The following is a 42344-nucleotide window of genomic DNA, read 5'->3' on the forward strand; positions in this document are numbered from 1 at the left end:
CATCTTGGAAGTGGCTACCGAAGTTTTCGACCTCACCCTTTTGCAGCGTATCGAGAAAACGATTCTGTATGCCAGCAACAGGCTGTGGCGTGAGTTTCGCTTTGCCAAGGAAACTCGCCAGCGCTGAAGCCAGCTCGGCACGCTCATATGAGTATGCTCGCTCAAGCGGGCGGATACGGATATCGACGCCGAATTCCCGGCAGCGCGCCAATAGCCACTCCTCTTCGGCTTGGCGCATCTCGTTGGCTGCCGACTGGCCCTCGCCCCAACGACTCTCGATCATCTCGTCGCTCACCATGTCATTCCCAAGTCGTGGGCCGAATCCGGGAGCGAGTCCGATAATACGATTGAAGTTCCAATCTGCAGGCGAGAGCAAGTCCTTCAGATACAAGAAGAGCCGCTCATCGTGAGTGACAATGATAGTCTGGCAGTCAGCAAATTTTGCGGCAAGCATCTGCGCAAAGGTGCGACGGTGATCGGCGTCGTACGATGTCACGATGTCGTCGAGCACCACGAGCGGTGCGCCCTTGTTGAATTCGAGTATCGCCGCCAGTCGCAACGCCAGCGCTAGTGAATGGATCTGTGAGTCGCTGAGATAGCCGGAAGGTTGAACCCCCTCGCGGTTGGTGGCGAAATCGACCAATAGAAGAAGTCTCTGCTGATTGGCGTCGTCCTCGGCCGGAAGCTCCAGGCGTACCTTCGCGGCACCCTGCCCTTGGATTAGCGCATAAATGTCGTTCGTGGGTTGGCGAAGCCGATCCAGCAGAGATTGCACCTTTGCCCTGATTGCGCCAGAAATGACAGTAGCCTGCTGAGCGAGTCCTGACGACAACTTGCCGAGTTCGTCGAGCGTGCGCTGTGCCGTGGCGTGTTCCACTCTGAGTTTACGCAGTTCATCGGCCTTGGCTTTTGCCTTGCCGTAAGTGTGTTCACCTTGGCTCTTCTCAATGGCGTCGATCTTATCGTCAAGATCTTGGGTCAGGGCGGCAATTCCTGTCGTTGCCACCGTGGACTTTGGTGACGCGCCGCTACGCCAAACATCAACTTCGGTCCGATAAAGTGCCACCGTCGCCCTTAAACTCACTTGGTCTTCTCGTAGTAACGCCTGCAAGCTGTCGATAGCGGTCAGTAAGCGCCGGCGGGCATCGGCGGCGGCCTTTCCGGCGTCGCGTAGCAATTTGTTTGCCGCAGCATAAGCTGCAAGATCGGCAAGATGCTGGCTGATATGCTTGTCAATCTCAGCTGAGCTGCCGGCCGACGTCTTGTCTAGCGGAGTCGTACAGAGCGGGCAGACCTCCGGAATTTCTGCGCCAGCTTGGAAAAGTGGCGCCGCCGTACTCCACAGTTTCTCAAAGGCAGCGTCCTTTGCTTTCGCTCGCTCGACTTCTTCGAGCTCTACAGCAACAGTAAGCGCCGTCGCTGTCGCCTCGAAGGTTGGCACCGCACCAGTAGTATGTTCGCCAGCTTCGTCTTTGGTCTTGTCCCAAATCGCGGCAGCAGTTCTCCGCAGCAGGCGCAGCCCATCCAAACCGAGTTTGCCTTCCTCGTCCTTCGCTCGCTGAGTCAGCTCAAGGTAGCCAGTGTCACTGTCGTTCAGCGAACTCAGCTTTAGCGTTGCGTCGAGCGGTGCGATGGCAGTGTCGTTCACATAAGTAACGCAGGCCGCTTCGTCCCACGAAGTCACCTTTTTGTCAGTCAGGCGTGCGACTTGCAGGTCGACTTGCCGGAGATCGGACCCATCTTCCGACGCGACCTTCACCGCCGCTCGAACGGCTCTCAGGTTTTTCTGAACTTCGACCAGCGGCCCGAGTTGCAGCCAGGTCGCCACGTCGGTGTAGCGTTGTTCGGCAGTCCGCGACTCGACAAACGCGCGTAGCGAGTAACCTCGAATGATTGGATCCACGACGAAGCAGTCGCGCACACTCTTAGCGATGGCGGGAATAGGGCGCTTAGAGGTCGCAGCTTGCCGCGTACCTTCTTTGGCCACCGCCTTGCCCTGAGCAAAAGCGATGGTGACGCTCGGCTTTAGGCCGGCTGCTTCCGCCGCATTGTGCGCTAGAGCGACCGGGCCAGCCTGATTGTTGATCGTCCGCTGACCCAGGCGCTCAAGTGTGCCTTCGGCCGAGAAGACGAATTCCAGGGCATCCACGATGCTCGACTTTCCAGAACCGTTGGGACCGAACACGGCGAGGCATCGCTTGGTCACAAAGTTGAATTCCTTCGTAAGCAAGTAGGCACGAAACCCCGTCAGAACGAGGCGACGAAGGAGATAAGGCGCGTCAGGCATCGGGCGCCTCGCCATCCTTGGCTGGCGTGGCACGGTCCTTCGCAAGCTTCACGATCGACGAGACAGCCCGAGCACTTGCGTCCTTCGCGGGATTTCCGATTAAGAGTTCAGTGGCAAGGATTTTCGCGAGGTCCTTGTCGATGCCATCGCCACTTTGCAGCGTGGTCGCGAGAGTCGCTAGAAAATCCGCCGGGGATTCGGCGGCGTCCGGAGCCGCAGATGCGGGCACTTGGTCGTGATCAACCATGATCTTGCTTTCAGTGGTATGCGCTATCGGCGACGCCCGAACCTAACGACGGTCGACCAACGGAGAGGCTTACTCGCGCGGCCTCGATACGAAATTTACCACGGCCCCCCGACTATGAAAGGGCCGAAAGGCCCCCTGTATTTCCGAGGCCCGGAGCTGCTTACGTTCCCTCTCGGCGTCCGGCTGGGAGCATCATCACAACGGCACTATGCTGCCCCGATCCGGGCATCTGCTATTCTTGAGACGGCCAGAAGGGATGAATGCCGTGAACCACGACCGCATCGTTCTCGATCCGGCGATCCTTGCCGGCAAGCCGGTGATCCGCGGGACTCGCCTGTCGGTCGAGTTCATCATCGGCCTTCTCGCCGATGGCTGGAGCGAAGCCGCGATCGTCGAGAACTATTCCGGCATGGCTCATGACGACGTGCTGGCGTGCCGCCGTCAGGCGACCACCCGCAAGGAATAGACTTCTGCGCCGGGGTCTGCTGGCAAACTGCTGGCATTTTTGATTAAGACAAACTTGCAAGTTCAGCAGGTTTTGGGCTATATTTCCGATATCGTCACGCGAGGTCTGTCCGAGAGATCGAGCGTCGGCGCCGATCCAAAATTTAACCATGCCCCGCCCGGCGCGCCCGCCGGGTCAATGCGTTCGAGGCGTAGCGGCCGTCCCGCGGTCTTGCCCAGGATCGGGTACTGAGCCGTGAGTAGAGTAGCGAGGGATCTTCAGGGCCATGAGCAAAGGTCCCTCGCTACGCTCCAGGGCAGGGATTACCCCGCCCGCGATGACAGGGGTGCCTGATTTTCCCGAACAACTCCGAGAATCGGGCCTGTGGCCGATGGGCATCGGCACTGTGCCGGGAGGTCGAGGCAAGCCGTTGATTCCGTCGGGTATTTCGGGCTTCGCGGCACACGCAACGGAACACCTGGCGCGATTTCGCGGGACACTTCGTGTGCCGATGCTGCCCCGAAAGCGCGGGCTTCTCAGCCCCGCCGGCCGGGCACCAGCGCCAGCCAGAGCGAGATCACCGTCGAGGCGATGGCGGCGGCCTGCAGCCAGGAGAGCGGCTCGTGCAGGATCACGATGCCGCTCACGATCGCCACGATCGGGATGGCGATCGAGGAGAGGGCGGCGACCTGGGCGGGCAGCAGCTTGACCAGGGCGAACCAGGTGGCGGTACCCAGCGCCATCGGGATGGCGCCGGTGTAGAGCGTGGCGGTGAGCGCCTTGGCCGAGGGCCAGTGGGTCGGCAGGCCGTCGATCAGGAGCGCGCCCAGCGCGATCGGCGGCAGGCAGAGGATGACCTGCCAGAAGGTGAGCGAGAGCCCCATGCCGGGCCAGCTCGTGCGCTTCACGATGAAGGTGCCGACGGCCCAGCAGAAGCCCGCGAGCAGGCCCCAGAACAGGCCCCACGGCGCCTGGGCATAGTCGCGGAAGTTGGGCGCCATCAGCGCCACCACGGCCGCCGCGCCGATGGCGATCGCGGCCAGCAGGCGGGGCGTCAGGCGCTGGCCGAACACCACGAAGCCCAGCAACGCCACCCAGAGCGGCATGGTGTAGGCCAGCACCGAGGCGTGGCCCGAGGGGATGTAGAGGACGGCGAGCGAGGTGGCGATGTTCCAGATGCCGACGTTCATGGCCGAGGCCGCGATCAGGGCGGGCCACTTGCCCTTGGGAACGGCGAAGCTCTCGCCGCGGATCACCAGGATCGCCGTCAGCACGAGCACGGCGGTGCCGACGACGATGGTGCGGAAGGTCCAGACCGGCAGCTCGTCGAGGGCGATGCGGAACAGCGGCCAGTTGGTGCCCCACACCAGGGTGAGGGCGCCCAGCAGCGCCAGCACCTTGGGCGAAACGCGGTTCATGATGGACGCGGGCGATCAGGCCTGGTGTTCGTCCGGCGCCAGCAGGTAACAGCCGTTGATGCGCCAGCTGCCGTCGGGCAGCCGCGTCATGGGATAGACGGCGGTGACGGGCTTGCCGTCGGGACCGACGACATGGACCTTCTGGGCGATCTCGCCGTGCATCTCGACGATCTCGCGGAAGTCGAAGGTCTGCGGCCGGTACACCGGCCTATAACCTTGGCGGACCATCTCCATGAAGACGTTGGCCTCGCCGAACATGCCCTGGATCATCGGCGAGGCGTAGCCGAAGGCGGCGTCGCCATCGTCGCGGCGGAAAGCCTCGACCTGGCCCTGGATGACGTCGCGGATCGCCACCCGGTCGGCGGCCGAGACGGCAGGTTGCTGCGCCAGTGCCGTGCCGGCGAGGCCTGCGATCAGGGCGAGGAGGGCAAGAAGACGAAAGGTCATGCTGCTACTGCAGCGGGACGGGCCGCCGCTGGGTGACGGTGGCGCCGCGCTGGGCGCCGGGCGGGCTGCCGAGGCGGCCGAGGTTCACGCCGTAGGAGAGGGCGGCCAGGTTGGTGCGCTCGCGGGCGAGAAAGCCGTTCTCGCGGCCGATCTGGGCGTTGAGGTCGCCGATCAGGCGGTCGATCTGCTGCATCGAGCGCGTGGTCTCGCTCTCGATCGCGCGCAGGTTGCGGTGGTCCTCGTCGACCGCGCCGCCGACGGCGAAGGTCGCGCGGATGTTTTCGAGCAGATAGCCCGCGACCGAGGCCTGGGTCGTCACCTGGCTGGCCAGCGAATTCAGTTGGCCGACGCCCAGGGTGGCGTCGTCGAGCTTGGCTTGCGCGGCGTTCCACTGGCTCACCAGCTCGGGATTGCCCGGCGTCGTGCCGGTCTGCAGGCGCGATGTGATGCCGTTCACGAGGCTGCTGTAGGCGGCGGAGTCGCTCGAAAGCCGGCTGCGCGTCGCGTTGAGCTGCGCCTGCTGCTGCGAGATGCCGTTGGCGAGCGCCGCCTGATCGGAGCGCAGCTGCTGGATGCGCTGCTTAACGGTCTGCGTGCCGGTCTGGCTGATGGCCGGGTTCGAAGAGGGCGGGCTGACGGAAGGCGCAAAAGGGCCTCCTTCGTTGCACCCGCTCAAAACGACCGCCGCCAAGAGAAGCACGGATCGTTGGACTCTTAGCGCCATCGTTGGCCTCGAAACTGCCCTGGCATCATCAATTGGGCGCCTCCGCATCGGCCACCCATAAAGCAGGGCAGCTCGATTCAGGGCACCAGCCCCCAAATCCAGATGCCTGTGATGCTACTTGAAAGCAAGTGAAACCGACAAGCGGCGATTTCTTAGGCATCAGAGGCACTTGGCTCATATTGTGCACTCTTTTATGGTCCTTCTTGCAAGCCCTCGACGGCTTGCAACACGGGGACAGTTTCATTAGGGTGCGCGCCTTCTTGCCGGATGCCTCCTGGGAGGCGTTCCGGCCGTGCGCCCGTAGCTCAACTGGATAGAGCATCTGACTACGAATCAGAAGGCTAGGAGTTCGAATCTCTTCGGGCGCGCCATTTCTTCCCGGTCTCCATGTTCAAGCCGATCCTCGCTTATGCCGGCCTCCGCCGGCCCTACCGGTTCGAGCGGGCGATCCCGGCACTACTTGCGTTGCTTCTGTTGTTTGTTGTCGCCGTCTCGGCCGCATGGCTCGCTGCGGCTGACGAACTGACCGCCGGCGGCCCCCGGGCCGTCTACTTCCTCTATCTCCTGGCGCTCCTGATCCTCGCGATCGCGCTTGTCCGCTGGCCGCGGCTGGCGGCGGCGCTGCTGATCCTGGCTCTGGTCGACCTGTCGTGGGGCGTGGGCTCGCATGTCCTGCAACGCGCCGGGTATGCCGATGCGTCGCTGCTGCCGCCGGACGTCGCCGAGCCGGAACGATTCCAATGGCATGCGCTCCTGCAGGCCGTGCCCATCCCGTCGCTCAGGATTACCAGCCCGACCGGGCTCGCGATCAGCCACACGGCCGAGGGCACGCGCGGCCGCGATCCCGCGCCGCACTCGCTCGACAGGCGGACGGTCGTGGCGACGTTCGGCGGCTCGACGACCTACGACATCGGGGCGGGCGAGGGCGACACCTGGAGCGATCGGCTGGGCGAGGCGCTCGGCTCGGACCGCACCTTTGTCGTGAACCACGGCGTGCCGGGCTACACGACCGCCGAGCACCTGATCCAGACGACGTTTTACCAGGTCAAGTTCGGCAAGCTGCCGCGCTGCGCCATCTACTATGTCGGCTGGAACGACTTGCGTAATGCCCACATCCCCCATCTCGATCCCGCCTATGCCGACTTCCATCTGCCGAGCCAGGTCGACTCCCTCAAGGTCCGCCGGATCGGCGGCTCGCATGTCACGATCTCGCCGCTGCTGACCATGCTGGCGCGTTTCGCGAGCGCGAACATCGACACGGTGCGTTACTTCGCCGATCCCTACGGCCGCGAACCGGTGAGCGGCGGCGATCCCGCCCTGGAGGCGCTGTATCAGCGCAACATCCGGTCGATATCGGCCATCAACCGCGAGCGCGGCGTCGCCACGATCTGGGTCGGGCAGCTGGTTAATCGCGAGCGACTGCAGGGCGACGGCCAGTATGGCTGGCTGCCGCTGGTGCGCGACCGCGACATCTGGCCGTTGCTGCAGCGCTTCAACGCGATCCTCGAACGGACGGCGAAGGCCCTGGGCGACACCTATGTTGCCGTATCGCTCGATCCGTTCACCGGCGCCGACTTCGTCGACCAAGGCCACTTCTCGGCCCGCGGCTCGCGCCGGTTCGCCGAGTACCTGGCGCCCGCCGTGCGCGAGGCTTGCCGCTAGCCGCGCGGGACTTTACTGCTTCGACCATGCCTTCCATCCAGCGAGTCATCCTGATCACCGGCGCTTCCTCCGGCATCGGCGCCGCGACGGCCCGCGCGCTTGCCGCGCCGAATGCCGCCGTCGTGCTGCATGCCCGGAAAAACCGCGCGGGGGCCGAGGAAGTCGCCGATTTCGTGCGCGGCACCGGCGCCGAAACCTTGATCCTAGAAGGCGACCTCGCCGAGCCGGGCGCCGCCGGGCGTCTGGTCGACGAGACCGCGGGCAAGTTCGGCCGGCTCGATGTCGTGGTGAGCAATGCAGGCTTCGCCGACCGCCGGGCGATCGGCGAGATCGACCGTGCCGGCTGGGATGCCAGCCTCGCGGCCATGACATCGGCCTTCTTCGATCTCGCGACTGCGGCCAAGCCGTGGCTGGTGAAGGCGGGAACCACTGGGCGGATGGTCGGCGTGTCGTCGTTCGTGGCGCACGCCTTTGCCCGCGGCCTGCCGAGCTTTCCCGTTTCCGCCGCGGCCAAGGCCGGCGTCGAGGCGCTGGCCCGCGCCTTCGCCGTCGAGATCGCGCCCTCGGGCGGCACCGTCAATTGCGTGGCCCCGGGACTGATCGAAAAGGATGCCGGCGCCCACGTCGCTTTGTCGCTCGCCCGCATACAGGAAATGAGCGCCCTCGTGCCGATGGGCCGCTATGGCAAGACGGCCGAGGTGGCGGCTGCGATCGCCTTCCTCTGTTCGCCGGCGGCGAGCTACATCACCGGCCAGACCCTCCATGTGAACGGCGGCGTGACGCTCTAGGTGCCGATCGAGCGAACCAGCGCCACGATATCGATGCCCTTGGCGTCGATGCCGAACCATTCGAGGTAGAGCGGGATCTGGTTGTCGAGCATGTGTCGGCCGTGATGGATTCTCCGGCCGTGGGCGCGGGCGCGCTGCAGCAGGGGCGTCTCGACCGGGCTCATGATGACATCGGCCACCAGCGTGGCGGGATCGAGGGTGACCGGGTCGAATGACAGCGGATCGTTGGGGCGGAGCCCGAGCGGCGTGGCATTGATGGCTATGTGGACGCCCTTGGGCGGTGTCGCCACTTCCGCCACCGGCACGTCGGGATAGTGCCGCAGCAAGCGATCGATCGCGGTTTCTGCGCGCTCGGCGTCGATCTCGGTGACGAGCAATCGTCCGACGCCGGCCTCGCAGAGGGCCGCCGCGATGGCCCCGCCAGCACCGCCCAGACCGACCAGCCAGACGCTGGCACCGCGCACGCGATGGCCTTGCGCCGCAAGCCCACGCACGAAGCCGGTGCCATCGACAATGTCACCGGCCAAGGTGCCATCGGGTTCGCGTCGCACCAGGTTGACGCTGCCCGAGGCCTCGGCGCGCCGCGTCGTGCGGCCGAGCAGCGGCAGGATGCCGGTCTTGTGCGGGATGGTGACCGTGAAGCCGCCGAGATTGCGCATCTTGGCGAGCGCATCGAGCATCACCGGCAGCAGATCGGCGCCGCCCTCGAACGGCAGCCAGACCGCGTTGGCGCCGACCGCGGCAAACACCTGGGGCATGATCCCGGTCATGCGCAGCTGGCGGATGGGATCGCCGATCGTGCCGTAGAGGCGCGTGGCGCCGTTGACTGGAAAGAGGCCGGTGAAGACGGGTGGTTCTGCCGAGGTCATGGTGCCTCAAAAAGAAAGCGGCGGGACTTAGCGTCCCGCCGCCGATTTTGGCCGCGCCGGAGGCGCTGCGCTAGAGATGCTTCAGCACGTATTCTGCCGCGGACACCTCGAAGGCGCCGGGCTTTTCGACGAACAGATGCTTGATGACGCCGCTGTCCACGACCATGGCATAGCGCTGGCTGCGCGTGCCGAGACCGAACTTCGAGCCATCCATGGTGAGGCCCATGGCGGTGGTGAACTCGGCGTTGCCGTCACCCAGCATCATGACCGCATCGCCGGCCTTCTGGTCCTTGCCCCAGGCACCCATCACGAACGCGTCATTCACGGAAATGCAGGCAATGGTGTCGACACCCTTAGCCTTCAGAGCAGCTGCTTCGGCCACGAACCCGGGCACGTGCTTTGCTGAACAAGTGGGGGTGAATGCCCCCGGCAGCGCGAAGGCAACGACCTTCTTGCCGGGCGCAAAAATCTCTTCGGTGGTGACCGCTTTGGGTCCTTCCGGCCCCATCGTGCGCAACGTGGCGCTCGGCACCTTGTCGCCAACTTTCGCCATTCTTCCGCTCCTTCAAATGCCGCCCGAAACGGCGGTTTTACGACCGGCGGACCCTAGGCCGGGCCCTTTGCTTTGTCCATTGCACGCCCCCTACCTTGACCTTTGACCGGACAATCCCCATGGATTTGAGGGATCATCTCATCATGCCCGGATCCAGTTCCCCCGCGGCCTCGTTGGTCGGCCGCTTCCTGGTTGCCGCGCCGTCCATGCCGGACGAGCGCTTCCGCAAGAGCGTGGTCTTTGTCTGCAAGCACGACGACGACGGCGCGCTCGGCATCATCGTCAACAACAGCGTCGACGATCTGCCGCTCGGTCAGGTCTACAAGCAGCTCGGCATCGATGTGCCGAAAGCGGAGGCCGACCGGCCGGTCCTGTTCGGCGGGCCGGTCGAGACGTCGCGCGGCCTGGTGCTGCATTCAGCCGACTACAAGCGCGACGAGACGCTACTGATCGATGGCGGCATGGCACTGACGGCGTCGCTGGAGATTCTCAAGGACATGGCGGGCGGCAGCGGACCTCAAAAAGCATGGTTGGCGTTGGGGCATTCCGGCTGGGCGCCGGGCCAGCTCGACCGCGAGATGCAGGACAACGCCTGGCTGGTGGTCGATGGCGACGCCGAATTGGTGTTCGACACCGATTTTGCCGCCAAGTGGCAGCGCGCGCTCGAGCGCCTGGGCGGCAAGGGCGGTCCTGGCGGGAAGTTCGATCTGGCATCCTTCTCGCATCAGACCGGCCGCGCCTGAAAGGTGCGGCAGATGTGCGATTTACGACTCCTGATTGCGCTTACAATCCCCAGGCGAATTGGCTTATAGGCGATTTACGCCCCGGCGAACCTCCCTTCTCCAGGGGCGCGCGTACCCGGGACGCCTTCGCTTCCTCCCCAACCCCATTCGGAAGCGCGGGCGTCCCGAACTTTATTTCTGAAACCGAGTCCCCGACGCTGGGACTATGGCGGCGTGACTTTACCGCTCAGCTCTCCGGTGCTCTTGAGGCGAATCAGGAAGATCTTGCCGTCGGGTACGACGCTGTAGCATTCCTCTCGGCCGCTGCGGGACTTCTTCCAGGTGGTGCAGTAGCCGTCGTCGGTGAGGCGCCATTTCCCGCTGTCGGAAAACGCCCCTGATATCGACGCTGCGCCATCGGCGGCGAACACGAGCGCAACCTTTACCCCTTTGGCGGTTTCGGCATCGAGCGTCTTGCCGATCCAGGACTTGAATATTTCGCCGCCACCCGGTGATTGAGCGGCCGCCGGGATCGCGGCGGCGGCAAGCAACAAGAACACCGGCAAAGCCAATCGACTGGACCAGATCACTTCAGTCTACTCCTACGTTACTCTGCGGCCTGCTTCGCCGTCGCCGGCGCGCGATAGGCGGCGAGCAGCGACGTCTCGCGCTCCTTGGCGGTCTTCACGTTCTTCTCCTTGACGTGGCCGAAGCCGCGCATGGTTTCCGGCAACGCCGCGATCTGCAGCGCCATCGCATGGTTGTTCTGGTCCAGCGTGGCGAGCAGGGTCTCGACGGTGGTCTCGTACTCGCCGATCAGCCGGCGTTCCATGCGGCGCTCGGCGGTATAGCCAAAGAGGTCGAGCTTGCCGCCCCGCAGGTGCTTCATCGAGGCGAGCAGCCGGAACAGGGGCATCACCCAGGCGCCATACTCGCGCTTCTTGAGTTCTCCCGTCGTCGGGTCGCGATCGGCGAACAACGGTGGCGCGAGATGGAAGGTGAGCTTGTAGTCGCCCTCGAACTGGGCGCCCAGCTTCTTCAGGAAGTCGCCGTCGCTGTAGAGGCGGCCGACTTCGTACTCATCCTTGTAGGCCATCAGCTTGTAGAGAGATTTGGCGACCGCCTCGGCGAGCCCGCTGCGGCCGCGCGCCCTGTCCTTCTCCGCCGTGGCTACCTTGTCGACGAAGGCCCGGTAGCGCTCGGCATAGGCCTTGTCCTGGTAGGCGGTCAGTAGCTCGACCCGCTTGGCCACGATGTCGGACAGCGTCCGTGCCACCTGCTTCTCGACCCGCAGCGTCGGCTTGGCGGCGGCCTGCACGGCGGCGAGGTTGTGGGCAGCAAGCCGGCCCCAGTCGAAGGTGCGCTTGCTCGACTCGACGGCCACGCCGTTCAGTTCGATGGCGCGCATCAGAGCTTCGAGCGACAGCGGCACAAGGCCCTTCTGCCAGGCATAACCCAGCATGAAGAGGTTGGTGGCGATCGAATCGCCCAGGATCGCGGTGGCGAGGCCGGTGCCGTCGACGAAGGTCGCGGCCTCCTCGCCCGCGGCGTCGCGGATCGACTTCATCATCGACTCGGCGCCGAGATCCATGTCGCCGTTCAGCACGAACGCCGCAACCGGCTGCATGTAGCCATTGATGACCGCCTTGGTAACGCCCTGCTCGATGCGCGACAGCGCCGCCGGCGCAGCGGCCACGACCATGTCGCAACCCAGGATGAGATTGGCGCCGCCGGCTGCGATACGCACCGCATGCAGGTCTTCGGGCTTGGGTGCCAGCCGGACGTGGCTCATCACCGCGCCGTTCTTCTGGGCGAGACCGGTGAAGTCGAGCACCGTGCAGCCCTTGCCCTCGAGATGGGCGGCCATGCCGATCAGCGCACCGACAGTGATCACGCCGGTACCGCCGATGCCGGTGACGAGGATGCCGTAGGCCTCGCTCATCGGCCGGATGGTCGGTATCGGCAGCGAGGCGAAGGGGTCGTCCTGCACGACTTTCAGCTGCGGGCGCCTGGCCTTGCGGACGCCGCCGCCATGCACCGACACGAAGCTCGGGCAGAAGCCGTTGATGCAGGAGAAGTCCTTGTTGCAGTTGCTCTGGTCGATCTGGCGCTTGCGGCCGAGTTCGGTCTCGAGCGGCTTCACCGATACGCAATTGCTCTTCTCCGAGCAGTCGCCGCAGCCCTCGCACACCGAGTCGTTGATGAACACGCGCTTGGCGGGATCGGGGAAGGTTCCGCGCTTGCGACGGCGGCGTTTCTCGGCGGCGCAGGTCTGGTCATAGACCAGGACGGTGAGGCCCGGGATGTCGCGCAGCTCGCGCTGCACGGCGTCGAGGTCGTCGCGATGACGGACCGTCACGCCCTCGGCGAAGCCGGGGTTCATGCCGTACTTGTCGGGCTCGTCGGTCACCACGACGACACGCCGGGCGCCTTCGGCGGCGACCTGCTTGGTAATCTCCGGCACGTTCAGCGGCCCGTCGTGCGGCTGGCCGCCGGTCATGGCGACGGCATCGTTGAACAGGATCTTGTACGTGATGTTGACGCCGGCGGCGGCGGCCTGGCGAATCGCCATCAGGCCGGAGTGGTAGTAGGTGCCGTCGCCGAGATTCTGGAAGATGTGCTTGTCCGACGTGAACGGCGCCTGGCCGATCCAGGCCACGCCTTCGCCGCCCATGTGGCTGATCAGCGCCGTCCGCCGCTCGGGCATCCAGATCGCCATGCCGTGGCAGCCGATGCCGGCCATGGCGCGGCTGCCTTCCGGCACCTTGGTCGAGGTGTTGTGCGGGCAGCCGGAGCAGAAGAACGGCGTGCGCGCCACTTTTGGCGGTGGCGCGTTCAGGAGCTTTTCCTTGGCTTCGAGGCGCGCGAGGCGCTGGTTCAGCTCCGGCGATTCGCCGCCGTGCTTCATCAGGCGGCCGGCGATCACCATGGCGACGCCAGTCGGCGACAGCTCGCCCTCGCTCGGGAAGATGATGCGGCCGCTCTCGTCGGTCTTGCCGATGACCAGCGGACGCTCGCTGGCCGGAAGGTTGTAGAGCAGGCGAACGAGCTGATCTTCCAGGTTGGAACGCTTCTCCTCGACGACGATCACCTCCTCGAGGCCATGGGCGAAGCGCTTGGCGCCTTCGGGTTCCAGCGGCCAGGTGACGCCCACCTTGTAGAGGCGGATGCCGAGCGCCCTGGCACGCTCGTCGCTGATGCCGAGGTCCTCCAGCGCCTGGCGCGTGTCGAGATAGGCCTTGCCGGTGGTCATGATGCCGATGCGCGCGCGCGGTGGATCGATCACCGTCTTGTCGAAACCGTTGGCGCGCACGAAGGCCTTCACGGCGTCCATCTTGGGACCATGCAGGCGCCGCTCCGCCTCGAGCGGCGGATCGGGATTGCGGATGCCAAGCCCGCCCGGCGGCAGCTGGAAATCGGTCGGCAGCGCGATCTTGATGCGCTCCGGATCGACCCATACCGAGGCGCCCGACTCGACGGTCTCCGAGATCGCCTTGAAGCCGACCCAACAGCCCGAATAGCGCGACAGGGCAAAGCCCAGGATGCCGAAGTCGAGATACTCCTGGACGTTGGCCGGATTGACGACCGGGATCATCGCCGCGGCAAAGACCTGCTCGCTCTGATGCGGCAGGGTCGAGGACTGGCAGCCATGATCGTCACCCGCCAGCGCGATCACTCCGCCGTGCGGCGAGGTGCCGGCGGCATTGCCGTGCTTCAGCACGTCCATCGAGCGGTCGACGCCAGGTCCCTTGCCGTACCAGATCGAGAACACGCCATCGACGGTGGCGCCGGGGAAGAGGTTGACCTGCTGACTGCCCCACACGGACGTCGCCGCGAGGTCCTCGTTGAGGCCCGGCTGGAAGTGGATGTTGTTTTCCTTGAGGTAGCGCTTGGCCGTCCAAAGCGCGTTGTCGTACATGCCGAGCGGCGAGCCGCGATAGCCCGAGATGAAGCCGCCGGTGTTGAGGCCCGCCGCGAGGTCGCGCTGACGCTGCATCATCGGCAGACGCACCAGGGCCTGGATGCCGGTGAGATAGACGCGGCCCTTGTCGAGCCGGTAGCGATCCTCGAGGGCGTAGTCGCCGAAAACGAGCGGAACGGGAGTGACGGCGGTGCTCATCGCGGAAGGCCCTCCGATAGCGGCGGCGTAAACGGGCGTTTATCCGCCGGCAGCATAGCGGGCCGGGCCGTCGGCGGGAAAGCCCGTGAAGGCCTTCTGCCGCTGCAAATTTCGCTGCAAGAGCGGCTTCCGTCTAGGTAGACCGTAGCCAACGTTGGCGGAGTAGTCGGCGCGTTCGTATGGGGCGCGGCGCGGGAGGAGTTGCCCGGCAGTGTCCCATAGAACATCGATGGAGCCATGTGACGGCCTTGCGCAGCAATGCTTTGGAAGGCTTCTCTGGCTGTCCGGGTGGTTCGATGACGAGGTCCATGCCGTCAATACCATGACCGGCGCCGTGCGGGCCGTCCGCGGCGGCAGGGAACCGCATAGCCTCACTGTCTGGCCGCAGCCCGGCCCATACCTGCTTGGGCACACGGGACACCTACGGTAACGGCACTGAAAGAAAGATTGCTATGCCGTCGGCTCCGACGCCGGGCAGGACAAGGCCGTTTCTTCGATGTACAGGACCTTGCCGTGCCGCGAGATGGCGAACGATCGCGCGAGGCCATTGTCGAGCGTGACCGTGACGGTGCCGTCGCCGATCGTGTACGCCCCGCTACTCTCCCATAGCCCGACGTAGGCGTAGCTCCCGTCGAGCCCGAAAGTGAAGGTGGCGCCCATTCTGGTGGTGCAGGCCTTCCCTCTGAGGGCCCGGTTGATCTCGTCGGCGTTGGCCGCCACGGCCGGAGCGTCGGCCAGTGGCTGCACGACGGAGAGAACGGTGAGAACGAAGATCATCGCGGTTAGGCCGGCGGCGCCGGCAAGCGTTGCCCTTCTCATGACAGCCTCCTCTCATCCGGCTGGGGCTCGCTGACGGTCAAGCATCAACAAAGCGACAACCGGGTGCGCTCAGCGCATCGAGGCGATCTCCGGGAAAGACTCGGCTACCACCACACGGGCGGTCACACAGATCAAATCACACCACACAAGGTCCACGACCACCGCCCGTTTTGGAGTCCGTTTGGAGCCCCTTGGGATCGTCGTGCACTGCTGTAAATATAAGATTCCCGCTCGAAAGGTTCAATGAACTTGGCGCAGGATGCAGGTGGTGCTGGCACAGGTTCCTCAGCAGCGAACCGCGTTCCGATGACATCTGACCGGAACATGCTCCTGCCGCGCGATGTCAGTTCGTGGGCTTCCTGCCGGCCTTGTAGTTGGCGACCGCCGCCTTGAGCATGCGGTACTCGGCGCAGCCAAATACGCAGAGGGAGTCGAGACGAGCCAGATGCTGCTCGGCCTGCGCCGGCTGGTCGAGCATCAGATAGGCTTCGCCAATGTACTCGTGCGCCCCGAGATGCCGGGCATCAATGGCGAGCGCCTGCTGGTAGTATTGCAGTGAGCCGTTGGGATTGCCGGACTTGCGCGTGGCAAAGCCCATCATGTTGTAGGCGTCGGCATTCTTCGGGTCCCTGGCCACCACCTGTTGCAGGAGGGGCAGCGCGTTGGCGTAGTCCCGGCCTTCGATCATCGCCTTGGCGCGCGTGTAGTTGGGATCGGCAGGCTTGGCCGCGGGCTGATCTGCGCCACCGCCGCCGCCGCCTGCGGCGAAAGCACTGGCCGCGAGGCCGAAGCTGAGAGCGGCGATGATGGCAACTAGGGTCGAGCGCATGGTCTACCTCCTGCTTCGGTGGATTCTTGCTCTGCGGCTGGCCGGGGCAACGAAATTCTTATGACATTGCCGTGAGATCGGAGGCGCTGGCGAGCGCACGCACGGCCAACCGGCCTTGACGCCCCCGGATCTCGACGTCGTGACGCGGCGCCGTCTCCAGCTTCACGCCGGCGCTGTCCAGCAGTTCCTGCGACACGACAAGCTCGGCGCCGAACTCCTTGGTCAACGTCTCGAGACGGCTGGCCGTGTTGACGGTATCGCCGATCGCCGTGATCTGGGCGGCGCGTTCGTAACCCATTTCGCCGACAATGGCCGGTCCCGCATGCAGGCCGATCCCGATGCGCAAGGGCAGATCGAGGTCGCCCGACATCGCCTCGTTGAGATCATCGAGAGCGAGAGCCATGCGCCGCGCGGCATCAAGGGCCTGCCGGCAGGCTGTCTGGGGATCGGTGTTGAGACCGAAGATCGCCATCACGCCGTCGCCGATGAACTTGTCGAGACGGCCGCCGGCCGCTTCGACCGCCTGCCCGGTGGCGCGGAAATACCGGTTGAGCAGGAACACCACGTCATAGGGCAGCTTGCCCTCGGAGATCGACGTGAAGCCGCGGATGTCGGCGAACAGGATGGCGACGTAGTGCTCGCCGCCATGGGCTTGAGGCTGGCGGCGATAGGCCTCCACCGGACCCGCCGACGCCGGCAGCAACGGCGTCACCCGATAGCGGCCGGGCGGCGGCCGGAGCTGGCAGGCGAGGCGGACATTGTCCGGTGCGCCGACGCGGGACAGGACCTTCTGCTCTTCGACCGAGGCCGGCGGCAGCTTGGCCCGATCGTCGCCGCCCATGCGCACCCTGCAGGTCGAGCAGCGGCCGCGTCCGCCGCAAACGGAGGCATGCGGGATGCCGGCGATGCGGCTCATCTCCAGAACGGTGAGCCCGGTCGCGTGAGAGGCGGTCCGGCGTTCGCCATAGCTCAGATGGACGACGCCGGCGCGGCGTTCCCAAAGGGTACGGGCCGGACGCGCCAGCAGCAGCGCGACGAGAAGGCCGAGCGCCGTGAACTGAAGGGCATCTGCGATCGAATAGAGCGTGGCGATCTGGGCGGCCGTCGGGACGTGCACGCGGGCGAAGAGCTCGTTGAGGAAGCCCGGCTGCTGGGCGAGTTCGGCGACGTCGCGAAGCGCAATTGCCGCGCCGGCGACGCCGGCGATCGGCACCAGCAAGGCGAAGGCGTAGAGCACCGGCAGCCAGGGCCGGTACCACGGCCGCAGGCGCCAGGCGAAGTGCAGCCCGATGCAGGCATGCAGCCAGACGACAAGGGGCAGCGAGAATTGGCGGGCGGTAGACGTCCAGTCGCTCGCGACCAGCGATCCGAGGACCCACGGGTAGCCCGATTCGACATTGTAGAGTTCGTGGGCGATGCGCGTGCCGACGACATGGATCGTGCCCAGCGGCACGATCAACACGCCGAGGATCCATTGCGACCATTCCCAGCGCGAAAGCTGCAGCGTCCGGCGTCGATAGAGTGACCACAGTGCCAGGCAAAAATGGGTGAGCAGCGCGCCGTAGAGAACGGCCTGGCCGACCGGATTTTGCCAGATGAAGACGAACCAGATCCGGCCGGCCTCGAGCACGCGCAACGAGATCAGCCCGAGCGCGTGATTGAGCAGATGCGTGACGACATAGAAGAAGAGGACGTAGCTCGACCAGAGGCGGATCCGTCCGGCCATGGCGGGCTACTTCAGCAGCGGCAATACCGCCTCGGGCGGCCGGCCGATCGCGGCGCGTGAGCCTGCGACCACGATGGGACGCTGCAGCAGGATCGGATGGGCGGCGATCGCCTTGGCGACCTCGGCCTTGCCGAGATCGGTCTTCTTTTTCCCGAGCGCCTTGAACTCGGGTTCGGCGTCGCGGAGGAGATCGTGCGGGTTGCCGCCGACGAGATCGATCAGCTTCTCGACCTCGGCCTTGCTCGGCGGGTCCTTGAGGTATTCCCGGATCACGGGCTCCACGCCTTTGCTCCGCAGCAGTTCGAGAGTCTGCCGCGACTTGCTGCAGCGCGGATTGTGCCAGATCGTCGGTTTCATGCGCCAACCATGGAGCCGTGCTCAGGCTTCGTCCAGAGAGTCGGCGTCTTTGGCGTCGATCACCTTTTTGGCAACATCGTAGGCGAAGCCGGCGCGGGCCATGGTGGCGAGGTCGCGGAGGCGATGGTCCTTGCGGTCCTCGGTCGGGCGATAGGGACCGAGCCGCCGCCGCCGTGCCAGGGCCGCGGCGGCATGGTGCTCGCGCTGGGCAGGTGTGACGTCGAGCTCGACGTCCAGTCCTTGCATTGCCTCGTCGAGCGTGTCGGCGTCGACGCCGGCCATCTTGAGCTTCTGCCGCGTCAGCCGGCTCGAGGTGCCGCGCCGATGGAGCGAGCGCGCCTTGGTCTGGGCGAAGGCCTTGTCGTCGATCACGCCGGCATCGACGAACTTGGCGACGACGACTTCGATCGCCTGCTGAACGTTGTCCATGATCGGTGCGTCGAGCATCTTCGCCTTGGCGACCCGCCGGTTCAGGACGCGGCGCAGGCCCTCGGCCGAACTGGGGTAGCGTTCGAGATAGAAGGCCGCGGCGTTCTGGAGATATTTTACGGTGATCGGACGAGCGACCCGTTTCACCGCTCAGCCTTGCAGCGGAATGCCAACCATCGCCTCCAGCTCGGCGATCGCCTCGTCGGGATCGCCGACTTTTATGGTGCGCATGCCCATGGCGCGCGCCGGCTTGAGGTTGATGCCGAGATCGTCGAGGTAGATGCAGCTCTCCGGCGGCACGTCGAGCAGGTCGCAGGCATGACGATAGATGAGCGGATCGGGCTTGCGCAGGCCGAGCTTGCTCGATTCCACGACATGCTCGAACAGCGCCATGACGTCGGCGACGGCCTGGGCCTTTTCGGGGCTGCGCGCCATGCCCGGGCCTTCGCCCGACCTCATGTTGTTGGTGATGCAGGCCACCCGGAAGGCCGCCTTGCAGCGTCGGAGGGCCTCCACCATCTGCGGCCGAATGTCGCCGCTTATCGACTGCAGGACGCGCCAGCCGTCGAGCTTGTGGCCCTGCTTCAGGGCTTCGACTTCGAACAGTTCGACGAAGCCCGCGAGGGAAATCTCGCTGCGTTCCATCTTTGCCCAGGCATTTGTATCGGGATTGCGCGCATTCAGGCTGCGAATGAAATCTTTGGGAAGGCCGGCCTCGTTTTCGTAGCGGCGGAAGGCCTCGAAGGGACTGCTCAGGATGACCCCACCGAAGTCCCAGAGGACGGCGCGGGGGGTGTTTGCATGGCTCGTATTCATGGTGGTGCGACGGTCTTTACCTTGTTCCTGCCCTACTCGGCCCCTATCTGATGCCCTCCATAGGCGACGGTGTGGCTATTGGCCACCGATTGCCTCTACTCCGGTTTAGGAACACGGAAATGAGCGAAGCAGCCTTTGTAGGGCGCGGCGATGCCGTGGCGCATAACGACGAGACGGGAGCGGTCAAAACCGTACATCGCGACGGGCGCAATCGACGCGCGGTCGAGACCCGCCGCAAGGTGATCGCGGCCGCCAAGGCCATGATTGCCGAGACCAGCACGGCGCCGACGGTCGTGGCGGTCGCCAGGCGGGCAGATGTCTCTGTCCGGTCAGTATTTCAGCATTTCGGCGATGTTGAGTCACTTTTCGTAACTGTGATGGACGCCATCCGGCAGGATATCGTCGTGCCGCCGCCGGGCTCGAAGAGCCGTCCGCTGGCCGTGCGCATTGCATCGGTCGTGCAGAACCTGGCCGAAATCTTCGACAAGATCGTGCCCCTGCGCGTTGCCGCCGGGCAGTTCGCGGGCCATCCGGCGCTGATCGAGCGCGGACTGGCGTCCAAGCAGGAGCTGCGCGCCGCCACTTTCGAGGCTTTCGCACCGGAGTTCGATGTGCTGGGCGAGCCGGCCCGCGAGGAATTGGCCGATGCGATCGGCGCGGCCCTTTCCCTCGACGCCTGGATCGTGTTGCGTCGCCGGGACGGCCTCAGCTTCGAGCGTGCGACGGCGGTCTGGCGGCTGACCCTGACGGCGCTGCTGGCCCATCGGTTCGCCGCGACGGCTGCCGAATAGACACTCGGACGGAGCCAATTGACTTGGCGAGTGGGATCAGTGACTTAGGGGCCCCTGTCCGGACATTTCAGCGCGTTGCACATGGCGACCAGCCAGCTTCATGAAGACTTTTCGCGGGAGGAGCACGTCAAGGCGGGCTCCGACCGTGGTTTCGGGTTCGTCTTCGCGGGCTTTTTCGCCATCGTGAGCGCGATTTCGCTGTGGCGGAGCGGCGCCACCTGGCATTGGGCGCTGCCGCTGGCGGCTGCATTCCTGCTGGTGGCGCTGGTCTATCCCCGCCTGCTGGGCCCGCTCAACCGGCTGTGGCTGAAGTTCGGGCTGCTGCTCTACAAGGTCATGAACCCGCTCGTCCTCGGCATGCTGTTCTTCGTGACCATCATGCCGATCGGGTTGGTCATGCGGGCATTCGGCAAGGATTTCCTGCGACTGCGGCTCGACAGCACTGCCAAGAGCTACTGGATCGACCGCACCCCGCCGGGGCCGCCGCCGCAGTCGATGCGCAATCAATTCTGATCTGGCAATTCTGATCTGGAAAGGACCGGTTCATGGGCTCCGTCATCGTCGAACTCTGGGCCTTCATGCGCGAGCGCAAGAAGTTCTGGCTGCTGCCGATCATGATCATGATGGTGATCTTCGGCGGCCTGATCGTGCTGACCAAGGGCTCGGCGATCGCTCCCTTCATCTACACGCTGTTCTAGGCGGAGCGGGCGCGTCGCATGCGGGTGCTGGGCATCTCGGCCTACTATCACGACAGCGCCGCGGCGCTGATCGAGGATGGCCACCTCGTGGCCGCGGCGCAGGAAGAGCGCTTCACCCGCAAGAAGCACGATGCGAACTTTCCCGAGAAGGCGGTCGAGTATTGCCTCGGCCGCTCCGGCATCAAGCTCGCCGATGTCGATTATGTCGCCTTCTACGACAAGCCGTTCCTGAAGTTCGAGCGCCTGCTCGAGACCTATCTTGCCTATGCGCCGCGCGGCTTCACCTCCTTCCGCATGGCCATGCCGCTGTGGCTGAAGGAGAAGCTCTTCCAGAAGACACTGCTGCGCGACGAGATGAAGAAGTGGCAGCCCGACTTCGATTGGCAGAAGCGGCTGCTGTTCGGCGAGCATCACCAGAGCCATGCCGCCTCGGCGTTCTTTCCCTCGCCGTTCGAGGAAGCCGCCGTCCTGACCATGGACGGCGTCGGCGAGTGGGCGACGACGTCGCTGGGCTACGGCAAGGGCAACAGCCTCGAGATGCTGAAGGAGCTGCACTTCCCGCATTCGCTGGGATTGCTCTATTCGGCCTTCACCTACTACACCGGCTTCAAGGTCAATTCTGGCGAATACAAGGTCATGGGCCTCGCACCCTACGGCGAGCCCCGGTTCAAGGGCCTGATCCTCGACAAGATCGTCGACCTCAAGGAGGACGGCACCTTCCGCCTCGACCAGACCTACTTCGACTATTGCACTGGCCTCCGCATGACGAACGACAAGTTCGCCGATGTGTTCGGCATCAAGACGCGCAAGCCCGAAGAAGAGCTGACGCAGGTCCACATGGATCTCGCGGCGTCGATCCAGGCCGTCACCGAGGAGATCGTGCTCCGGCTCGGCCGCTCGGTCCGCAAGGAAACCGGCGCGAAGAATATCTGCCTGGCCGGCGGCGTGGCGCTGAACTGCGTCGCCAACGGCAAGCTGCTGCGCGAGAACATCTTCGACAATATCTGGGTGCAGCCGGCGGCCGGCGATGCCGGCGGCGCGGTCGGCGCGGCCTATGCCGCCTACCACGGCTTCATGGGCCAGCCGCGCAAGCTCAACGGCCACATGGACGGCATGGCCGGCTCCTATCTCGGGCCGGAATACACCGACGACGAGATCGCCGAGCGCCTGACGGCGGTGGGCGCCAAGCTCTCGCGCCTCGACCATGCGCAGATGATCGACCAGACCGCGCAGGCGCTGGCCGATGAGAAGGCGGTCGGCTGGATGCAGGGCCGGATGGAATTCGGACCGCGCTCGCTGGGCGCCCGTTCCATCCTGGGTGACGCGCGGTCACCCTCGATGCAGAAGACGCTCAATCTCAAGGTGAAGTACCGCGAATCGTTCCGCCCCTTTGCGCCGGCGGTGCTGCGCGAGGATGTCGACAAGTACTTCGAAATCAATACGGACAGCCCCTACATGCTGATGGTGGCGCCGGTGGTCGAGAGCCGCCGCCGCAAGATGACCGCCGATGAGGAGAAGCTGTTCGGCATCGAGAAGCTGAACGTGCCACGCTCCGACATTCCGGCGGTGACGCACATCGACTATTCCGGCCGCGTGCAGACCGTGCACGAGGAGACCAACAAGCCGTTCCACGATCTGATCTCGGCTTTTAAGGCCAAGACCGGAAGCTCCGTGCTGGTGAACACCTCGTTCAACGTGCGCGGCGAGCCGATCGTGTGCACCCCTGAAGACGCCTTCCGCTGTTTCATGGGCAGCGAGATCGAGGTTCTCGTGGTCGGCAACTGCCTGCTGCGCAAGGAAGACCAGGATCCGGCGCTGAAGCTCGACTACAAGAACGCCTTCGAGCTCGATTAGCCCGATGAGGGCAGTCGTTTGCGATCGCCTCGGCGATCCGTCTGTCCTGAAAATCGAGGAGAGGCCTGTTCCCGAAGCGGGGCCGCGCGACATCGTCGTGAAGGTTGGCGCAGCTTCGGTCAATTTTCCCGACGTGCTTACCGTTTCGGGCGATTACCAGCACAAGCCGGATCTGCCTTTCGTGCCCGGCATGGAAGGCGCGGGTATGGTCTACGCCGTGGGCGCCGAGCGCCTCGACTGGAAGGTCGGCGACAAGGTGATCTTCGGCATCCGGCCGGGCGCTTTCGCCGAGTATGTGGCCGTGACGCCCAAGGGCCATCTGCTGCGCCTGCCCGAAGGCTGGTCGTTCGCCGAGGGCGCGGGCTTTCGTGTTGCCGCAACCACCGCCTACCATTCGCTCGTTCATCGTGGCGCTCTGCGCCAGGGCGAGGTCGCGCTGATCCATGGTGCGTCGGGCGGCGTGGGGCTGGCGGCCGTGCAGCTCGCCAAGCATCTCGGCGCGCGCGTGATCGCAACGGGGGGTGACGACGAGCGCCTTGCCGTCGTGAAGCAGAATGGTGCCGACGAAGTCGTGAACTACCGCACGTCCGATTTCGTCTCTGCCGTGAAGGCGTTGACCGGAGGCAAGGGCGCCGATGTGATCTATGATCCGGTCGGCGGCGAGGTGCTGGAAAAGTCCATGCGTGCGGCGGCCTATGGCGCTCGCCTGCTGGTCGTGGGCTTCACATCGGGCGGACCGAGCAAACTCATGTCCAACCACGTGCTGATCAAGGGACTATCGATCCTGGGCATCCGTGCGGGCGAGACGCTGCTGCGTCTGCCCCAGATGGGATACAGCTACGCCGAGTTGCCGAAGCTTGCAGCTCTCGGGGTCATGCGGCCGCACATCTCGCATCGATTTCCGATGGAGTGTGCAGTCGATGCCTTTCGCGCCTTGATCGACCGCAAGGTCGTCGGCAAGGCGGTCCTCGAGATGTCGATCTGATCAAGCGGGCATGATCTAGCGCGAGAAGAAAATCGTCACCTTGCGGTCGACCACCGAAGCATCTTCCTTGCCGAGGCTCATGTTCCCGAACGCTTCGGCATCGGCGACGATATAGAGATGATTGGCCGGCACGCCGTCGCGGATCATCTGTGCCGCGACGGCCTGGGCACGTGAACGGGCCAGCTTCTCGTTGAACGTCTTGTCGCCCAGCTTGTCGGTGTGGCCGATCAGGCAGATGACCGTCACCTGCCGTGCCTTGGCCGTGGCCGCCGCCTGGGCGATGACCGGCTTGTCGGCGGCCCTGAGCTGGGCGCTGCCGAGATCGAACAGCACCCGTGCCGGTGGCGGCTGGTTGCCGCCACCGCCGCGCGGACAGGTGCCGACGGTCTGGTCGAAAGCGGGCGCGGCGGCGAAGAGGAAGCCGGCCGCAACAAATACACCGAGTCTTTTCACTTGAGCTCTCCCTTGAGGGCCATTTCGACGAAGGGCAGGCGATCGTTGCCGAAGAACATCATATCGCCCACGAAGCTCGTTGGCGCGCCGAAGACGCCGCGCGCCACCGCCTCGTCGGTCGTGGCTTTGAGCCGATCCTTGACGTCCTGGTCCTGGATGCGATTGCCGAACTTGCGGGCGTCGAGGCCCGCCGCCGTGAGCACCGACGCCACTTCGGCGATGTCGTTGAGATTGCGGCCGTCCACCCACATCGCCCTGTAGATGGCGGGATGGTAGCGCTCGAACAGGCCGTCGATCTGGGCCGCCGCGGCGCCGCGCATCAGGGCCAGCGTGTTGACCGGGAAGAACGGATTGCGCTGGAACGGCACGCCGTAATGTTTGGCCCACATCGGCATGTCGAAGGCGCTCCACTTCGATTTCTGCTCGACCGTCATCGGCGAGGCATTGCCGGTCGCCTTGAAGACGCCGCCCAGCAGCATCGGCTTGCGCACCAGCGCGGCGCCGGCGCGCTTGGCGATGGCCTCGACCTGTGTGTCGGCCAGATAGCTGTAGGGACTGCCGTAGTCGTAATAGAATTCCAGTGTGCGGGTCATGAGATCCTCTCGTCTTGTGGCAAGCCTGCGCTGCTTCTAGCTTGGCGACAAGAAAAGATAGGGAAGGAAACCATGAGCAGGGTTGCGGACAAGGTCGTCCTGGTGACGGGCGCGGGATCGGGCATCGGCCGCGCCACGGCGAAGCTGCTGGCCGACGAGGGCGCCACCGTGATCGTCACCGATATCAACCAGCCGGGTGGACTCGAGACGGTGCAGCAAATTGGCGGCAAGGCGCGGTTCCTGCTGCAGGATACGGCGCAGGAAGCCGACTGGAAGCGGATCATCGACGATATCCTGGCGCGTGAAGGCAGGCTGGACGGCCTGGTGAACAATGCCGGCATTGCCGGACCGTTTCCCTCGACCTTCGAGAGCGAGACTGTCGAGCAGTGGCAGCGCATCCTGTCGATCAACGTCCATGGCGTGTTCCTCGGCTGCAAGCATGGCGTGCCGGCGCTCCGCAGCTCCGGCGGCGGCTCGATCGTCAATCTCTCGTCGCTCGCGGCCTTTCTCGGCACGCCCAATCTCTCGGCCTATGGCGCCAGCAAGGGCGCGGTGCGCCAGTTCACCAAGACCGTGGCCATCGATTGCGCACGCAAAGGCTACAAGGTGCGCTGCAATTCGGTCCATCCCGGTGTCATCCTGACGCCGATGGGCGAGGGCATCCTGCCCAACGACAAGGTCAAGGAACGGGTCCGCGGCAGCATCCCGATCGGCGAATTCGGCGCGCCCCGGGACATCGCCTATGGCATCCTCTACCTGATTTCCGACGAATCGCGCTTCGTCACCGGCGCCGAACTGGTGATCGACGGCGGCATGAACGCGATCTAGGAGCAGACGATGCAGCACGACGACCAGGTGGCCTATATCGAGCGCATGCACGGCATGGCGCGCGCCAACGCGCGCGACGACGGGCAGGTCAGTCACACGTCGGTCGAGGAGTATTTCGATACCGACCGCTTCGAACGCGAGAAGGCCCTGCTGTTCCGCAAGTATCCGGTCGTGGTCGCGTTCTCCGCCCAGTTGCGCAAGCCCGGCGACTTCGTCGCCAATAGCGACACCGGCCAGCCGATCCTCGTCACCCGCGGCATCGACGGCAAACTGCGCGCCTTCCTCAATGTCTGCCGCCACCGCAGCGCCACCGTGGAACTGAAGCCCTGCGGCTCGAACAGGCGCGCCTTCGTCTGTCCCTATCACGGCTGGAGCTACGACCTCACCGGCAAGCTGGTCGGCATCACCGACGGGGCCTGGTTCGGCGAGGTCGATCGTGCGACGCACGGGCTGCGCCCGCTCGCCGTCGCCGAGCGCTGCGGCATGGTCTTCGTGGTGCCGACGGCGCTCGAACCGGGCCAGAGTGCCGACATCGACATGGACGCCTTTCTCGGGCCGGTTAAGGCCGATCTTGCGTCCTGGGATATGCATGGCTGGGAGGTGCACAGCACGACGCCGATCCGCCCGCACATGAACTGGAAGCTGGTGATCGACACCTTCCTCGAGCTCTATCACTTCCGTTACCTGCACGGCGCCAGCGTGGCGCCGCTGTTCCTCGACAACATCACCGCCTACGAACGACGCGAGCGTCATTCCCGTTTCGCGGTCTGCAAGCCGTCGATCCTCGAGGTCGAGAACCAGCCGCGCGAGACCTGGCAGCTCCGCGACCATGCTGTGGTGCTCTACAATCTCTTCCCCAACACGGTGCTGGCCTATACCCAGGATCATTGCGGTGTTTTCACCAGTTTCCCGGTGTCGCCCGACGAGGCGCTGATCAACGTCTCGGTGCTCGTCGATCCCGTGGAGCGGGCGAAGAAGCCGGAAAGCTACTGGAAGACCAACCAGGACCTGATTCTGGCCGCGCTCGACGAGGATTTCACTGTCGGCGCCACCATCCAGGCAAATTTCAGGAGCGGCGCCAACCGCGTGCAGACCTTCGGCAAGTTCGAGAAGGCGCTGGGCTGGTATCACCAGGAAATCGCTGACGCCTTGCGTTAGCAATCTCCGGCGGTGCATAGAGACCGAAGCGCGGGCGCCGCGCCGTGCAGAAAGAATCTCGGTGCGCCATTCCAACGGCGCGGGTCGGCGCTGTTTACAGCGCCTTACTCGCGCTTGATGACAAGCGCTGCCGCCCGCCGGCGCGTATGAACGCGCCTACGCGCCTACTTGACGTTCACCTGATAGGCGAACTTCTCGCCATCGGTGGCGGTGAGCTGGGTGAAGCCCAGCATCTTCAGCAGGTCGTAGAAGTTCGCATCCTCGGCCACCGTGCGCTCCTGGAAGAACGGCGACAGGCGCGACATCGTGGTCATGTTGGCGAGAATAGCCCGGACCCGGTAGATCGAATTCAATTCGCCCGGCTGCAGGCCGACGATGATCAATTTTTCAGCCTTGTCGCCCTTGACGAACACCGCATAGGGAACGCGGTAGGCCGACTGGATCGTGCCCTGCGAGACAACGGTGACGAACTGCACGCGCTGCTGCCGCTCGGCGCCGGCGATCATCTGCATCGGCGATGTGTAATTCTCGACCGTTGTCGGCTTGGGATAGTAGTAGCCGACATACTTGTCCTCGGCGGCCGGCGTGGCGGCGGCCGGTGCCGGCTTGGCGGGCTGCGCCAGTGCCGGCAGGGCGGCAAACGCCATGGACACAACGAAACAAGCTGCGAGTTTCTTGAACATTCCCGGCTCTCCCAAGGTGCGACGGACTAGAACAACGTATAGCCGCCATCGATAACGAAGTCGCGTCCCGTCGTATAGGCGGTGGCGTCGCTGGCCAGATAGACGGCGATCGGGCCGAAATCGGCGCCAACGCCCCAACGGCGCTCCGGAATGCGCGGCATCACGTTTGCGGCGAACTTCTCGTTGCCGAAGGCATTGGCCGTCATCTCGGTCTCGATCCAGCCCGGCAGGATCGAATTGACGGCGATCTTGTAGCGCGCCAGCTCGACCGCGAGCGCCCGGACCATGGCGGTGACGCCGCCCTTGCTGGCGCCGTAGTGGCTGGAGCGGGCCGCCCCCTCGATGGCCGCGGTGCTGGCCATGGCGACCAGCGAGCCCCCCTTGCCGCGCTCGGCCATGTGCTTGGCGGCGGCACGGAAGGTGAAGAAGACGCCGTCGAGATTGATCCGCATGACCCGTCGCCATTCGTCGTAGGTCATCTCGAGGATGGCGCCCTTGCCGCGGCCCGAAACGCCGGAATTGGCGACGCAATTGTCGACATGGCCCATGACCTTGACCGTCTCGGCGAAACCCGCCTCGACCTGCTTCTCATCGCCGACATCGACGATCTGGGTATGCACCTTGCGGCCAAAGCGCTTCAGCTTCTCTGCAGCGGCGGCGTTCTTGGCCGGGTTGGTGCCCCAGATGCAGACGTCGGCGCCGGCCTCGGCCAGGGCCTCGGCCATCCCGAGGCCGATGCCGCCGTTGCCGCCGGTGATCAGCGACACCTTGCCCGTCAGATCGAAGCCCTTGTAGGCCATGGCGTTCCCCCAAAACAAAACCGGGCGGGATCAAAGCCCGCCCGGTCGATAGCGTCAAATCGTACGAGATCAGTTCAGCCTGTCGGTTTCGACCAGCACAATCTCGGCATCCTCGATGGCCGTGATCTCGATCTCGTCCTGGTCGGCCACCGCGATCCCGTCACGCGCCTTGGCGGTCACCGGCGCGGCCGAACCGCCGCGCACCTCGACCTTGCCCCTCGCCGGCACGAGATAGGCGGGCTTGCCGTCCAGCTTCTGGCGGATTGTCTGACCCGCCTTCAGCGTGCCCGCGAACAGCGCGCCGTCGGCATGGAGCGGGAGCGCCCCCTCATGGCCGCGGCCCGATGCCAGGGGCACCAGCTTGCCGTCGCGCGCCTCGGCCGGGAACTGCACCGTCTCCCATCGTGCCGGAACGCCCTGCTTGTTGGGCAGGATCCAGATCTGGAACAGCTCGGTCTCCTCGTCCTCGCGGTTGTATTCGGCGTGCTTGATGCCGTTGCCCGCGCTCATCACCTGGATCTGGCCGGCCTCGGTGCGGCCCTCGTTGCCGAGGTGGTCCTGGTGGGTGATCGCGCCTTTGATGACGTAGGTCACAATCTCCATGTCGCGGTGGGGGTGCGGCGGGAAGCCGGAATCCGGCGCGATACGGTCGTTGTTCCACACCCGCAGAGCACCCCAGTGCACGCGGTCGGGGTTGCGGTAGTCGGCGAAGCTGAAATGGAAGTTGGCGTTCAGCCAGCCGTGGTCCGACTTGCCGAGTTTCTCGAAGGGTCTGAGTTCGATCATGGTGTTTACCTCTTGGCCCCCAAAATGGCGCTGCCAAGGGAAGGATCAAGTTTCGGGTTGGTAACGGCCGCCCTCAGTAGCCCTAGCGTCCCTCGCGCCACCAGGCGCTGCCGATGGCCATCAGGAAGGCAATCGCCACCAGGATGCCGGGCAGCAGCGGTAGCTGGTTGATGCCGGCCACGGTGTAGCCCTCGTTGCGGCGAAGCCCGATCCAGTCCGAGCCGCCGGCGGCGCGGCCCGGTCGCACGGTCCGGATGTCCGGGTCGGGCTGGTCGACCAGCCACAGCAGGCCGCCGCCCGAAGCCTCGACCAGCGGCTTCAGCTTGGCGTCGGTCGCGCGCACGTCGGAGAATTCCAACGGGTCGGGACTGCCGACGGCGGCCACGGTGCGGAGCGTGCCATCGTCGAAGCGGTAGAGGCCGGGCTTGTCGACGTCGACGACGCCGAGGCCGAGACCGGGCGCGGTCTGGCGCAGGCTGAGCGTGCGGGTGCTGCCGCCCTCTGATGCTGTTCCTGGCGAGGTCATCGTGACGGGCGGAAATGTCGTGGCGAGCGTGCGGCGCGTCACCTCGATGCGGCCGCCCACCGCCGTCGCCCTGAGCGCCTCTTCCTCGAGGTCGGGCTCCTTCATCAGCCAGTGGGCGACGCGCCGCACCAGTTCCGGCTGCGGGCCGCCACCGTCGATGCCGCGGTTCCACAGCCACAGGTGATCGGACATGAGCTGCGCCACGCGGCCCTCGCCGACGCGGTCGAGAATCACGAGCGGCTTGTCCTCGGCGCCCGACAGGACGGTGTTGCCGCGCTCGGTGCGCGAGGCGACGAGGCGGAACCAGCGGCCCCAGTCGGGTTCCTTGTCGGGTTGGCCGGCCTGAGGCAGGTTCGCGGTGACGGGATGGCGCTGGCCGATCTCGCTGACCTTGGGTTTGTAGGGTGTCTCCAGCACGTCGCCCAGCGGTGCCGCCGGCAGGATGGCGCCCAGCGGCGTTCGATAGAGCGAGCGCGCCGTGGCGAACACCGGCCCGACCGAAACCAGGAGCGCGCCGCCGCTCTTCACGTATTCCGAGATATTGCGGAAGTATTCGCGGGTGATCAGGTTTCCCGACTCGTAGCGGTCGAAGATGATGAGGTCGAATTCCTTGAGCTTCTGCTCGAACAGCTCCTTCATCGGGAAGACGATCAGCGACAGCTCGCGCACCGGCGTGAAATCGTCCTTCTGCGGTGTGCGCAGGATCGTGAAGTGGACCAGGTCGACGGCGGGATCGCTCTTCAGCAGGTTCCGCCAGGCCCGCTCGCCCTGGTAGGGCTCGCCCGACACCAGCAGGACGCGCAGACGGTCACGCACGCCGTTGATGGTGAAAAGGGCGCGATTGTTGTCGAGCGTGAGTTCGCTCGGCCCTGCGCCGACCTCCAGCTCGACCACGTTGGCGCCGGGATTGCCGACGACGATCGGCAGTTCGACCGAGCGGCCGACCGGCACGTCGAGCCGGCGCACCACTTCGCCGCCGACCGACAAGGTTATCGGCGCAGTGCCACCGGCGGGATCCTCGACCCGGAACTTGGCCGTCACCTCGCGACCGACGACGCCGAAGCGCGGCGACTGCTCGACCACGATCAGCCGGTCGCGCTCGTTCTTCTTGCCGGCGATCAGGCCATGCAGGGGGGCGCCGCCGAGTTCAGGCGGCAGGCCCGCCGGCACGTCGTGGATCTGGCCGTCGGTCAGCAGGATGACGCCGGCCAGCCGTTCCGGCGGCACCTCGACCAGGGCCGAGCGCATGGTTTCGATCAGGCGTGTGCCGCCCGGCCGTTCACTTCCGAGCTGGATCTGGGCCGGCGGCAGGACGACCTCGCGGACCTCGAGGCCCTCCTGCTGGCCGAGCTTGCGCTTCAGAGATTCGCGCGCCGCCTGGACCTGCCGGCGCCGCTCGCCAATGGCCATCGAGTCGCTGTCGTCGATCACCACAAGCGCCACGTCGGCGATCGGCTTGCGCTGCTCCTCGATCAGGGCGGGATTTGCCAGCGCCGCCAGGACGACGGCAATCGAGCCCAGGCGCCAGATCGTGCCGCGAGCGCCGACGCGCAGGCCGAGCAGGATCAGCACGAGCGCGATGCCGCCCAGTAGGGCCAGCGCCGGCCACGGCAACAGCGGATCGAAGGCGACGGAGACGGCCGATGTCGGGTTCATCGCCTGAGCCTTTGCATGATGTCGGGCAGATGCACCTGGTCGTCCTTGTAGTTGCCGGTGAGCGCATGCATCACGAGATTGACGCCGACGCGGAACGACATCTCGCGCTGCGTCTCACCGCCCGGCGTGACCGGCATGATGCCGCGGCCGCGCTGGTCGACCGCCCAGGCGCCGGCATAGTCGTTGGCGCCGATGATGATGGTGGTGACACCGTCGTTGACCCGGCCGCCGCCCGACTCGATCCAGATTTTTCCGCCCGCCCAGCGGCCCGGCATGTCCGACAGCAGGTAGAACGCCCGCGTGAGCACGTGATCCGGCGGCATGGCGACGAGGGGCGGCGTCTCGACGCCGGCCAGGAGACGCTTGAGGTCGGGATTTCCGCCGGCCTGCCGGTCGAAGCTGAGCTGCTGATCGCGCGTGTCGATGAAGATGATGCCGCCGGTGCGCAGGTAGCGGTCAAGCGAAGCCGCCGCACGCGGCGACAGCGCAGGTTGCGTCGAGGTGACCGGCCAGTAGATGAAGGGATAGAGGCGGGGCTCGTCGCGTTCGAGGTCGAGCCCGACCGGGTCGGCCGGCTCCACCGAGGTGCGGTTGCGCAGGATCTCGCTCAAGCCCTCGAGGCCCGCCTTGCTGATGTCGTCGACTTCCTTGTCGCCGGTGAGAATGTAGGCGAGCCGGATGTCGAGCGAGCCCTTGAGCGCCTGCTCGATACTGAGCGGCGGCGGCCCCGGGCGGTCGCGCGTGGCCGGGCCGGCCGGGGCGGAAGGCTGTGGCTGGAATTGCGGCCGCGGCGGCGACTGCTGGGCGTCGGCATCCGGCGCGCCGCCGAACATGGCCAGCAGCAACAGTGCCGCCGGTGCGGCGCGGCCCAGGCGCACGGCGCGCGGCAGCAGGCCGCGCAGCCACAGCGAGATCAGGAGATCGGCCAGCAGCAGCAGGAGCGCCGCCAGCAGGAACCAGCGCGACAGGTCGGTCTCGCCACCTTCCGACAGTCTGTCGGTCGCGACGCCGCCGGGCAGCGTCAGCGGCCTGGGCGTGCCGACGCGGCCGCCGATGTTGAACGCCACCTGGGCGTTCTCGTCGCCGTAGAGGCCGGGCGGCGTGGTGGGCTTGGGCTTGAAGGTTTCGGCGGCATCGGCGGGCAAGATCTGCGCGCCGGCCGGCGGCGCGCCCAGCCGGCCAAAGCCGTCGAGCGTGCGCCACGGCTTCAGCGCCTTGTTGACGCCATCGCCGGCGACGCCGCGCGACAGCGTCACCAGCCGCTGCAGCATGTTCACGAACAGGCCGGAGAGCGAGAGGTTGCTCCATCCTGTGTTGGCGGTGGTGTGGATCAGCACGAGATAGCCCTGGCCGCGCTTCTCGGCGGTGACCAGCGGTGTGCCGTCGGCCAGGCGTGCCCAGGTCTTGTCGGCGAGGTCGGGCGTCGGCTCGGCCAGGACCTGCTGGGAAATGCGCACGTCCTTGGGAATCGGGATTCCGAGGAAGGGGCTGTTGGCGGGAAATTCGGCGAGGGCGGTGGGTTCGCCCCAGCTCATGACGCCGCCCAGCGCGCGATCACCCAGCCGCAACCGCGTCGGCACCAGGGTGTCGGCCCCAGCGGCGAGATTGGCACCGGCGAAGCGGACCGCCACGCCGCCGCGCTCGATCCACTTGGCGATTTCCTCGCGGTCGTTGGCCGACGGAACGGCGCCGTCGGGAATTAGCAGGACGGCGGTGTTTCGCGTGAGCACCGTCTCGAGATCGCCGATGCTGAGGCTGACGTAGGGATCGAGGGCGCGCTCGAGGAAGTAGACCTCCTGCAGCAGCGGCTGGCCGCCGGCCGTCGCGCGCTCGCCCATGATCGCTACCGGCCGGCGACGATGACGTTCGTCGAGCAGCACGGCGCTGCCGGCGCCGCCCTGCGCCTCGATATCGAGCCGCGCCATGCGGTTGCGAAGTTCAGCCGGGGCCGGCAGGACGCCTTCGCCCTGCGTGGCGCTGGCGGCGAACTCGACGTCGATGCGGGCGACGACACGGCCCTGCTCGTCGGCCGCCTGGACCGCCACCTTGCGCGGCCCGTCGGCCGCCGGCCGCAGCGCCCGGACCTTGAGGTCACGGCCTTCGGCGACCGGGGGCAGCAGCAGAAGCGGCGTGGTGGCCTGGTCGGGGACCACGACCTGCAAGCCGTCGAAGCGGCGCAGCCGTTCGGTCAGTCGCGCCGCGCCCTCGTCCTCCAGGCCATCGCTCAGCCAGACCGCATAGGCGCCGAGATCGATCTGCATCTGGTCGAGCTCGGCTGCCGCCGCGGTGCGATCGGTCGGCCAGGGCTTCGGTCGAAAAGCCCGCAGGATGGTGCGGGTTTCATCGGGCCTGAGCGCGCCGCGCCTGGCCGTCGCCTGGTCGATCGGCGTGGGCGCGGTGCCCATCAGGACGACCGTCCGGCCGCCGCGCTCGGCACGCTGGATCAGGCGCTCGGCGTGAGCGATGCGCGTCGTCCAGCCCGGCGCCGAGGACCATCCGTCGTCGATCACCAGCAGCAGCGGCCCGCGGCCGGGCAGGTCGGCCTGTGGATTGAGGAGCGGCTTTGCCACGGCCAGGATCAGCGCCGTCGCCAGCAGCAGGCGCAGCAGCAGCAGCCACCACGGCATCTTCATCGGCGTCTGTTCGGTCGGCTCGAGGCCGACGAGCAGCCGGATTGCGGGGAAGCGCACCAGCTTGGGCAGCGGCGGGATCAGGCGCAGCAGCCAGTAGATCACCGGCAGCGCCAGCAGCAACGCCAGCATCCCCGGCGCGGCAAAGGCGAAAGCGCCGAGACCGAGCATGCGCGCTCAGGCCGCGTTCAGCCGACGCAAGTCGGCCATCGCGAGGTAAAGAGCGAGCAGAATGGTCTGTGGCGGCCGGTCGGTGCGGTGCTGATGGACCGTCCAGTTGGCCGGCCGCGCCAGGCGGTGAAGCCCGTCCTTCTGTGCCGCCAGCCGGGCGCCATAGGCTGTGCGCACCGCTTCGACGCGGCGGATCGTATGCTGGCCCTCGGCTTCGAGGCCTTCGAACTTCACGTGGCCGTCGAACGGCAGGTCTTCTTCGGCCGGATCGAGCACCTGCACGAGATGGCCGCGCACGCCGACACTCGCGTAGTAGCGGATGATGGCTTCGATCTTGTCGAGCGGGTCCAGCCAGTCGGAAACCAGGACGATGGTGCCATGCGCCGGCAGCGGAACCATCGGCGGCAGGCTGGGCAGCGTGCGCGTGGCGTCGCGCGTTTCGTCGAACAATGTCTCGGCCACCCGCCGCACCGCCACGCGTCCCGAGGTCGGTCGCATGCCGGCGCCCAGGACCGCAACGCGTTCGCCGGCATCGGCCAGCAGGCTCGCCAGCGCCAGCGTGATCAGTTCGCCGCGCACCGCCTTGGTGTCGATGTTCTTCAACGATGCGTACTGCATCGAGGGCGAGGCATCGCGCCACAGCCAGACGCTGGCCGCTGCCTCCCATTCGGTTTCGCGCACGAACAGGTGCCGGCTGCGCGCGCTTTGCCGCCAGTCGATCTGGCTGGCGCTGTCGCCGTCGCGGTAAGGCCGGTACTGCCAGAAAGCGTCGCCCTGTCCGACCCGGCGCCGGCCGTGGACGCCCTGGATGACGGTCGCGGCGACGCGATCGGCCGCCACCATTAACGCGGGCAGCGTTCCAGCGAGTTCGAGCGAGCGGTGAAGGGTTGAGGGCGCGGCCATTGGCTGCGGCGCTGCAATGCCTAGGCCAGGACTAGGCGAGCCGGGCGCACATCTGGGCAATCACCGCTTCGACCGTGACGCCCTCGGCGCGGGCCGAGAAATTGACCGCCATGCGATGGCGCAGGATCGGTCCGGCCAGCGCCACGACGTCGTCGACCGACGGCGCGAGACGGCCCTGGATGATCGCGCGGGCACGGCAGGCCAGCATGAAGGCCTGGCTGGCGCGCGGGCCCGGACCCCAGGCGACGCGGTTGCGCACGACGTCGAGGTCGGAATTCTCCGGCCGGCCGGCGCGCACCAGCTTCAGGATGGCGTCGACGACGCTCTCGCCGATCGGCAGGCGCCGCACCAGGGACTGCGCGGCCATGAGGTCGGCCGGCGTCAGGGCCTGCGACGCCACCGCCGTCACGGCGCCGGTGGTGCCGATCATGATCTGGCGCTCGGCCTCTTCGTCGGGATAGCCGACGTCGATCTGCAGCAGGAAGCGGTCCAGCTGCGCTTCGGGCAGGGGATAGGTGCCTTCCTGTTCCAGCGGATTCTGGGTCGCCAGCACATGGAACGGCGCCGGCAGGTCGTAGCGCTTGCCGGCTACGGTCACGTGTTTTTCCTGCATGCTCTGCAGCAGGGCGGACTGGGTGCGCGGGCTGGCGCGGTTGATTTCGTCGGCCATCAGCAGCTGGGCGAACACCGGGCCCTGCAGGAAGCGGAACGAGCGGCGGCCGCCGTCGCTTTCCTCCAGCACCTCCGAGCCCAGGATGTCGGCGGGCATCAGGTCGGGCGTGAACTGGATGCGCTTGGTTTCCATCCCCAGAACGATACCCAGAGTGTCCACAAGCTTGGTCTTGGCGAGGCCCGGCACGCCGATCAGCAGCAGGTGGCCGCCTGACAGCAGCGCAACGAGCGTTTGATCGATAACGTCCTGCTGGCCATAAATGACCTTGCCGATGGCTGTGCGCGCGGCGCGTAGCTGGCCGCCCAGTCGTTCGATATCGGCGAGGGCGGAGCGGGCGTCGGCGTCGGTTGCGGTCGATGTGTCGGGGGCCACCGGGGCGCTCCTGTGATCGATGGGACTAGGGTTGAGGGAAGCCCAGAAATGAGGCCGGAACAAGGGCATGAAGGTTGACGAAATCGTGCAGCGGGTACGCGAACGCAGCCGGCGTTTGGCATCGGGTTTGCCAGTAACCCACCCGCCCCTCGGCAGTGACTTTTCCCTCAACGGCGTCGTGCCGGTGCCGGAGAGCTACCGGCCGGCTGCGGTGCTGATGCCGCTGGTCCGCCGCGAGTCCGGCATGACGGTGCTGCTGACGCAGCGTACCGATGACATGCCGAGCCACGCCGGCCAGATCGCCTTCCCCGGCGGACGCCGGCAGATGGAGGACGCCGATGCCGTGGCGACGGCGTTGCGCGAGACCGAGGAGGAGGTGGGCCTCGCCCGGAGCTTCGTCGACGTGATCGGACCGGTCGATCTCTACCGCACCGGGACGGGCTACGAGATCACGCCGATCGTCGGCATCGTCACGCCGGGATTCACGACCCGTGCGGATCCCCGCGAGGTCGCCGACGTCTTCGAGGTGCCGCTGGCGCACTTTCTCGACGAACGCAACCATCGCATCGACAGCCGCGTCTGGCAGGGCCGCGAACGGCGCTACTACGCCATGCCCTACGGAGAGCGCTACATCTGGGGGGCAACTGCCGGTATGCTGAAGAACCTGCATTTTGTCCTCACCGCCGGCGAGTGACGCGGGCCCCGGAGTAGCCCCATGCGCGTCGTACTGTTGGTCCTCGGACTGGTCATGGCGCCGACCGTCGCCTTCTTCCTGTGGGCATGGGCGGTCAAGATCAAGCAGGAGCGCAAGATCGCCGGCACCCTGCCGGTGTGGCAGGACATGCCCATCACCTGGCTCGCCATCGCCGGCCTCGCCTGCACGATCGCGGGCTTCGTCGTGATGTTCTTCACCCAGAATCAGGGCTACGGCGGCCTCTTCGCCCCATGAAGGCAACCGGACGTCTCGAGCCGCAACCCTGGATGGATACGCCTCAGGTGCGTGCGCTTTTCGGCTCGCTCGACCGGGCCGGTGTCGTCGTGCGCTTCGTCGGCGGTTGCGTGCGCAACGCGGTACTGGATCGCGCCATCGACGACATCGACCTGGCCGTCGACAAGCCGCCCGAGACGATCATGCGCGCGCTCACGGCTTCCCATCTCAAATCGGTGCCGACCGGCCTTAAGCACGGAACGGTGACGGCTCTCGTCGAGGGCTGCCGGTTCGAGCTGACCACCTTGCGCCGCGACGTCGAAACCGACGGCCGCCGCGCCGTCGTGGCCTTCACCGACGATTGGCTCGAGGACGCGAGCCGGCGCGACTTCACCTTCAACGCCCTCTACGCCGATCGCGACGGCACGCTCTACGATCCCTTCGACGGCCAGAGCGATCTCGCGGCGGGTCGCGTGCGCTTCATCGGCGATGCCGACACCCGCATCGCCGAGGATCGGCTGCGCGTGCTGCGTTTTTTCCGCTTCCACGCCTGGTATGGCCGCCCGCCGCTCAACGGGCCGGGCTTCGATGCCTGCCGGCGCAATGCCGGCACGCTCGGCAGCCTGTCGGGCGAACGGATTGCCAAGGAACTGCTGCGTCTCCTCCAGGCGCCGGCGCCGGCCGATGCGCTGCAGGCGATGGCCTGTTCCGGCGCGCTCGACCACTGGCTGCCGGAATACGCCGGCGTCGCACGCCTCGAGGCCCTGATCGCGCGGGAAGACGCGCCCGATCCGCTGCGCCGGCTTGCCGCGATCCTGCCGGCCAGCGCCGATGCCACGGCGATCGGCAAGCGCCTGAAGCTCTCGACCCAGCAGGCACTGCGCCTCGAGGTCATGTTGGCAGCGGCGCCGGCCGTCGATGTCGCCGGCGGTGCGAAAGCCTGGCGGGCCGGGATCTATCATCTTGGCGGCGGTCTCTACGCCGATCGTCTTTTGCTGGCCGTCGACGCGGCAGGCGACTGGCGGGCGGCGCTGGCCCTGGCGCGAAGCTGGACGCCCTCGGAGCTGCCGGTGAGCGGCGGCGACGCGCTGAAGCTTGGCCTGAAACCCGGCCCTCGCGTCGGTGCGCTGATCGAGGCGGTCGAGCGCTGGTGGATCGACGGTGATTTCTCGGCCGACCGCGACGCCTGCCTGGCCGAACTCGAGCGTCTGGCGCGTCAGACGTGATTCGGCCTCCGCTTACTTTCGCGCTGTGGGTCGCGATCGCGCTGCTTGTCGTGTTGAACGATGCCGTGGGCGATACCTGGATCGCGACCTCGCTCTCGGTGCGCGCGGTCGAGTGGTACAAGGTCCTGGTGCCGTTGCCCTACGTCGTGCTGATGGCCTTCATCCATGCCCGGCACACGGTGGGATCGCGCTGGTTCGAGGCGGCGCTGCTGGCAGCGCTGCTGTGGCCCGTCTCCACCGTGCTCGTCGACTTTCTCTATGTGCGGCTGACCTACGACGAGGATCCGGTCGCGTTCCTCGATCGCTTCGCCTTCTGGTGGGGCGCGCCCTATCCCTTGCTGGTGCTGACCCTGTTCGCTGCGCCGCTGCTCGCCGGGGTGGCGCTGGCACGCCGCTGAGCGACCGTTTTTGGCACACCTCGTTGTGCCACGGGTTGTCCCGCTGCCTGTGCCACGGATCGCCGCCAAGTCCCTGAGCGGACGGGCGAATCGCCCCCTGATCGGCTGTGCCACTGGAACCATCTACTCGGCGTTATCGGATTTCTCCTTTCTGCGCACGGCCCTGCGGCCGCCGGCAGGGTTTGATCCGGGTCGTTTGGAAGCCCTGTTTGGGCAAAGAAAAACGCCCGCGGGCCGGGTCCGGCGGGCGTTGACTGGGGCGGGACGAAAAACGCCCATTCTAGATATATTTGTAGCCTAAACCTGCTGAACTTGCAAGTATTATATCGCTACGGCCAGCGCGCCTCCGGCGGCAGCGACATCAGGATGGCCTCGACATTGCCGCCGGTCATCAGGCCGAATCTCGTGCCGCGGTCGTGCAGCAGGTTGAATTCGACGTAGCGGCCGCGGCGCACCAGCTGGTGCTCGCGCTCGGCTGCGGTCCACGGCTCGTCCATGTGGCGGCGTACCAGCTTGGGATAGATGTCGAGAAAGGTCTCGCCCACGTCGCGCGTGAAGGCGAGATCGCGGACATGATCGCCGCTATCGAGATAGTCGTAGAAGATACCGCCCACGCCGCGCGGTTCGCCGCGATGCGGGAGGTAGAAGTATTCGTCGCACCATTCCTTGAAGCGCGGATAGTAAGAGGCATCGTGCCGGTCGCACGTCGCTTTGAACGCGGCGTGGAAGTCGCGCGTGTCCGGTTCGTGCGGCGTCATGGGCGTGAGGTCGCCGCCGCCGCCGAACCAGGCACGCGTGGTCACGATGAAGCGTGTGTTCATGTGCACCGCCGGCACCTTGGGCGAGCGCAGGTGGGCGACCAGCGAAATGCCCGAGGCGAAGAAGCGCGGATCCTCGGCGGCGCCGGGAATTTGACTCCGGAACTCCGGACTGAACTCGCCGAACACGGTCGAGACGTTGACGCCCACCTTCTCGAACACGCGGCCATGCATGATCGCCATGGTCCCGCCGCCGCGGTCCTCGCCGTCGGGACCTTCCTCGCGCCGCCATTCCTTGCGCAGGAAACGGCCGGCCGGCAGCTCTTCGTGCGTGCCGGAAAGCTCGTCCTCGATTTTCTCGAATTCTGCGCAGATGCGGTTGCGCAGGGTTCCGAACCAGTGCCGTGCGGTGTCCTTCCAACGGAGGACAGTCGCTTCGTCGGGCAGCGGCGAGGGCCCGTTTGGGCCGGTCGCGGTACGAGGGGCGGGAGAGGGGGATTTGCTCATGGGGCTCGCGGAAAACCCGCGGTCTGGCGCAGGCCCTCACTCAATACCATTGCCGCCGCCAGCGCGACATTGAGCGAGCGGGCGCCTGGATGCAGGGGGATGCGCACCCGGAGGTCGGCGGCGTCATGGACGTCGGACGGCACGCCGGCGCTTTCGCGGCCGAGCAGCAGTGTATCGCCGGCCTGGAAGACGACGTCGGGGAAGGTGGAACCGCCCGCGGTCGTCAGCAGGACCAGCCGTCTGGCCGGACGGGTCCCGAGCCGGGTCTGTTGGAAACCGGTCCAGGAGGCATGCCGGACGATGGTCGCCAGGTCGTAGTAGTCCATGGCGGCTCGGCGGATGCGCTTGTCGTCGACCGGGAAGCCGCAGGGTTCGATGATGTCGAGGGGGACGCCCAGGCCGGCGGAGAGGCGAATGAAGGCGCCGAGATTCTGTGGGATATCGGGCTGGAACAGGGCTAGGCGCATGGGCAATTCTACTCCCCGTCCGCGTCGCGAAAGCACCATCCGTGCGGCACGCTGTCACAGAATGCCGCGCCCCATGCCGCGTTACGGGCCTGCGACCAACAGAGCCTTGAAACATAAGGGGCTTTCGCGCTCTAAAGGCGGTATCTCCTCGGGGGGTGGAAAGAGAAGACAATGGCGACAGCAAGCGTACCAGCCGGCGGTCACGGTGATCCGACCCGGCGCGATTTCCTCATGGTTGCGACCGGCGCCCTTGGCGCCGTCGGCGTGGCGGCCGTCGCCTGGCCGTTCATCAACAATCTCAATCCCGCCGCCGACACGCTGGCGCTCGCCTCGATCGAGGTGAACGTCAAGCCGATCGAAGTCGGCCAGGCGATCACGGTGAAATGGCGCGGCAAGCCGGTCTTCATCCGTCACCGGACGGAAAAGGACATCAAGGAAGCCGAGGCGGTGCCGATGTCGGAGTTGCCCGATCCGCAGACCGACGATTCACGCGTGACCGACACCGCCAAGAAGGTGCGCCGCGAGTGGCTGATCATGATCGGCGTCTGCACCCATCTGGGCTGCGTGCCGCTCGGCAACCTGCCGGGCCAGGACAAGGGTCCCTACGGTGGCTGGTACTGCCCGTGTCACGGATCGGCCTACGATACGTCGGGGCGCATCCGGAAGGGACCGGCGCCGCTGAACCTCGTCATTCCGCAGTACCTGTTTCTTTCCGACTCACTCGTCCGCATCGGCTGATCGCCGTCGATCGCACACCGATCGCCTAGGAGCTCGCAGCAATGGCCTCGTCTCACGGCACACCGCCGGTCTTCAACAACAAGGTGATCGCCTGGATCGATTACCGCCTGCCGATCTTCTCGTATATCGAGAAGGAGTATCACACCTTCCCGACGCCACGGAATTTCAACTACTTCTGGAATTTCGGCGCCATTGCCACCGTGATGCTGGTGCTCATGATCGCCACCGGCGTCGTGCTGGCGACCAACTATACGCCGCACGTGCTGATGGCCTTCGACTCGGTCGAGCGCATCGACCGTGACGTGCCGCAGGGCTGGCTGATCCGCGACCTGCACATGAACGGCGCGTCGTTCTTCTTCATCGCCGTCTATGTCCACATCTTCCGCGGCATGTACTACGGCTCCTACAAGGCGCCGCGCGAACTGCTGTGGATCCTGGGCGTCGTCATCTTCCTGCTGATGATGGCCACGGCCTTCATGGGCTACGTGCTGCCGTGGGGCCAGATGAGCTTCTGGGGCGCCACCGTCATCACCAGCCTGTTCTCGGCCATCCCGGTCGTTGGCGACTCGATCGTGACCTGGCTGTGGGGCGGCTTCTCGATCGGCAATCCGACGCTCAACCGCTTCTATGCGCTGCACTACCTGCTGCCGTTCATCATCGTCGCAGTGGTGGCGCTCCATGTCGTGGCGCTGCACGTCCACGGCTCGAACAACCCGACCGGCATCGATCCCAAGGGGCCGCAGGACACCGTGCCGTTCCATCCCTACTACACGATGAAGGACGGCTTCGGCGTCGTCGTCTTCCTGATCGTCTATTCGCTCGTCGTGTTCTTCGGGCCCGACATGCTGGGCGACGCGGCGAACTACATCCCGGCCGACCCGCTGGTGACGCCGACGCACATCGTGCCGGAATGGTACTTCCTGCCGTTCTACGCGATCCTGCGCGCGGTGCCGGACAAGCTGGGCGGCGTGATCGCCATGTTCGGAGCCATTGCGGTGCTGTTCGTGCTGCCCTGGCTCGACACCTCGCGCGTGCGCTCGTCGACGTACCGGCCGATCTACAAGTGGTGCATGCTGCTTCTCGTGGTCGACGTCGTCGTGCTGGGCTTCTGCGGCGCCAACCCGCCGGCCGGCTTCTGGATCCCGCTGTCCCAGGCCGCCACGCTCTATTACTTCATCCACTTCCTCATCCTGCTGCCGGTCCTGGGCAAGATCGAACGGCCTTTGCCAATGCCACCCAGCATCGCCGACGCGGTGCTCAAGAAGAAGGCAGGATAAGCGCCATGCGTAGATTGATCGTTTCCGGCGCAATTGCGCTCGCTGCCCTCGTCACTGGTGCTGGTGCCGTCGCCATTGCGGCCGGCACCGAGGCGCATCCGAAGCACCAGCATTGGCATTTCCAAGGGCCGTTTGGCACCTACGACCGCGCCGCCGCCCAGCGCGGCTATCAGGTCTATGCCGAGGTCTGTTCGGCCTGCCATTCGCTGTCGCTGCTGGCCTACCGC

44 protein-coding genes and 1 tRNA gene are annotated in these 42344 nt (G+C 66.0%); 19 read left to right on the forward strand and 26 right to left on the reverse strand.

What is annotated here, in order from left to right; translation table 11 throughout:
* Positions 1-2287, reverse strand: a 2287-nt coding sequence (locus tag EPO55_RS03940; RefSeq protein WP_296335127.1) for an AAA family ATPase, incomplete at its 3' end; no start/stop codon positions are given.
* Complete coding sequence (locus EPO55_RS03945; RefSeq protein ID WP_296335129.1) at positions 2280-2534, reverse strand: hypothetical protein; 255 nt, start codon at positions 2532-2534, stop codon at positions 2280-2282. The genes EPO55_RS03945 and EPO55_RS03940, both read right to left, overlap by 8 nt.
* Positions 2535-2799: 265 nt before the next feature.
* Between EPO55_RS03945 and EPO55_RS03950 the strand changes: the two genes are divergently transcribed.
* Positions 2800-3000 carry a DUF433 domain-containing protein gene (locus tag EPO55_RS03950; RefSeq protein ID WP_296335130.1) on the forward strand — a complete coding sequence of 67 codons (201 nt, stop codon included), beginning with the start codon at positions 2800-2802 and terminating at the stop codon, positions 2998-3000.
* Between the two features lie 515 nt (positions 3001-3515).
* Here the strand turns inward: EPO55_RS03950 and EPO55_RS03955 are convergent.
* From EPO55_RS03955 to EPO55_RS03965, 3 genes are read right to left on the reverse strand one after another with little or no spacing between them, the layout of a single operon-like run.
* Positions 3516-4397 (reverse strand): DMT family transporter, encoded by an 882-nt coding sequence (locus EPO55_RS03955; protein WP_296335131.1) that lies wholly within the window; start codon positions 4395-4397, stop codon positions 3516-3518.
* Positions 4398-4412: 15 nt separating this feature from the next.
* A complete protein-coding gene (locus tag EPO55_RS03960; RefSeq protein WP_296335132.1) occupies positions 4413-4844 on the reverse strand; it encodes a DUF4864 domain-containing protein in 432 nt (143 codons plus the stop codon).
* Between the two features lie 4 nt (positions 4845-4848).
* Positions 4849-5544, reverse strand: coding sequence for a hypothetical protein (locus tag EPO55_RS03965; protein ID WP_296335134.1), 696 nt, complete (start codon positions 5542-5544; stop codon positions 4849-4851).
* Between the two features lie 318 nt (positions 5545-5862).
* Between EPO55_RS03965 and EPO55_RS03970 the strand changes: the two genes are divergently transcribed.
* The 3 genes from EPO55_RS03970 to EPO55_RS03980 all read left to right on the forward strand — a co-directional run bounded on the left by EPO55_RS03970 (position 5863) and on the right by EPO55_RS03980 (position 8018).
* A tRNA-Arg gene (locus EPO55_RS03970) sits at positions 5863-5939 on the forward strand.
* Positions 5940-5955: 16 nt separating this feature from the next.
* Positions 5956-7230, forward strand: a complete 1275-nt coding sequence (locus tag EPO55_RS03975; protein WP_296335135.1) for a GDSL-type esterase/lipase family protein — start codon at positions 5956-5958, stop codon at positions 7228-7230.
* A gap of 26 nt (positions 7231-7256) precedes the next feature.
* Positions 7257-8018, forward strand: a complete 762-nt coding sequence (locus tag EPO55_RS03980) for an SDR family oxidoreductase (protein ID WP_296335136.1) — start codon at positions 7257-7259, stop codon at positions 8016-8018.
* Here EPO55_RS03980 and EPO55_RS03985 read toward each other — a convergent pair.
* Positions 8015-8887 (reverse strand): shikimate dehydrogenase, encoded by an 873-nt coding sequence (locus EPO55_RS03985; protein ID WP_296335138.1) that lies wholly within the window; start codon positions 8885-8887, stop codon positions 8015-8017. The two genes, EPO55_RS03980 and EPO55_RS03985, sit on opposite strands and share 4 nt — an antisense overlap.
* A 70-nt stretch (positions 8888-8957) precedes the next feature.
* Positions 8958-9440, reverse strand: coding sequence for a peroxiredoxin (locus EPO55_RS03990; RefSeq protein WP_296335139.1), 483 nt, complete (start codon positions 9438-9440; stop codon positions 8958-8960).
* Positions 9441-9583: 143 nt separating this feature from the next.
* Here EPO55_RS03990 and EPO55_RS03995 point away from each other — a divergent pair, with 143 nt between their 5' ends.
* Complete coding sequence (locus tag EPO55_RS03995) at positions 9584-10183, forward strand: YqgE/AlgH family protein (RefSeq protein WP_296335140.1); 600 nt, start codon at positions 9584-9586, stop codon at positions 10181-10183.
* A 203-nt stretch (positions 10184-10386) separates the two neighbouring features.
* Here the strand turns inward: EPO55_RS03995 and EPO55_RS04000 are convergent, their stop codons facing one another.
* From EPO55_RS04000 to EPO55_RS04035, 8 genes are all read right to left on the reverse strand, one after another.
* Positions 10387-10752, reverse strand: a complete 366-nt coding sequence (locus EPO55_RS04000) for a hypothetical protein (RefSeq protein ID WP_296335141.1) — start codon at positions 10750-10752, stop codon at positions 10387-10389.
* Between the two features lie 17 nt (positions 10753-10769).
* Complete coding sequence (locus tag EPO55_RS04005; RefSeq protein ID WP_296335142.1) at positions 10770-14282, reverse strand: indolepyruvate ferredoxin oxidoreductase family protein; 3513 nt, start codon at positions 14280-14282, stop codon at positions 10770-10772.
* 450 nt (positions 14283-14732) lie between these two features.
* The gene (locus tag EPO55_RS04010; RefSeq protein WP_296335143.1) at positions 14733-15101 is read right to left on the reverse strand and encodes a hypothetical protein; all 369 of its coding nucleotides are present in this window, start codon (positions 15099-15101) and stop codon (positions 14733-14735) included.
* A 343-nt stretch (positions 15102-15444) separates the two neighbouring features.
* On the reverse strand, positions 15445-15930 hold the full coding sequence (locus EPO55_RS04015) for a tetratricopeptide repeat protein (RefSeq protein ID WP_296335144.1): 486 nt from the start codon (positions 15928-15930) through the stop codon (positions 15445-15447).
* Between the two features lie 58 nt (positions 15931-15988).
* Positions 15989-17656: an adenylate/guanylate cyclase domain-containing protein gene (locus EPO55_RS04020; protein WP_296335145.1), complete on the reverse strand. Its 1668-nt coding sequence runs from the start codon at positions 17654-17656 to the stop codon at positions 15989-15991.
* 6 nt (positions 17657-17662) lie between these two features.
* Positions 17663-18013, reverse strand: coding sequence for an arsenate reductase (glutaredoxin) (arsC, locus tag EPO55_RS04025; protein WP_296335147.1), 351 nt, complete (start codon positions 18011-18013; stop codon positions 17663-17665).
* Positions 18014-18034: 21 nt separating this feature from the next.
* The gene (locus tag EPO55_RS04030; RefSeq protein ID WP_296335148.1) at positions 18035-18589 is read right to left on the reverse strand and encodes a RecX family transcriptional regulator; all 555 of its coding nucleotides are present in this window, start codon (positions 18587-18589) and stop codon (positions 18035-18037) included.
* 3 nt (positions 18590-18592) lie between these two features.
* The gene (locus EPO55_RS04035; RefSeq protein WP_296335149.1) at positions 18593-19258 is read right to left on the reverse strand and encodes an HAD-IA family hydrolase; all 666 of its coding nucleotides are present in this window, start codon (positions 19256-19258) and stop codon (positions 18593-18595) included.
* Positions 19259-19377: 119 nt separating this feature from the next.
* Here EPO55_RS04035 and EPO55_RS04040 point away from each other — a divergent pair, with 119 nt between their 5' ends.
* The 5 genes from EPO55_RS04040 to EPO55_RS04060 all read left to right on the forward strand — a co-directional run bounded on the left by EPO55_RS04040 (position 19378) and on the right by EPO55_RS04060 (position 23586).
* A complete protein-coding gene (locus EPO55_RS04040) occupies positions 19378-20049 on the forward strand; it encodes a TetR/AcrR family transcriptional regulator (protein WP_296335151.1) in 672 nt (223 codons plus the stop codon).
* An 81-nt stretch (positions 20050-20130) separates the two neighbouring features.
* Positions 20131-20562 carry an SxtJ family membrane protein gene (locus EPO55_RS04045; protein ID WP_296335152.1) on the forward strand — a complete coding sequence of 144 codons (432 nt, stop codon included), beginning with the start codon at positions 20131-20133 and terminating at the stop codon, positions 20560-20562.
* A gap of 32 nt (positions 20563-20594) precedes the next feature.
* Positions 20595-20747 carry a DUF5989 family protein gene (locus EPO55_RS04050; protein ID WP_296335153.1) on the forward strand — a complete coding sequence of 51 codons (153 nt, stop codon included), beginning with the start codon at positions 20595-20597 and terminating at the stop codon, positions 20745-20747.
* 18 nt (positions 20748-20765) lie between these two features.
* Positions 20766-22601, forward strand: coding sequence for a carbamoyltransferase (locus EPO55_RS04055; protein ID WP_296335154.1), 1836 nt, complete (start codon positions 20766-20768; stop codon positions 22599-22601).
* A 4-nt stretch (positions 22602-22605) separates the two neighbouring features.
* Positions 22606-23586 (forward strand): NADPH:quinone oxidoreductase family protein, encoded by a 981-nt coding sequence (locus EPO55_RS04060; RefSeq protein ID WP_296335155.1) that lies wholly within the window; start codon positions 22606-22608, stop codon positions 23584-23586.
* Between the two features lie 15 nt (positions 23587-23601).
* On the opposite strand, the gene EPO55_RS04065 is transcribed toward EPO55_RS04060, so the two are convergent.
* Positions 23602-24039, reverse strand: a complete 438-nt coding sequence (locus EPO55_RS04065; protein ID WP_296335156.1) for an OmpA family protein — start codon at positions 24037-24039, stop codon at positions 23602-23604.
* Positions 24036-24632, reverse strand: a complete 597-nt coding sequence (locus EPO55_RS04070) for a 2-hydroxychromene-2-carboxylate isomerase (protein ID WP_296335157.1) — start codon at positions 24630-24632, stop codon at positions 24036-24038. Before EPO55_RS04070 ends, EPO55_RS04065 begins: the two co-directional genes overlap by 4 nt.
* Before the next feature lie 72 nt (positions 24633-24704).
* On the opposite strand from EPO55_RS04070, the gene EPO55_RS04075 reads away from it, so the two are divergent.
* Positions 24705-25460, forward strand: a complete 756-nt coding sequence (locus EPO55_RS04075; protein ID WP_296335158.1) for a glucose 1-dehydrogenase — start codon at positions 24705-24707, stop codon at positions 25458-25460.
* Positions 25461-25469: 9 nt separating this feature from the next.
* The gene (locus EPO55_RS04080) at positions 25470-26618 is read left to right on the forward strand and encodes an aromatic ring-hydroxylating dioxygenase subunit alpha (protein ID WP_296335159.1); all 1149 of its coding nucleotides are present in this window, start codon (positions 25470-25472) and stop codon (positions 26616-26618) included.
* 164 nt (positions 26619-26782) lie between these two features.
* On the opposite strand, the gene EPO55_RS04085 is transcribed toward EPO55_RS04080, so the two are convergent.
* From EPO55_RS04085 to EPO55_RS04115, 7 genes are all read right to left on the reverse strand, one after another.
* On the reverse strand, positions 26783-27301 hold the full coding sequence (locus EPO55_RS04085; protein ID WP_296335160.1) for a hypothetical protein: 519 nt from the start codon (positions 27299-27301) through the stop codon (positions 26783-26785).
* A gap of 26 nt (positions 27302-27327) precedes the next feature.
* The gene (locus tag EPO55_RS04090) at positions 27328-28101 is read right to left on the reverse strand and encodes an SDR family oxidoreductase (protein WP_296335161.1); all 774 of its coding nucleotides are present in this window, start codon (positions 28099-28101) and stop codon (positions 27328-27330) included.
* Between the two features lie 69 nt (positions 28102-28170).
* Positions 28171-28887, reverse strand: a complete 717-nt coding sequence (locus EPO55_RS04095) for a pirin-like bicupin family protein (RefSeq protein ID WP_296335162.1) — start codon at positions 28885-28887, stop codon at positions 28171-28173.
* Between the two features lie 82 nt (positions 28888-28969).
* Positions 28970-31069: a hypothetical protein gene (locus tag EPO55_RS04100; RefSeq protein ID WP_296335163.1), complete on the reverse strand. Its 2100-nt coding sequence runs from the start codon at positions 31067-31069 to the stop codon at positions 28970-28972.
* On the reverse strand, positions 31066-33870 hold the full coding sequence (locus EPO55_RS04105) for a DUF4159 domain-containing protein (protein WP_296335164.1): 2805 nt from the start codon (positions 33868-33870) through the stop codon (positions 31066-31068). The genes EPO55_RS04100 and EPO55_RS04105 overlap by 4 nt, the downstream gene beginning before the upstream one ends.
* A 6-nt stretch (positions 33871-33876) precedes the next feature.
* A complete protein-coding gene (locus EPO55_RS04110) occupies positions 33877-34773 on the reverse strand; it encodes a DUF58 domain-containing protein (RefSeq protein WP_296335165.1) in 897 nt (298 codons plus the stop codon).
* A 31-nt stretch (positions 34774-34804) separates the two neighbouring features.
* Positions 34805-35761, reverse strand: coding sequence for a MoxR family ATPase (locus EPO55_RS04115; protein ID WP_296335176.1), 957 nt, complete (start codon positions 35759-35761; stop codon positions 34805-34807).
* Between the two features lie 124 nt (positions 35762-35885).
* On the opposite strand from EPO55_RS04115, the gene EPO55_RS04120 reads away from it, so the two are divergent.
* The 4 genes from EPO55_RS04120 to EPO55_RS04135 are packed head-to-tail and all read left to right on the forward strand — an operon-like array spanning position 35886 to position 38370.
* The gene (locus EPO55_RS04120) at positions 35886-36512 is read left to right on the forward strand and encodes a CoA pyrophosphatase (protein ID WP_296335166.1); all 627 of its coding nucleotides are present in this window, start codon (positions 35886-35888) and stop codon (positions 36510-36512) included.
* Positions 36513-36533: 21 nt separating this feature from the next.
* Complete coding sequence (locus tag EPO55_RS04125) at positions 36534-36767, forward strand: hypothetical protein (RefSeq protein WP_296335167.1); 234 nt, start codon at positions 36534-36536, stop codon at positions 36765-36767.
* A gap of 47 nt (positions 36768-36814) precedes the next feature.
* Positions 36815-37972: a CCA tRNA nucleotidyltransferase gene (locus EPO55_RS04130; RefSeq protein WP_296335169.1), complete on the forward strand. Its 1158-nt coding sequence runs from the start codon at positions 36815-36817 to the stop codon at positions 37970-37972.
* Complete coding sequence (locus EPO55_RS04135; RefSeq protein ID WP_296335170.1) at positions 37969-38370, forward strand: hypothetical protein; 402 nt, start codon at positions 37969-37971, stop codon at positions 38368-38370. The genes EPO55_RS04130 and EPO55_RS04135 overlap by 4 nt, the downstream gene beginning before the upstream one ends.
* A gap of 329 nt (positions 38371-38699) precedes the next feature.
* Here EPO55_RS04135 and hemF read toward each other — a convergent pair whose 3' ends face one another.
* Both hemF and EPO55_RS04145 read right to left on the reverse strand, forming a co-directional pair.
* Positions 38700-39635 carry an oxygen-dependent coproporphyrinogen oxidase gene (gene hemF, locus EPO55_RS04140; protein WP_296335171.1) on the reverse strand — a complete coding sequence of 312 codons (936 nt, stop codon included), beginning with the start codon at positions 39633-39635 and terminating at the stop codon, positions 38700-38702.
* Positions 39632-40102 carry a tRNA (cytidine(34)-2'-O)-methyltransferase gene (locus EPO55_RS04145; protein ID WP_296335172.1) on the reverse strand — a complete coding sequence of 157 codons (471 nt, stop codon included), beginning with the start codon at positions 40100-40102 and terminating at the stop codon, positions 39632-39634. Before EPO55_RS04145 ends, hemF begins: the two co-directional genes overlap by 4 nt.
* A gap of 171 nt (positions 40103-40273) precedes the next feature.
* On the opposite strand from EPO55_RS04145, the gene petA reads away from it, so the two are divergent.
* The 3 genes from petA to EPO55_RS04160 form a co-directional block, all read left to right on the forward strand.
* Complete coding sequence (gene petA / locus EPO55_RS04150; protein ID WP_296335173.1) at positions 40274-40840, forward strand: ubiquinol-cytochrome c reductase iron-sulfur subunit; 567 nt, start codon at positions 40274-40276, stop codon at positions 40838-40840.
* A 41-nt stretch (positions 40841-40881) separates the two neighbouring features.
* Positions 40882-42117 carry a cytochrome b N-terminal domain-containing protein gene (locus tag EPO55_RS04155; RefSeq protein WP_296335174.1) on the forward strand — a complete coding sequence of 412 codons (1236 nt, stop codon included), beginning with the start codon at positions 40882-40884 and terminating at the stop codon, positions 42115-42117.
* Between the two features lie 5 nt (positions 42118-42122).
* The coding region (locus EPO55_RS04160) for a cytochrome c1 (RefSeq protein ID WP_296335175.1) at positions 42123-42344 on the forward strand (222 nt) is incomplete at its 3' end.

Source organism: Reyranella sp. (assembly GCF_004296935.1).
Taxonomy (GTDB): Bacteria; Pseudomonadota; Alphaproteobacteria; order Reyranellales; family Reyranellaceae; genus Reyranella.

What these genes read in the sequence shown, in the direction of transcription:
- EPO55_RS03945 (WP_296335129.1), bottom strand. Translation starts at nt 2,534, where the DNA reads ATGGTTGATCACGACCAAGTGCCCGCATCTGCGGCTCCGGACGCCGCC.
- EPO55_RS03955 (WP_296335131.1), bottom strand. Translation starts at nt 4,397, where the DNA reads ATGAACCGCGTTTCGCCCAAGGTGCTGGCGCTGCTGGGCGCCCTCACC.
- EPO55_RS03960 (WP_296335132.1), bottom strand. Translation starts at nt 4,844, where the DNA reads ATGACCTTTCGTCTTCTTGCCCTCCTCGCCCTGATCGCAGGCCTCGCC.
- EPO55_RS03975 (WP_296335135.1), top strand. Translation starts at nt 5,956, where the DNA reads ATGTTCAAGCCGATCCTCGCTTATGCCGGCCTCCGCCGGCCCTACCGG.
- EPO55_RS03980 (WP_296335136.1), top strand. Translation starts at nt 7,257, where the DNA reads ATGCCTTCCATCCAGCGAGTCATCCTGATCACCGGCGCTTCCTCCGGC.
- EPO55_RS03985 (WP_296335138.1), bottom strand. Translation starts at nt 8,887, where the DNA reads ATGACCTCGGCAGAACCACCCGTCTTCACCGGCCTCTTTCCAGTCAAC.
- EPO55_RS03990 (WP_296335139.1), bottom strand. Translation starts at nt 9,440, where the DNA reads ATGGCGAAAGTTGGCGACAAGGTGCCGAGCGCCACGTTGCGCACGATG.
- EPO55_RS03995 (WP_296335140.1), top strand. Translation starts at nt 9,584, where the DNA reads ATGCCCGGATCCAGTTCCCCCGCGGCCTCGTTGGTCGGCCGCTTCCTG.
- EPO55_RS04005 (WP_296335142.1), bottom strand. Translation starts at nt 14,282, where the DNA reads ATGAGCACCGCCGTCACTCCCGTTCCGCTCGTTTTCGGCGACTACGCC.
- EPO55_RS04010 (WP_296335143.1), bottom strand. Translation starts at nt 15,101, where the DNA reads ATGAGAAGGGCAACGCTTGCCGGCGCCGCCGGCCTAACCGCGATGATC.
- EPO55_RS04015 (WP_296335144.1), bottom strand. Translation starts at nt 15,930, where the DNA reads ATGCGCTCGACCCTAGTTGCCATCATCGCCGCTCTCAGCTTCGGCCTC.
- EPO55_RS04020 (WP_296335145.1), bottom strand. Translation starts at nt 17,656, where the DNA reads ATGGCCGGACGGATCCGCCTCTGGTCGAGCTACGTCCTCTTCTTCTAT.
- arsC (WP_296335147.1), bottom strand. Translation starts at nt 18,013, where the DNA reads ATGAAACCGACGATCTGGCACAATCCGCGCTGCAGCAAGTCGCGGCAG.
- EPO55_RS04035 (WP_296335149.1), bottom strand. Translation starts at nt 19,258, where the DNA reads ATGAATACGAGCCATGCAAACACCCCCCGCGCCGTCCTCTGGGACTTC.
- EPO55_RS04040 (WP_296335151.1), top strand. Translation starts at nt 19,378, where the DNA reads ATGAGCGAAGCAGCCTTTGTAGGGCGCGGCGATGCCGTGGCGCATAAC.
- EPO55_RS04045 (WP_296335152.1), top strand. Translation starts at nt 20,131, where the DNA reads ATGGCGACCAGCCAGCTTCATGAAGACTTTTCGCGGGAGGAGCACGTC.
- EPO55_RS04050 (WP_296335153.1), top strand. Translation starts at nt 20,595, where the DNA reads ATGGGCTCCGTCATCGTCGAACTCTGGGCCTTCATGCGCGAGCGCAAG.
- EPO55_RS04055 (WP_296335154.1), top strand. Translation starts at nt 20,766, where the DNA reads ATGCGGGTGCTGGGCATCTCGGCCTACTATCACGACAGCGCCGCGGCG.
- EPO55_RS04060 (WP_296335155.1), top strand. Translation starts at nt 22,606, where the DNA reads ATGAGGGCAGTCGTTTGCGATCGCCTCGGCGATCCGTCTGTCCTGAAA.
- EPO55_RS04070 (WP_296335157.1), bottom strand. Translation starts at nt 24,632, where the DNA reads ATGACCCGCACACTGGAATTCTATTACGACTACGGCAGTCCCTACAGC.
- EPO55_RS04075 (WP_296335158.1), top strand. Translation starts at nt 24,705, where the DNA reads ATGAGCAGGGTTGCGGACAAGGTCGTCCTGGTGACGGGCGCGGGATCG.
- EPO55_RS04080 (WP_296335159.1), top strand. Translation starts at nt 25,470, where the DNA reads ATGCAGCACGACGACCAGGTGGCCTATATCGAGCGCATGCACGGCATG.
- EPO55_RS04085 (WP_296335160.1), bottom strand. Translation starts at nt 27,301, where the DNA reads ATGTTCAAGAAACTCGCAGCTTGTTTCGTTGTGTCCATGGCGTTTGCC.
- EPO55_RS04090 (WP_296335161.1), bottom strand. Translation starts at nt 28,101, where the DNA reads ATGGCCTACAAGGGCTTCGATCTGACGGGCAAGGTGTCGCTGATCACC.
- EPO55_RS04095 (WP_296335162.1), bottom strand. Translation starts at nt 28,887, where the DNA reads ATGATCGAACTCAGACCCTTCGAGAAACTCGGCAAGTCGGACCACGGC.
- EPO55_RS04100 (WP_296335163.1), bottom strand. Translation starts at nt 31,069, where the DNA reads ATGAACCCGACATCGGCCGTCTCCGTCGCCTTCGATCCGCTGTTGCCG.
- EPO55_RS04105 (WP_296335164.1), bottom strand. Translation starts at nt 33,870, where the DNA reads ATGCTCGGTCTCGGCGCTTTCGCCTTTGCCGCGCCGGGGATGCTGGCG.
- EPO55_RS04110 (WP_296335165.1), bottom strand. Translation starts at nt 34,773, where the DNA reads ATGGCCGCGCCCTCAACCCTTCACCGCTCGCTCGAACTCGCTGGAACG.
- EPO55_RS04120 (WP_296335166.1), top strand. Translation starts at nt 35,886, where the DNA reads ATGAAGGTTGACGAAATCGTGCAGCGGGTACGCGAACGCAGCCGGCGT.
- EPO55_RS04125 (WP_296335167.1), top strand. Translation starts at nt 36,534, where the DNA reads ATGCGCGTCGTACTGTTGGTCCTCGGACTGGTCATGGCGCCGACCGTC.
- hemF (WP_296335171.1), bottom strand. Translation starts at nt 39,635, where the DNA reads ATGAGCAAATCCCCCTCTCCCGCCCCTCGTACCGCGACCGGCCCAAAC.
- EPO55_RS04145 (WP_296335172.1), bottom strand. Translation starts at nt 40,102, where the DNA reads ATGCGCCTAGCCCTGTTCCAGCCCGATATCCCACAGAATCTCGGCGCC.
- petA (WP_296335173.1), top strand. Translation starts at nt 40,274, where the DNA reads ATGGCGACAGCAAGCGTACCAGCCGGCGGTCACGGTGATCCGACCCGG.
- EPO55_RS04155 (WP_296335174.1), top strand. Translation starts at nt 40,882, where the DNA reads ATGGCCTCGTCTCACGGCACACCGCCGGTCTTCAACAACAAGGTGATC.